This is a genomic window from Amycolatopsis sp. VC5-11 (assembly GCF_037034185.1).
Lineage (GTDB): Bacteria > Actinomycetota > Actinomycetes > Mycobacteriales > Pseudonocardiaceae > Amycolatopsis > Amycolatopsis nivea.
In genome coordinates this window covers 57,524-114,992 of the sequence record NZ_JBAGKF010000022.1, presented here as the reverse complement: position 1 = coordinate 114,992, position 57,469 = coordinate 57,524, and the positions used below count along the sequence as shown (strand labels likewise).

Sequence of the window (57,469 nt, the reverse complement as noted above, 5' to 3'; positions counted from 1 at the left end):
GCTCAACGACGACGCCGCCCCCGAACCGGACTGGCTCGCCAACCTCGAAGACACCCTCGACAGCCAGCCGCTCGCCGCCGCCGTCACGTCCCGGCTCGAACTGACCGACGGCAGCACCCAGTCGAGCGGCGTCCGGCTCACCGCCGACGGCCACGGCGCCGACCTCACCGAGCCCAGCGACGAGGTCTTCGGCTTCTGCGGCGGCGCCGCGCTGCTGCGCACCGACGCCGTGCGCGCGGTCGGCGGCGTCCCGGCGAGCTTCTTCTGTTACTACGAGGACACCGACACCGCGTGGCGGCTGCGGCTGGCCGGATGGCACGTCGTCGCCGCGCCGAAAGCGCGGGTCCAGCACCTGCACGGAGCCAGCACGAAGCCCGGTTCACCGCAATTTCACCGCTGGAACGAACGCAACCGCCTGCTCATGCTGCTGCGCTGCGCCCCTACGAAAGTCGCGATCCGGGAATTGGCCCGCTTCGCCGCGATCACCGCGCTGCTTCCGCTGCGCCGGCGCCGTCCGGACGCGGCGAACTTCGACCCCGCGCTGCGGCTTCGGGTGCTGGCGGAGATCGTCTTCCGGCTCCCCCGCACGCTGCGGGAACGCGGTCGCGTCAGCCGGATCTCGGCGCTGGGCCGAGGCGCGATCTGGGATGCCTGGGCTGGCCTTTAAGCTGGGCGGAAATTCGACGGAGGAGCTCGTCTTGGCAGTGGGGGACCCGCAACCGCTCGTCTCGGTGATCGTGGTGAATTACCGCGGCGCCGACGACACCATCACCTGCCTGCGGGCGCTGCGAACCGACCTGGATTACGCGAATGTCGAGCTGATCTGCGTCGACAACGCTTCCGGCGGCGACGACGCGGCCCGCATCCGCGCCGAGGTGCCCGACGTGCAGCTCATCGAATCGCCGGTCAACACCGGGTTCGCCGGCGGCTGCAATCTGGGCGCGAAGCACGCGAACGGCACCGTCCTCGGCTTCCTCAACAACGACGCCCGCCCCGCTCCGGCGTGGGTCTCCGCGGCCGTCGCCGAACTGCGCGCGCAGCCGACCGTCGCCGCGGTGGCGAGCAAGGTCCTCGACTGGGACGGCACCGGCACCGACTTCGTGGACGCGGGTCTGACTTGGTTCGGCATGGGCTACAAGCGCCACGCCGGCAGCCCGATCGCGGACGTGCCCGAGGCCGAGCACGACGTCGCCAAGGACGTCCTCTTCGGCACCGGCTCGGCGCTGTTCGTGCGCGCGTCGGTGTTCGCCGAACTCGGCGGTTTCGACGAGCGTTTCTTCATGTTCTACGAGGATGTCGACCTCGGCTGGCGGCTCAACCTGCGCGGCTGGCGCGTCCGCTACGTGCCGGAATCGCTCACCTACCACCGCCACCACGGCACCATGGCAGCCGTCGACGCGCCCGACACCGGCCGCGAGACGTTCCTGCTGGAACGCAACGCACTGGCCGCGCTGTACAAGAACCTCTCCGACGAATCCCTGGCTCGCGCTCTTCCCGCGGCCCTCGCGCTGGCCGTCCGCCGGGCGACCGCACGCGGCGGCATCAACCCGGACCAGCTTGATCTGGAAAAGGGCGTCGGCCCCGTCGACACCTCGGAGGTCGCGGTCCCACGCACCACGCTCGCCGGAGTACTGGCAGTGGACCGATTCGTGGAGATGATGCCGTCGCTGGCGGAGTCCCGCGCAGTCGAGCAGGCCGCGCGCGTGCGTACCGACGCGGACCTGCTTCCGTTGCTGCGCAAGGCACTTGAGCCCGCGTACCCGCTGCCGGATTACCTTCGCGCACACGAAATCCTCGTCGAAGCGTTCGGCATCAAGGACGTGTTCGGCCAGCGCCGCAAGATCCTCGTGCTGACCGGCGATTCGATCACCGAGCGCATGGCCGGCCCGGCGATCCGGGCGTGGAACATCGCCTCGACGCTGTCCGCCGAGCACGACGTGCACCTCATGACCACCAACCCGCTGGTCTCGCCCCCGCCGGCGGCCTTCCAGGTCAGCTCGGGCAAGCACCGCGACCTCGACGGCCCGATCGAATGGGCGGACGTCGTGATCCTTCAGGGGCACGTGCTGGAGCTGGCGCCGTCGCTGAAGAAGCAGCACGAGCACAAGATCGTGGTCGCCGACGTGTACGACCCGATGCACCTGGAGCTGCTGGAACAGGGCAAGGACGCTCCCGACGACCAGCGCGCGCTCGACCTGGCCGGCGTCACCCGCGTCCTCGACGCCCAGCTCGAACGCGCCGATTTCTTCCTCTGCGCCTCCGAACGCCAGCGCCACTTCTGGCTGGGCCACCTCGCCGCGCTCGGCCGCCTGTCCCCGCGCCTCTACGACGCCGACCCGACCACCCAGTCCCTGCTCGCCGTCGTCCCGTTCGGGCTCTCCCCGCAAGCCCCGACGCGCACCGGCCCGGGTCTGCGTTCCGCTCTCGGCATCGGCGAATCCGACCGGGTCGTTTTGTGGGCAGGCGGCGTCTACAGCTGGTTCGACCCGCTGACCCTGATCCGCGCCTTCGGCCTCCTCCGCCACCGCCGCGACGACGCCCGTCTGGTGTTCCTCGGCATGAAGCACCCGAACCCCGAGGTCGCCGAAATGGACATCGGCGCGCGGACCGTGCGGTTGGCGGATTCGCTGGGCCTCACGGACAAGAACGTTTTCTTCAACGAACAATGGGTCCCGTATTCGGACCGCCAGAACTGGCTTCTCGACGCCGATTGCGGTGTCACCACGCATTACGAACACGTCGAGACGACTTTCGCTTTCCGCACCCGGGTTCTCGACTACCTGTGGGCCGGTTTGCCGATCGTGACGACCGACGGTGACGCATTCGCCGACCTCGTCCGCGCGGAGGGTCTCGGCGTCGTCGTCCCCGCCGAAGACGCGGGCGCGTTGGCAGACGCTCTGGAAAAGTCGTTGTACGACCGGGAATTCGCCGACGCGTGCGTCGAACGGATCCGAGTAGTCGCGCAGCGCTACGCCTGGCCGGAAGCGCTGAAACCCCTGGTGGAGTTCTGCCGCAACCCGCGCCCCGCCGCGGACCGGTTGCCCGGCGGCGCCGACCTCACCGTCAGCGACCCGGTACGCGGCACCGCGATGGTGCGGCGCGATTTGGCTCTGATGCGGGAATATCTCGCCGCTGGCGGCCCAGGCGAACTGGCGAAGCGAGCAGCAGGACGGGTCACGAAGGTAGCACGGGAGCGGTTGCGCCGTGGCTGACCGTCCGCTGCGCGTCCTGCTAGACGGCACCCCTCTGCTCGGTTCCCGGACGGGCATTGGCCGGTACACCGCCGCGTTGAGCGAAGAGCTCGCTTCCATGTCCGAAGTGGACCTTCGCGCAGTCGCGTTCACTCTGCGGGGCTGGCGGAAACTGCGGCATGTCTTGCCCCACGGCGTTCAGGCACGCGGAATGCCAGTCTCCGCGAGGCTGCTGCGAGCCACCTGGCTGCGCACCCAGCTACCCCCCGTCGAACTTTTCGCCGGACCAACCGATGTAGTCCACGGCACGAACTTCGTCCTCCCCGGCCGCCTCCGTGCCGCCGCGGTACTGACCATCCACGACCTGGCTTTCATCGACGCCCCCCAGGAACTCGCCCACTCCGACCGAACCCTCCCAGAGTTGGTCCGACGCGGCGCCCACCGAGCGAATGTCATCTGCACCCCCACCGAGGCAGTCGCGGATTCCGTCGCGGAGAAACTGGATGTCGATCGATCGAAGATCATCGCCACCCCGCTAGGCGTGAACCCAGCCTGGTTCACCGCCCGCCCACCGGATGACGGAGTGCGAGCGAAGCTACGGTTGCCAGAGAAGTATTTGCTGTTCGCCGGCGCCGCCGGACCACGCAAGGGTCTCGACTGGCTAGCCGCCGCCCACGCCGCCGCCCCAGACCTGCCACCGCTGGTCTTCGCTGGCCCCGGTCCATTCCCTAGGTTGCCACGGTCAGGACAGACCGGCTATCTGTCCGATGTGGACCTACGCACGGTCGTGGCTGGTGCCGCAGCATTGGTTCTCCCGTCGAGGGATGAAGGCTTCGGCTTGCCGGTCCTGGAAGCAATGGCCTCGGATGTCCCCGTCGTCTGCACCGACATCCCGGCTCTACGCGAGGTAGCAGGAGACTGCGCCACCTTAGTCCCGTATGACGACGTAGACGGCCTCGCAGAAGCCTTGCGCCAAGCCGTAACAGACCCGCACGGCCTAGCCACCTCCACCGCCCGCAGAACTCACGCGGCAAGCTTCACCTGGCATAACACAGCGCTACGCACCTTAAACGCATACCGCCAGGCAACCGAAGCGTAAAAGCTTTAAAACCGCAGCATCAACGCACAACAGGGGCACCACCCAGACCCCCGCATCCCCGATCCCCGCCAAGCACGCGGTCTGAGGTGCTTGTCAAGGTACTCTTTCCAGCCTTGACAAGCACCTCAGACCGTAGTGACAATTAATGGATCGGGGTGGGGGCCAAAAGCCGAAAGGACCGGCGAAGCCGGGGAAGGACCGGCGAAGCCGGGGAAAAGAACCGGCGAAGCCGGAAAAGAAATCGCCCGGAGAAAGGCCCCGAAGCCCAATTGTGCTGACGGTTCGGGGGTGCTTGTCAAGGCGGAAAAGATGCCTTGACAAGCACCCCCGAACCGCAGGGCGGCTTCGTATCGGGGCGCAGGGTGGGGGCTGGGCCTTTCTCCTCTTTAGCCGTGGATGTAGCTGTTTAAAGCCTCACGCCAATCCCTCAGTGGGGTAAGTCCTGCGTCTCGCCAAGACGCGTTGGAGAGCAAAGAGTAGGCGGGGCGGGGTGCTGGGCGGGGAAATTCTTCGGTGGTGCATGGCTTTACTCGTTCGGGGTTTGCTCCGATTTCTTCGAAGATCGCCCTGGCGAATCCGTACCATGAGGTCTCTCCGCTGCCGGTGCAGTGCAGGACCTTTCCTTCGGGGCCTCTGCCCTCGGCGACCGCTCCTGCCAGTTCCCAGAGGCCCTGGGCGAGATCAGCTGACCAGGTCGGTGCGCCTACCTGGTCATCTACCACCGACAGCTGGTCTCGTTCCGATTCCAGCCGACGGATTGTCTCTACGAAGTTGGCTCCGGTCTTCCCATAAACCCAGCTCGTCCGCACTACCCAGGCCGACGCTCCTGACCCGAGTACCGCGTCCTCCCCTGCGGCCTTAGTCCGCCCATAGGCATTCTTAGGCCCCAAAGCATCATCGACCTCGTACGGCCGATCTCCATCCCCAGGAAATACATAATCCGTAGAGATGTGAATCAACGGCACTCGCCGTGAAGTGCAAGCCGCTGCCAGTACCCGTGGTCCGTCGACGTTCACCGCGAACGCTCTAGCCTCATCCGACTCCGCTGCGTCAACTGCCGTGTAAGCCGCGGCGTTGATCACGACCGGCACCGCACCTGCCGCCGAAGCGCGCTCTGCCAGTTCTCCCACGGCGGCGATCACCTTGCCGGTTGCCGTGATGTCCAGCTCCGCCGACGAAGGCGCCAGCACCTCCGTTTCCGGGCCCGCGGAATTCACCAGGTCCCGGCCTAGCTGGCCAGAACCGCCGGGCACGAGCACTGCCAGCCGCACCGGCGTACCTCCTACTGCGAAAAGGGTTTCAGGACGTGCCGAGCGCGGCGCGGGCCTTCAGCGGCTCCCACCACGCGCGGTTGTCGGCATACCAGCGCACCGTCTCCGCCAAACCGTCCTCGAACGACACCCGCGGAGCGTAACCGAGTTCGCCGCTGATCTTCGCGATGTCGACCGAGTACCGCCGGTCGTGGCCCTTGCGGTCGGCCACCGGTTCGACCATTTCCCAGCCGACGCCGACCGCGGCGAGCAGGCGTTCGGTCAGGTCCCGGTTGGTCAGTTCGGTGCCGCCGCCGATGTTGTAGATCTCGCCGGGACGGCCGCCGTCGGCGACCAGCTGGATTCCGTGGCAGTGGTCGTCCACGTGCAGCCAGTCCCGGACGTTCAGGCCGTCGCCGTACAGCGGGACCTTCTTGCCGTCCAGCAGGTTCGTCGCGAACAGCGGGATGACCTTTTCCGGGAACTGGTACGGGCCGTAGTTGTTCGAGCACCGCGTGACGCACACCGGCAAACCGTGCGTCCGGAAGTACGAGCGGGCGATCAGATCCGACGAGGCCTTCGAGGCGGAGTACGGCGAATTCGGCTCCAGCACGTGGTCTTCCGACCACGAACCGTCCTGGATGGACCCGTACACCTCGTCCGTCGAGACGTGCACGAACTTCCCGACCTGCGCCTCCAGCGCCGCCTGCAACAAGGTCTGCGTGCCGAGCACGTTGGTGAGCACGAAGTCCGCCGAGCCGAGGATCGAGCGGTCCACATGGGACTCCGCGGCGAAGTGCACGACTAGGTCGACGCCGCTCATCAGCTCGGCGACCTGCGCGGTGTCGCAGATGTCGCCGCGCACGAAGCGCAGCCGCGGGCTGTCGGCGACCGGGGCGAGGTTCGCCTCGCTGCCCGCGTAGGTGAGCTTGTCGAGCACCACGACCTCGGCGTCGGACAGTGTCGGATACGCCCCCGACAGCACCTGCCGCACGTAATGCGAACCGATGAACCCAGCACCGCCCGTGACCAGGACCCGCATCCTCATCCACCCCTTCCGCCCGACCGGGCACTCTCGCCACCAGCCTACGGGTGGCTCACCTGAGACTCGGTAGAGTTCGGCAAAGCGCGAAAAGCGCTGGGCATCCTGGGGAGGAACAGTGGCCGAATGGCCGGGGACGCCGCTGCCGGCGCACCGCGGTCGCGGCGTGCTCGTCGTGCTGCGGCGAAGCGGGAAGATCCTGCTGTCCGTCGTGTCCGTGGTCGTGCTGGCGGTGACCTGGTACGGCTGGCAGTTCATCGGCGACCCGCGGTCCGGCTTCTCCACCACGGCGATCTTCGGCGAACAGCAGCCGCACGCGAAACCGCTCGACGGCGCGATCGACATCCTCCTGGTCGGCCAGGACAGCCGCACCGACGCGCAGGGCAATCCGCTGCCCCGCGAGGTGCTCGACATGCTGCACGCGGGCGAGTCCGACGGCGAAAAGCAGACCGACACGATGATCCTCGTGCACATCCCGCAGAACGGGGAGCACGCGATCGCCATCTCCTTCCCGCGCGACTCCTACGTCGAGATCACCGGCGGCTTCGGCAAGCACAAGCTGAACAGCGCCTACGTCTACGCCTACAACGACACCGCCAAGACGCTGCAGGCCAAGGGCAACGCCGACCTCAAGGACGTCGACGAGAAAGCCAAGCTCGCCGGACGCAAGAACCTCGTCGCGACGCTCGAGAAGTTCATCGGCAAACCGGGCATGATCGACCGCTACGCCGAGGTGAACCTGGCCAGCTTCTACGAGGTCACGAAGGCCATCGGCGGCGTGCAGGTGTGCCTCAAGAACCCGGTGAAGGAAAAGAAGTCGGGCGTCGACCTGCCCGCGGGCAAGCAGACCATCGAGGGCGTCCAGGCGCTCGCGTTCGTCCGCCAGCGCTACGGCCTGCAGAACGGCGACCTCGACCGGATCGCGCGCCAGCAGGCGTTCCTGTCCGGGCTCGCGAGCAAGGTGCTCTCGTCCGAGGTGCTCGCGAACCCGGTGCGGATCGCGCAGCTCATCGAGGCGGTGAAGAAGTCCGTGGTGCTGTCCGCCGGCTGGGACCTGTCCGAGTTCGCCGCCCAGATGCGCGGGCTGACCGGCGGAAACGTCGAATTCCACACCATCCCCACCGAGGGCAACGCGGTCATGGGCGGCGCTGACGTGCTGCGCGTCGACCCGGTGAAGGTCCGCGCCGAGATCGACCGGCTGACCTCCGACGGCAGCACCCCGATCCCCAGCAACGCGCCGTTGCCCGGGGCCGCGCAGACCACCGTCGAGCTGTTCGACGGCTCCGGCTCGGGCGCCGCCGATCAGGTGCAGACTCTGTTGCAGGGCAAGGGTTTCCAGCTCGGCACCAGCACGAAGCTGTCCACCCGTGCGACGACGGTGCTGCGCTACCACCCGTCGGACGAGGCCGCCGCCGACCTGGTCCGCCAAGCTCTCGGCAGCAACGCTCAGGCCGAGCCGGACGCCGACGTCGCCGCCGGGCACGTCCGGGTGATCCTCGGCAAGGACGCGCGCGACACCGCCGGCGCGCCGGCCACGACGTCCTCGGCTCCTCCTGCGGCACCGCCCGCGTCCTCGCCGTCCGGAGCCCCTCCGTCCAGCCCGTCGACCTCACCCGCGCCGCTCATCACGGCGGGCGATGTTCCCTGCGTCAACTAGAGTCGAGCACCCAGCGTGCCGGTGCGCCGCAGGCCGTACGCTGGTGAACGGGGAGGTAGCCGGGGTGAGCGAAAACCAGGACAAACCGGACCGGACGGCGGATTCCGCCGACAGTCCGGCGGTTTCCGACGCCTCGGACCGCGGATCCGCCGGAACGCCGGAGCCGAAGCACGCGGCCGTCGAGCCTGCTGCCGAGGAATCCGCGTCCGCTGAGCCCGCTGCCGAAGAGTCTGAGCCCCCCGCCGAAGAGGCAGCCGAGGACACCGCCGCGGACGAAACCGAGCCGGTCGCCGAGGGCGCCGCTGCCGCTTCCGAGTGGAAACCCTCGCCGCATCCGCGCGTCGAACTCCCCCAGCCGTCGAACCCGGCCCCGCCGCCGGAACCGCAGCGCCGCTCGGGCCGGGCCACCCGGATCACCCGCCGCGTCGCGATCGGCCTGGTCTCCCTGCTCGCGCTGAGCGGCACGGGCTACGCGTACGTCACCAAGGACAAACTGCAGGACAACGTCGCGACCGCCGACGTCCTCACCCCGCGCGCGGGCGAGCCCCCGGCCCCGCCCGCCGACGACGGCAGCACGGACATCCTGCTCGTCGGCAGCGACGCGCGCACCGACCAGCAGGGCAACCCGCTGCCGCCGAGCATGCTGAAGTCGTTGCGCACCGAGGACAAGGCCGGCATCAATACCGACACAGTCATCCTGCTGCGGATCCCGAAGAACGGCGGCAAGGCGTCCGCGGTGTCGATCCCGCGCGACAGCTGGGTCGACGTGCCCGGCCGCGGCAAGGCGAAGATCAACTCCGCGTACGGCGTCGCCAAGGCGCACGCCGAACAGGAGGAACGCGCGCAGGGCGAGCGCGACCAGGCGAAGATCGCCCGCGATTCGGACGCTGCCGGGCGGCGCGCGCTGGTCCAGACCGTGCAGGACCTCACCCAAGCGCGCATCGACCACTACGCCGAGATCAACCTGCTCGGGTTTTACCTGATCACCGAGGCCGTCGGCGGCGTGCCGGTGTGCCTCAACCACGCGACCTCGGACAAGGACTCCGGCGCGAACTTCCGCCGCGGCGTGCAGACGGTGAGCGGCGGCGAGGCGCTGTCCTTCGTGCGCCAGCGCAAGAACCTGCCGAACGGCGACCTCGACCGGATCAAGCGGCAGCAGGCGTTCCTGTCCTCGGCGCTGCGCAAGGTGCTGTCCGCGGGCACGCTCGCCAATCCGGGCACGCTGAACAGCCTGATGGACGCGGTGCACCGGTCGTTCGTCCTCGACGACAGCCTCGACGTGCTCGAGTTCGCCCAGCAGGTCAAGGGCATCGCGTCCGGCGACCTGACCTTCGCGACGATCCCGGTCATCACCACGAACGGCCGCAGCGAGGACGGGCAGAGCATCGTCGAGGTCGATCCGGCGGCGGTGCGGAAGTTCGTCGCGGGACTGGCCGGACGCACCAGCACCGGCGGCACCGGGGGCGGTGGTGCGGCGGCCGGTGCGGTTTCGCAGAGCCTCGACTCCGGAATCCCGGGCGTGCCCTGCGTCGACTGACGCCGCGACTAGCCTGAAGACATGAGCGAGCTTGCGAGCGAATCATCCAACACTGCGCCTTCGGCTCATGCCGCGCCGAGCGCTAGCGAGGCGGGCGCATGAGCCTCACCGAGCAGCTGCTGCGGCCGCTTCTGTCCTCGCCGGCGAAACCGCTGATCACGCACTACGACGACCGGGTCGGCAGCCGGGTCGAGCTGTCCGTGGCGACGATGCAGAACTGGGCCGCGAAAACGGCGAACTGGCTGGTCGACGAGTTCGACGTGGAGCAGGGCGACGCCGTCGCGGTGCGGCTGCCCGCGCACTGGCAGACCGCGGGCGTGCTGCTCGGCGCGTGGTGGTGCGGAGCCCGCGTGGTCGCGGAACCCGACGGCGCGCGGGTCGTGTTCACCACCCCGGACGAGGAGATCGACGCCCCGGCCGTCGCGATCGTGTCGCTCGACCCGATGGGCCGCGGCCTGTCGACCCCGCCGTCCGGCGGAGCGCTCGACTACCTCAGCGAGGCCCGGATGTCCGGCGACCAGTTCTTCCCGGCGCAGCCGACGCCCGGCGACACCCCCGCGCTCGGTTCCTCCACAGTGGACGAAGTGTGGGCGGAAGCCACTGCGCGCGCGGCAAAACTCGGCCTGACCGCGGCAGACCGAGTGTTGTCCACGATGGACTGGACGGTGCCGGACGGCGTACTCGACGGCCTGCTCGTTCCGCTCGCCGCCAGCGCGCACCTGGTCCAGGTGACGAACGCCGACCCGGCGAAACTGTCCGCCCGCCGCGAGGCCGAACGCACCACCGCCGACCTGCCCTCGTGAGCGCTGGCGCCGGTTCTAACCGGCACCAGCACTCACGACGCGCTCAGGCGCTCTGCAGCTCGTGCGCCCCTTCGCGGCGACGCCGGAACAGCACGTGGTCCAGGGACAGCCGTCCGCCGTTGAAGCCCAGCGCCAGCGCGGTGAGGCCGAGCACCAGCACCAGTTCGTAGCCGCCTTCGCCGGTGAGACCGTGCGCCGCGTGCACCGAGATCAGCGCGCCGGCCATGTTGATCGCGTAGCCGATGGCGACCACCGGCAGCAGGAAGCCGACGACGAACGCGATCGAGCCGAGCAGTTCGAGCACGATCACGAGGAACGCGGAGACGCTCGGCAGCGGGATGCCGATCTGGCTGAACATGTCGGCGGTCGCCCCGACGCCGCTGTCCCATTTCTGCAGGCCGTGGGCGAAGAACACCACCGCAATGCCGATCCGGCCGAGCAGCAGCGCGACGTCCTTGACTCGAGTCAACATGGAGACAGCTCCCGATAGGTGAAAATTCAACTGACCAGGCCCACGGTAGGGCACTGAACACCGCCGCGGGGGTGTCAGCCAGTGATCGACAGGAAACCGACAGGCACCGAAAACTCGCTGTACACCGCGCCCGGCCCGGCGCTACCGTGCCGATAACCGCGGGTGTGTGCTGCTCGCGGCCGTGTTGTTCGCTGTTGTTCGCCACCTGCGAGGAGTCCCGATGCGCCGACAGTCCGATCGACCCCAGTTCGGCCTGTCTCCCGCAGCTGAGGACTTCCGCACGCATGAAAACACTGACCATCGGCATCCTGGCGCACATCGACGCAGGTAAAACCAGCCTCACCGAACGTCTGCTCTTCGAGACCGGCGTGATCGACCACGCCGGTCGCGTCGACGACGGCGACACCCAGACCGATTCGCTCGACCTCGAACGCAGGCGCGGCATCACCATCAAGTCCGCCGTCGTGGCGGTCAGCACGCCTGGCCACCGGCTCAGCCTCGTGGACACCCCCGGCCACCCCGATTTCATCGCGGAGGTCGAACGCGCCGTCGGCGTGCTCGACGGCGCGGTGCTCGTGGTGTCCGCGGTGGAAGGAGTGCAAGCCCAGACCCGCGTGCTGATGCGCACGCTCGTCCGGCTCGGCATTCCGGTGCTGGTATTCGTGAACAAGATCGACCGCACCGGCGCACAGGAAGCGTCGCTGCTGGAATCCTTGCGTACCAAGCTTTCTCCGCATTGTGTCGCAATGAGCACGGTAAAAGAGCTCGGCACCGCTAACGCACACCCAGTGCCGCTGCCCCTCGACGAACGGCTCGCCGACGCTCTCGCCGGAGACGACGTCTTCCTTGAGTCCTATGTAGCCGGTACAGCGTCTCCTGTGGATTACCGAAAAGCATTGGTGCGCCAGGTATCCACCGCCTCGGTGTATCCAGTCTTCTTCGGCTCCGCAGCCACCGGCGCTGGCGTCGCCGACTTCATCGCCGGGGTTTACGAATTGCTGCCATCTCGCGAACGCCGCGGCGACGGACCGCTCGACGCCACCGTCTTCAAAATCGAACGCGGCCGCTCGGGCGAGAAAATCGCTTACGTGCGAATGTTTTCCGGCACGCTGGCAGCACGTCGACCGGTACCCTTCCGCCGCGTAGGCGCGGAAGGCGTCGGCCGCCCGTCCGCAGTACGAGTATTCGAGCACGGCGCGACCCCCGTGTCCGGCGAGGCGCTGGCCGGAGATGTCGCACGCGTCTGGGGCTTGCCGGAGATCCGGATCGGCGACCGATTAGGCGACAGCGCCGACCTGTCTCAGGACCGGTTCTTCGCCCCGCCGAGCCTGGAAACGCTGGTGTACCCGGTCGATCCAGAGCAGACCAGTGCGCTGTACACCGCGCTGACCCGACTGTCCGAACAGGACCCGCTGATCAGCATCCGCCGACAGGAACACGAAATCACCGTCCGCCTGTACGGCGAGGTGCAGAAGGAAGTCATCCGGACGACCCTTGCCGAAGAGTTCGGCATCGGCGCCGAATTCGAGGAATCGCGACCGCTGCTGGTCGAACGTCTACATGGGACTGGGCATCGCGTGCGCCGTCCGGCCCCGGACGAGCGAGTGTTCTTCTGGGCCACCGTCGGACTCCGCGTCGAACCCGGCCCGCCTGGCTCCGGCACCGACTACCGGCTGGAAGTCGAACTAGGCTCGCTGCCGCTTTCCTTCCACACGGCCATTGAGGACACTGTCCACGAGGTCCTGCACGAGGGTTTGCACGGCCGGGAAGTGATCGACTGCGTAGTCACCCTCACCGATACAGCGTTCTACCCACCAGCCAGCACCGCCAGCGATTTCCGTGGCATGACACGGTTAGTACTGCAGGAGGCCCTTCGCCAAGCCGGAACCCGCGTGTACGAACCAGTCCACGCGTTCGAACTGGAGGCTCCGGCTTCCGCGATCAGCGCCGTACTGCGCAAGCTAATCGAGCTACGCGCAGTCCCCGGCGAACCAGTGATCACCGACGATCGGTGCACTGTGGACGGTCATCTCCCCGCCGTCTCAGCGCACGAACTGGAACAAGCACTGCCCGCGCTCACCCAAGGCGAGGGCACGTTGGTCACCAGTTTCGCCGAGTACCGGCTCAAGCCGGGTGGCGGCGGGCCAGGTCGAGTTCCGTCCAGCCGCCGTGGGCGGACAACAGCGTGAGAACGCGCTCCGCGAGGGCCGAAAACCGGCGCAGGTCCTCGTGGAGCGCCTTCGCGCGGGTGGAGTCGAGCGGGGCGTGGTCGTCCCACCAGAGACAGATGACCGCGCTCGCGCACAGCACCAGCGGCTGAACGATGTCCGCGAACTCCGCTGACGGCTCGGCCGTTTCCCGGCACGTGCTCTCGATTTCGTCGCACGCGTCGAGCAGTTCGCGCAACGGACCCACCGCGCCGGACGGGGTGCCGTCCCACGACGCGGTGGGCCACGCGCGGTCGCTCAGCTCGAGCCAGAGCCGCCATCCGGCGACCAGCTCGGCCTCGTCGTGCGGCGTCCAGGTGTCGGGGAGCAGCCAGAACATGTCACCGACTGTGACACCGGGGCCGGAGTCCGCACAACCAAGTCGGCGAAAGTGTTCGCGTTTATACCCCGGGGCGGGGGTATCTCAGCTGATCACCGGGGGCACGAACACGCAGTTGGGCTTTTTCGCGTGCTGCGGGTCGAGCGCGTTGAGCACCTCGCGCTGCGCGATCGGGTCGTAGGTGATGCCGAGGTGGTCGGTGTAGTCGAGCCCGCAGACGTCCTGGAGGACGAGGTTCTTCACGTTGGGCGCGGGCTTGAGGAACGCGTTGGTGTACGGGGTGACAACGTCGTCATACCTGGTCTGGATGACGGTGTAGTCGACGCCCGGAACCGTGTCGCCGCCCGCGTTGAGGTCCTTGAGGAACGCCGACCCGGTCGACTGCTCATTGCAAGCCGCACAAGCCACGCCGACGAGATCGCGCGCGGGCGGGATCGCCTGGATCGCGGTGAGCAGGCCGAACAGGCTGGTGCCGTAGTTGGACGGAGACAGCCCGATCAGCTTGCCGATCTTGCTCGCGCCGCCGAGGTACTTGATCCAGTAGCGCGGGTTCATCCCGCCCTGCGAATGCCCGACGACGTCGAGCTTCGAGGCCCCCGTGGCCTGCAGGATCTTGTCCCCGAAGGTCGCGAGCTGGCCCGCCGTCCCCGCCACCGGACCGACCGTCTGCAGGAACGCCCCCGGCGACCCGCCGAAGTTCCCCGCGAACACGCAGTACCCCTCGTCGGCGAGCCGCTGGGAGAGGTTCGCCCAGTTCTCGTACGCGTTGGCCGTGGTGCCGTTGGACAGCAGCACCGGGTTCGGATGCTCCGCGGAAGGTTTGCAGTTCCAGTCGTTGGCCCCCGGCGGCGCGATCGTCGGCTGCCCGGCCGAGTAGATCGCCGCGGCGATGATGTTCGGCTGCACCGGACCGGTCGGTTCTTTCCCGGTCGCTGCCACCGCGGTGCCCCCGCCGAGCGCGACCACCGCCGCTGCCAGGAGGACCATGCCCCGTCCGAACGCGCGTACGCCCATTCCTTTTCACCTCTCTGTGAACCCGACGCCTTGGTTAACGCGGAACACGAGAAAGGGAAACGCGGTTACTAGTTTTTATCGCAAACTGACGAGTGCCCGGTTCACCGCATCGATCAAGGAAGCCCGATTTCCCGGGTAGACGCTAATCTGCGCCTCGCCAGCGTTGGTGGTCTGGAAGCTCAACACCCGCCCGCGCCCACTGAGATCAAGCACCGAGAGCGGCGAGCTGTACCTCCGCTCGCCCCGCCCATCACGGACCGCGGCATGCAACTGATGCACCGCGTCGCGCGGCGCCCGCATCAGATACCGCAACTCGTCCGCCTCGCCACCCTCCTCAGCCAACGGGTCCGCCCCGCCGTTGTCGTAGTACTCCCGGCTGACCCGCATCGCCCGCACGGAGGCCGGCGGACATTCCGGCATCGCCATGACCAAACAAGCCGCCAGCTCGTCCGGCGACACCGGATCCAGCTGAACGAACTCCGCGTCGGTAATCAACCGAACGGCGTCGGGTTTGGTCGCCGCGACGAGAATCGCCCCGTTGTCCTCTTGATGGGTGCCGAAGTCAGTCCACCCGTACACCTCATGCCGCGCCGTCGCGAGCAGCTTGAGCGTGCCTCGCAACGCATCCGCCGTCCCGCCAAGGTCTTCGAGAAGCCCGCGCGTCCGCTTCGCCCGCTCGGCCGCGCCTTCCTCGGTGAGATACATCGGGGTGTCCTCAACCACCACCGGCGCTTTCCCGAGGTTTTCCTCGTGCCACAGCGCCAAAAACACCGACCGCGGCATCCGCAGCGGTCTGTCGATGATCGTCATCGAGCCCCTCAACCACCAATCGTCGGAGGCGTAGGAGGCAGCCCGGTCCGGGGGTCGAGGGTCCGCTCGCCGTTCTCGTCAACGAGCGAGAAGGCCGAGTCGTCGTCGATTCCGTACTTGCGTTGGTGTTCCTTGTCTTCCTCGCCTTTGCCTTTTCCTGCGCCGGCCATGCCACCCATTCCGGGTGCGCCCTTGGCTCCAGCCGCGCCCTTGCCCGCCGCTCCGGCCCCTCCGCGGACCGCACCTTCTTCACCCGCGCCGACCCCGGCTCCGGCTCCTACGCCTGTGCCTGTGCCCGCACCCGCACCGCCGCCAAGCCGAGCCGCGATCCCGCCACTGCGCCCCGCGGTTTCGCCTGCTCCACCGAACGGCCCAAACCCGCCCGGCGTCCAGGTACTACCGCCGCTGTTGCCTGTGCCGGTGCTGTTGCCGGTGCCGTTGCCCCAGGAAGTCGGCGTCGACGGAGTCCAGTTCGACCCACCACCCCGATCAACCGACGGCGGAGTCCACCCAGCCGTCGAAGTCCCATCACCATCCCCCGGCCGATACCCCGGCGGCACCGTGACACCTCCCGGCGGGTACGACACCCCACCGGGTCCGCCAGTAACCCCAGACCCACTACCCCCAGGCCCGCTGGTTCCCGGCCCACCGGTTCCCGGCCCACCGGTTCCCGGCCCGCTGGTCCCTGGCCCGCTGGTTCCCGGCCCACCAACGGTCCACGGCCCGCCACTGACCCCCGGCCCACTCCCAGGCCCACCAGAATCCTGCCCACCTTTTCGATAGACCTTCTCGTGCGACCCGGTCTTGCCCTTGCCGCGATCTTCCCCGGAGTCGATCTTGAGGTTCTGCCCGTCGAACCCGGAAACCTGACCGTAATTGCTATTCAGCCCCTGACCATTGGTCTTAGCCTGGTCAGCGTACTTCTGATATCGCTCGACATTGTGATTGGCAGCAGCGTTGTACTCGTTGATCTGCTTCTCGGTATCAGTGTCCCAAGGAGTCCCCTGGTCCCAAAGATTCTTGTGCGGAGGCGTGGGAGGCATCGCCTGCAACGCGATCTTCATGTCGTTATAGCCGTGCGTGGTGTCGACCAACTTCTGCCCATTGACCACGTACGCCTGCGCAGAAGTAGAAGAAGCATCCGACAACGGCCTCAACCGAGCCCGAGCCGCATCCGCACCGTCGCCGGTCCAGACAGATTCCAGCATGGTAGTGATCTGCTGCGCGTCATCGCTGTTCTGGTTGTGCTCCTGGATCATCTTCTGAACCATGGAACTACCGCTGTCCCACGACGAAGTTCCGGGCCCCTGCTGAACCTGCTGCACAATCGCAGGTGCCGGAAGGGCTTGATCGCCGAGGTTCCCGTGGTAGAAGTCGGAAAACCAGTTTCCCGCATCCTTGAGCCGATCGTTGACCCAGTCATCCGCGTCACTGATCCGGTCGCCAATCCAGTGGGCTCCCTCGCCGATGAAGTCGAAAAACCCCATCGGTCACTCACCCGCCTTCTTCTTCAGATTGGTGACCACCATGCCCGCAACGACCGCCGCCGCATCACAGGGGTCCTGCTTGCCAAGCCTCGATTGCCCCAGGCCAACCGATACGTCGACCGTGTACTTATCCGTAATGCCGACACTCACCTGACAACTATCCGTTGGCCCCTGGGCACTGGAAGTGCTGTGCGCAACAGCGGGAAGACCTTGAACAGCGGGAAGTGGACGCCAGACTTTTGCCAAGCCTTTAGTATTGGCGTAGACGGCGCTCAGGCCGTCAGCTTTCATCGTGTACAGGACTAGGACTAAAGCACCGGTGTCCTCGTTGATCCACTTACACTCGGGGCCAAGCGCCGGAATGTCGGCATGCACTCCCTGCGGTTGCATCTTGAAAATCTCATTGATTTGCGCATTGGTGAGCGCACCATCGCACGGATGTCCGGAAAGCACGGATTCCGGAAGCGGCTTTTCGACCTTGGGCGCACCTGCGTACGGCAGCGTCTTCCCTGTCGCCGGTGCCGAAGTCGAAGAACCAGACGATTCCGAGGGTGGGCTCGGCGTCGAACCACCGGAACATCCCGCCGCGAGCACGGTCGCCGCCATCGCACCAACGACGAGCGAGTAGAACCGCAGCTTCATCCGATAAGCCCCTTACCTTGGTCGCTGTTACCTACAGCCTTCACATCCGACGCAGCTTGGCCGTCCGACTCGCGCACGATGCCCAGCGCTTTTTCCAGGCGACCGATCAATTCCACCATGTACTGATGCATGCGCTCATTCGCGCCTTTGCCAGCCATAAAGGTGTTGACCGCTTGCTGATTGAACCCGACGCTCCCCGGATCCTGCGCCGGAGGCTCAAGCCGCGTCAGTGCCTCTGCGTCAAGGTTCATCGCCTGAAGGTTGTTCCGAAGTCGCTTTGCCCTCTCGAGCAACGAGCGCGCCTCATCAGGACTCAGCGTGAATCCCGCCCCCGCCTTTGTGGCAGACGCGACCGCGACAGCATCCGTCACCCCGTTCGCCACGTTCATCGCTGCGCCCACCACAGTGATCGGCAGTCCGGTCAGCCAACCTGTCGCCTCGATCGCGTTCCCGGGTTCGGACTCGGCCACACACGCCCCCTCACTCTCGACCTGGGCAAACCCGCTCAGGCCCCTCCTCCCGCCCACTGTAGACAACCGCACACAGCGGGTTGGCCAAAACCGCCCAACTCACCCCATCGCGCCAACGCTTACCGGCATCGACCTCGGACCAACTTCGCCGGTCGATCAGGCCACCCAGCCAGGCGATTCGACCCAATAACGAGCGTCTCGGGCTGTCGGCACTGCGGGAAATCCAGCGGGCACTCGCCCACCTAGTGTTTCAGGCTGGCGACGACCGTGCCCGCCACTTGCGCCGCTGCATCACCCGGATCCCCTGCGCGCCAACCTTACCAGCCTAAGATTAAATGAAAGGCTGACTGTATAGGAGTCACTAATAAGGAAGCCTGTTCAGAGGCGACAGAGAACGCCGCCCCGCAAATCTCTGCTTCATTTTTGCATAGACCGCACTAACCTCCTGATGCCTCGGTGGCGCAAATTACACTTGCGCGAGAACTCGCACAACCGTCCGTCCAATGACAGTGCGCGCCAGCTTCCAGTCGACGGCGTGGGGCTTGTCGCGCCAGCACCCCAGCTTGGCGTGGAACAGCCCGAACCCCCCGCCACGAACGCTGCGGTCAAGCTCGCGAACCGCACCTTCATACGACAGTCTCTCCCCCTGCGGACACGGCCTCCCCGACGCAACAGTAGCTAAGTCACGGCAGGTTCGGACACGAAAAGAGCCCCACCACCCGATCCGGGCAGTGGGGCTCTTCAACGGAGTGCCGAGAACTCAGCCCTTCAGCAGGGCCCGCGCCATCACGACCTTTTGGATTTGGTTCGTGCCTTCATAAATCTGCGTGATCTTCGCGTCCCGCATCATCCGCTCCACCGGGAAGTCACGCGTGTAACCTGCGCCGCCGAACAGCTGCACTGCGTCCGTCGTCACTGACATTGCCACGTCGGATGCGTACGCCTTGGCTGCCGATGCCGTGAAGCCAGCGCGTTTGTCGCCTCGTTCGGAGGAGGCTGCGGAGGCGTACACGAGGTGGCGGGCGGCTTCGATTTTCGTTCCCATGTCGGCCAGCATGAACTGGATTCCTTGGAAATCTGCGATTGCCTTGCCGAACTGCTTGCGTTCCTTGACGTACGCGACGGCGGCGTCCAGGGCTCCTTGGGCGATTCCCAGGGCTTGTGCGCCGATCGTCGGGCGGGTGTGGTCTAGGGTGCGCAGGGCGGTTTTCAGGCCGGTGCCCGGTTCTCCGATGATGCGGTCCGCGGGGATGGTGCAGTTTTCGAAGTAGATTTCGCGGGTCGGCGAGCCCTTGATGCCCAGCTTCTTTTCCTTCGGGCCTACCGAGAATCCCGGGTCGTCCTTGTGCACGACGAATGCGGAAATGCCGTTGGCCTTCTTTTCCGCGTTCGGGTCGGTTACGGCCATCACCGTGTACCAGGACGATTCGCCGGCGTTGGTGATCCAGCACTTGGTTCCGTTGAGGACCCAGTGATCGCCGTCCAGGCGGGCGCGGGTGCGCATGGACGCGGTGTCCGAACCGGCCTCTCGTTCGGACAGGGCGTACGACGCTGAGGCTTCACCCGAGGCGATCGACGGCAGGACCAGCTTCTTCAGATCCTCCGAAGCGGACAGGATGATCGGCTGCGTGCCCAGTTTGTTGACCGCCGGGATCAGGGACGCGGACGCATCGACGCGCGCGACTTCCTCGATCACGATGCACGCGCCGATGGCGTCGGCGCCCTGGCCGTCGTATTCCTCGCCGATGTGGACGGCGTTGAAACCCGCCTTGATCAGCGCTTCGTTGGCCTCGACCGGGTAGCGCTCCTGCTCGTCGACCTCCGCCGCGTAGGGCGCGATCTCCTTTTCGGCTAGAGCCCGGACCGCGGCCCGCAGTTCCTCGTGCTCTTCGGCCAGCTGATACAGGCCCTCGGCCACCTTCAGTCACCTCTTCTGCAGCGAAACGGGAGAAAGTCCCTCGATGTTAGCCCGCGTTCACTCCGAACGCGGCAGCTCGCTTCTTGTGTCCTCGGCCTCACCGTTCGTATGGTCAAGCGATGGCTGCCACTGCGTCGACCCCGCCGCCCGGATTGCCCGCTTCCCTTGACTACCCCGAGGTGCCGATCGGTTCGGTACTCGCCGGCGCCGCGACGCGCTACGGCGATCGGGTCGCGTTCGCCATGGACGGCGACCAGCTCACGTTCGCCCAGACCTGGCAGGCCGCCTGCCAGTTCGCGCAAGCACTGCTCGCCCGCGGCATCGGGCGGGGCGACGTGGTCGCCGTGCACCTGCCGAACTGTCTCGCGTATCCGATCGCCTACCACGGCATCCTGCTGGCGGGGGCGACGTTCAGTCCGACGAACCCGCTGCTCCCGCCCGACGACCTCGCCTTCCAGCTCACTGACTGCGGGGCCGCCGCGGTCGTGACGTTCGGGCCGGTCTCGGGCACGCTCGCGGCGGTCGCCGACCGGATTCCGGCACGGCTCACGATCGTCGTCGCGCCGACCGGCGAGCTCGGCGAGGGGAGCGTGGAGTTCCGCGAGTTCTTCGCTGACCAGCCCGCAACCAGGCCTGACGTGCCGATCGACGTGGACCACGACCTCGCTCATCTCGCCTACACGGGTGGCACGACCGGGCGGTCCAAGGGCGTTGAGCTCACGCATCGCAACGTCGTCACGAATACGCTGCAGCACACTTGCTGGTCGACCGGGTCGGTACCGGCGCTCGACGCGAACGGCGACGTGACGATCGACCAGATCGGCAGCCCGGACGAATGGCCGACCCGGCTTGGCACCGGCACCGGCATCAACCTGACGCCGTGGTTCCACGCGATGGGCGTGATCGCGGGGCTCAACGGGCCGTTGATGGGCGGCGGTACGACGGTGCTGCACGCCCGGTTCGACCCGGCCGCGTACGTCGCGGACGCGGAAAGGCTGCAGGTCACGACGATCGGTGGCGCGCCCGCGCTGTTCGCGGCCCTGCTGGCCACGCCTGCGTTCCACACTGCTGACCTGTCGTCGGTGCGCAACATCGGCTCCGGTGCGGCGCCGATGAGCCACGAGATGATCCGCGCGCTGCATCAGCGGTTCCCTGACGTCGTGATCGCGGAGGGCTACGGGCTGACCGAGGTGACGATGGGTGCGGTGATCTCGCCGAGTTACCGGTCCGGCGTGCGCAAGGTGGGGTCGGTCGGCAGGCCGATCTTCGACACCGAGGTCAAGCTCGTCGCGGACGGCAGCGAGGAGCCGTTGCCACCTGGGCAGGAGGGCGAGGTGTGCTTGCGCGGGCCGCAGGTGATGCGCGGGTACCGGAACCGTCCGGAAGAGACCGCTGCCGCGCTGGTCGACGGATGGCTGCACACCGGCGACATCGGGGTCCTCGACGAGGACGGCTACCTGTCCATTGTGGACCGCAAGAAGGACATGCTGCTGTACAAGGGATACAACGTCTTTCCGCGCGAGCTAGAGGAACTGCTGAGCGCGTCGCCGGGCGTGCTGTCCGCGGCGGTGGTCGGACGGCCGAGTCCGGAGGTCGGCGAACTGCCGGTGGCGTTCGTGGTGCGGAAGCCGGACTCCTCAGTGGACGCCGAGCAGCTGATGGCGGCGGTGAACGAGAAGGTGCTGCCGTACAAACGCCTGCGGGAACTGCACTTCGTGGCGGAGATCCCGGTGTCGGCGGCGGGCAAGGTGCTGAAGCGCGAACTGCGCAAGCAGCTGCCAGACCCGGCCTGAGTCTGCGGGAGTGCGCGGATGCCGGTTCTGGACCGGCATCCGCGTGCCCGGACTTACTTGCCCGCTTTTTCGCGGAGCTTGGCGTCCTTGTCCAAGACGAGCTGCTCCAGGTCCTCCTGGAACTGCGTCAGCTTCGCCTGCAACTGCAGGTCAGCGGCGGCGAGGATCCGGACCGCGAGGAGACCGGCGTTGCGCGCCCCGCCGACGGACACCGTCGCGACAGGGATGCCGGCGGGCATCTGCACGATCGACAGCAGCGAGTCCATGCCGTCCAGGTACTTCAGCGGAACCGGTACGCCGATCACCGGCAGCACGGTCGCCGACGCGACCATGCCCGGCAGGTGCGCGGCACCGCCCGCACCCGCGATGATCACGCGGATGCCCCGGTCGGCCGCGGACTTCGCGTAGTCCAGCATCCGCTGCGGGGTGCGGTGCGCCGAGTAGACGCCGACCTCGTACTCGACGCCGAACTCGTCCAGCGCTTGTCCCGCGGCCTCCATCACCGGCCAGTCGGAGTCGCTGCCCATGATCACGCCCACCTGCGGCGCCATTGTGTTCCCCTTCAGTGGATCTCGTAGCCGTCGAGCCAGACGGCGTGGGACAGCCAGTGCGCGGACAGCAGCGCGCGATCGCGCAGGTCGTCCATGCGGTCGCCGATGAAGTTGACGTGCCCGAGCTTGCGGCCGGGCCGGTCCTGCTTGCCGTAGAGGTGGATTTTCACCTCGGGGAAGCGCGCGAACAGGTGGTGCACGCGCTCGTCCGGGCTCATCTGCGGCGAGACGTCCGCGCCGAGCACGTTCGCCATCACGCACGCCGGCGCGATCAGGTCGGTGCGGCCGAGCGGGTAGTCCAGGACGCCGCGCAGATGCTGCTCGAACTGCGACGTGCGAGAACCGTCCATGGTCCAGTGGCCGGAGTTGTGCGGACGCATCGCCAGCTCGTTGACCAGCAGGCCGGTCTCAGTCTCGAACAGCTCGACCGCGAGCAGCCCGGTGACGTCGAGCGTCGACGCGATGCGCAGGGCCAGCTCCTGCGCCTCGTGCACGCGCGACTCGGACAGCCCCGGCGCCGGGGCGAGGACCTCGGTGTTGATGCCGTTCGTCTGCACGGTCTCGACGACCGGGTACGCCGCGCCCTGGCCGAACGGGGAACGCGCGACCAGCGCGGACAGCTCGCGCTTCATCGCGACCTTTTCCTCGACCAGGAGCTCGGTGCCGGCCTCGAGGAGTTCGGGAACGGTCTCGCGGGCCTGCTGTGCGGTGTCGAGCATCCAGACGCCCCGGCCGTCGTACCCGCCGCGCGACGCCTTCAGCACCACCGGCCAGCTGTGCTCGCCGCCGAACGCGATCACATCGTCCACAGTGGACACTTCGGCGAAGGCGGGGCCCGGCACGCCCAGGCCGGCCATCATTTCGCGCATCACGAGCTTGTTCTGCGCGAACCCGAGCGCGGTGGGCGCGGGGCGGACGACGAAGCCCTCAGTGGCGAGGGTGAGCAGGTGCTCGCCGGGCACGTGCTCGTGGTCGAAGGTGACCACGTCGACCTGGCGGGCGAAGTCGACGAGCGCGTCGAGGTCGGTGTGGTGGCCGATGACGACGTCGCTCGCCACGAGGGCCGCCGCGTCGCCCTCGTCGGCCGCCAGCACCTTCAGCGACTGGCCGAGGGAAATCGCCGCCTGCTGCGTCATGCGGGCGAGCTGCCCGCCGCCCACCATGCCGACGATGGGAAGACCGGTTCGTTTGTCCATAACGCAGCCCAGGTTACTGGGCGAGAAGTGGCGGACCACGGGCGACCTGCGGCGGAGGGGGCTGCGGGTGGGGTGCGGGTGGGGTGCGGTTGGGGCTCGGGCGGCGGGGGTGCGGGTTCGCGGCGGAAACTGGCTGCGGCGGGCGGGCCGAGGCGGCGGCCAGTTGGGCCGGGACGGCGGGAGGGTTGCGGGAACCGGCTGCGGCGGGCAGGCCAAGGCGGCGGCGGGCGGCTAGGCCGGGGCGGCGGAGGTTATGGGCTGGCGGCGGGAACTGGCTGCGGCTGGCTGGCCAAGACGGCAGCAGGTGGAGTGCGGTTCGGCCGGGACGGCGAGGGGTGCGGGTGCGCGACGGGAAGGTGAAGGCGGCGGCAGGCGGTGCAGTTAGGCCGGGACCGCGGGGCGCGGGCCGGTGGCGGGAACCGGCTGCGGCAAGAAGGCCAAGGCGGCAGAGGGCGGGGTGCGGTTGGCCGGGAGGGGTTGCGGTTTGACTCCGGAAAGCGGCTGCGGCGGAAGGATGAAGGCGACCACACGCGGCTTCGGTTGGGCCGAGACGGTGAGGGTTCGCGGACAGGCGGCGGGAACTGGCTGTGGCAGGCAGGCCAGGGCGGCTGCAGGCGGGGTGCGGTTAGGCCGAGACGGCATGCGGTGCGGGCTGGTGCAGAAACCGGCTGGCGGAGGGAAGGCAGAGACGGCAGCAAGCGGGGTGCGGGCGGGCCGAGACGGCGAGCGGCGCGGTTTGACGCCGGAAACCGGCTGGGGCGGGAAAGGCAAGGCGACCGCAGGCGGGGTGCGGTCGGGCCGGGACAGCGAGGGTTGGCTGACTGGAACCAGTAACCGACTGCGTCGGAAACCGGTGTTGGCAAGGTACCGGCTGCGGCGAAAACCGGCCTTGGCGAGGCACCGGCCGCGGCGGGAACCGGCGTATCGGCTGCGGCGAAGTACCGCCCGTGGCGAGAACCGGCTCCAGCGCGCACCGGCTATGGCGGCGACCCGGCAGCGGGCAGCAGTTCTGGCGCGCACCGGTCATGGCGGCAACCCGGCAGCGGGCACCAGCTCCGGCGCACCCCGGAGAACCCGTCTGACCAAGCACCAGCCGAAGCGAACTGACGGAAGCAACCACCAAGCATCCAGACCGCAAGCAGGCAACACCCGCGCGTCAAAGCCCACCCCGGAGCGGCTCGCTGCAGCAGGATGGCTGGATGGACTCTGTCACCCTCCCGCGGCCGGTTCTTTACGCTCTTCGCCAAGCGAGTCTCCCCGGAGTGGCCACCGGGATGCTCACCAGTGCGTCCCGGCCGTTGGCCTTTCCCGCCGGGTTCGGCGACGTCCTCGTCTGGCTCTGGACTACCGACTCCAATTCGGCAGTGATCTACCTCGCCGAGTTGATGAAGCAGCTCCGCGAACGGCACCCGCTCGCTAAGACCGTCTCCCCGCCGTTCCGGTTTGACGAGTTGCTCACCGCCGCGCGCGAATGTCTTCCGGACGACTTCGCGCACGCCGAGTTGCTCATTCAGTACACCCGCACCGCGCTGGGCGACTTCTACGGTGGCTCGGAGAACTGACTAGGGCTCACTATTCGGTTGATCTGTCCGCTTAACGCGGGAGCAGAACGAGGGCCGTGCCCGTCCGCGAGCCAGGGCTCCGGACGGCCACGTAACGACCGCGATTCAGACAGTAACCGTCGCCACCGACAAAAACGGTCGGCAAGACCCTGAACAGGGCAAAAGGGCTAAGAAGAACCAATACGGTTGCGAGCTCGCCGCTGCAGGCCCCACCGCACGGCCAGGGCGATGGCCAGCACGACCGGCGTGAGGATGTAAGCGTCGCCGAGGATGTTCTGCCACACCTTCCAATGCAGCTCGACATTTCGGCCGTTTGGCAAGATCAGCAGCACGCAGCTGACGAAGACGAACGCCACTAGGAACGTGCCCAGCCACCGTTTCCAGGCGGTCGCCGGGGTGGTTTTCGGCAGTCTGGACACCAGGAGCACGACGAGCGGTGCGACCCAGACCCAGTGGTGCGACCAGGAAATCGGCGAGATCAGCAGGATCCAGAACGCGGTAACGAGCAGCGCAGCAAGCGCTTGGCCGCGCCGGTGGAAGCGGAACATCAGCCACAGGGCCGGAATGGCGAGCACCAGGCCGATCGCGGTCGCTGCGGTCGAGGCCCACGGGGCCAGGTCCGTGGCGCGGTTCATCAGGGCGTTCAGCGACTGGTTGCCCGCCCAGTGCACCGGGCCGATCCGGCCGGTGTCGGGGAGCGTTTTGGTCCAGTATTTCCACGAATCGTGCGGGTTGATCAGGAACAGCAGCGCCTGCATGCCGACGAAGGTCGCCAACCCGCGCAGGGCGTCTTTCCAGCGGCCGGTGACCAGCAGGTGGCCGAGGAACACGATGGGGGTCAGCTTGATCGCCGCCGCGAGGCCGACCAGCACTCCGCCCCAGCGGCTGCCTCGGGCACCGATGACGAGCATGTCCAGCAGGACCATCGCCATCAGGATCAGGTTGATCTGACCGAGGAAGATCGTCCGCCACACCGGTTCGAAACCGAGGAAGACCAAGAAGAACACAATGGTCGACCGGGCGGGCGAGGCCCACCAGCGGGGACCGTCGGCGGCCGGGCGGGGCAGTGCGCCGATCGCGATCCGGATCGACAGGGCTAGCGCGGCCAGCGACGCCACTGTGAGGAAACCCCAGGCCACCTGCACTGGCACGACCGCGAGCGGCGCGAACAGCAGCGCCGCGGTCGGCGGGTAGGTGAACGGGAGCAGCGCCCAGCCCGGTTCGGTGGGCAGCGTGTTCGCGTCGTAGAGGTTGTCGCCGCGCAGCAGCTGCAGCGCGCCTGCCCGGTAGACCGCGCTGTCCACGCCGAGGTTCCAGTCGTGCGTCCATCCCCAGAACCCGACCGCGATCGCCAGCAGCGGGAACACCGCGAGGATGAGCATCGACCGGGGGCGCACGGACAGCCGTGCCAGAGATCGGCGCAGAGCCAGCCGGGGTTGTCCGGATCGATTCACCGGAGCTTCGCCGTCAGCAGCGGAGGGTACGGTCCTGGTCACCACACCAGGAAAGCACGAGTGCGGGAATGCTGGTCGGGAAGGGGGACCGGGGCTCAGCTGTGCGCCAATTCCGTCAGCAGCTCGCACGCCCGGTCGTGCGTCCCCGGCAACCGGACAGCGGACACGAGCGGACGGGCGACGTCGCGCAGTTGCGGGTCCACCGAAAGGCGTTCGTTGAGCGCCCTTCGCAGCGCGACCCCGCGCGTGGCCAGGCGTTCGTTGCGTTCGGCCAGCACCGCGACCGCGGACGGGCCGATCGTCGCGTAGCACTCGCCAGTGTCGAAAACGGCTTTGACCGCGTCCGCAGCAAGGATCATGGCGGTCAACCGCGGCCAGCCGGACACTGACGTCAAGTCCAGCGACACGGTGAGCAGCACATTCGCCTCGTTGACCCCGCCTCGGTAGATCTCGCCGAGCCGGGTCCGCAGGTACGCCGCGGACGGCAGGCCGGTGAGCGGGTCGGTGACCTCGGTGTGCACGAGCTGGTCGGTCGCGACGTCTGCCCAGGCCAGCGCCGTGACACGGAGCAGCCGGGCGGGGGTGGCGTCGACATCCGGCGCGACGAATCCGTCGACGGCGTCCGGATCGGCGAGCACCGCGTGCAAAGCGGCCAGGTCGGACAGCGTTTCCGACAGCCCCGCTCCCGCCGCTGCCCGCGCCCTGCCGAGTCCGGCCAGCGCGTTCTCCGCGCCCGTCGAACCGTGCCGGACGACGGCCGCGCACACCGCGTCCACTTCGGGCAGTGCCCAATCGCTCGGGAAACGCCAGCCGGCGGCGAGGCTGGCTGTTCGCCAGCGAGCTCGCAATGCCCGCAAATGGCGGTCCCGCTCGAACCGCGCACGCGTCTCGTCCCCCGACGAGTCGCCTGCGGAGCCGAACCGCGCCCCGGTCGCCGGTACGTCCACCGAACCCCCAGCTCCTTCCGGTACCTGTCGATCTTGTTCCCCAATCACGGAGGGGACGCGGCGGTACTCCCCTCGTGACGCGTTTTCCCCGATCTTTTTCGCGTAATCACCAGACGAGGAGGTGAACTTGCTGCGCCTACTGAGGCATCTGCCGGACCACGGCGTGACGAGTGTCGCCGCATCCGTCACACTTGGTGTGCGTTGTAAGGAGCAAGGCGCGTGGAGTCCGCCGCGCGTGGAGCATCGAAGGAGCCCCGTGTCCACCGTTCCCGCCGATCTCTCCGGTAAGAGTGACGCCGAGCTGATCGCAGAGGTGCGCGCGGGAAAGATCGCGTCCTACGGTCCGCTCTACGAGCGGCACAGCGGTGCCGCGCACAACCTCGCCCGCCAGCTCGCACGGTCCAGCTCGGAGGCCGACGACCTCGTGTCGGAGGCGTTCTCGAAGGTATTGGACACGCTGCGTGGCGGGAAGGGCCCGGACAGCGCCTTCCGTGCGTACTTGCTTACTGCGCTGCGTCACACCGCGTACGACAAGACGCGCCGTGACCGGCGGATCGACCTCAACGAGGACATGAGCGACGTCGGCGGTGCCGCCGGCGAGGCGCTCACCGTGCAGTTCTCCGACACCGCCGTCGCGGGCCTCGAGCGCACGATGGCCGCGAAGGCCTTCGCGCGGCTCCCGGAACGCTGGCAGGCAGTCCTGTGGCACACCGAAATCGAGCAGCAGAGCCCGGCTGAAGTCGCGCCGCTGCTCGGGCTGACCGCGAACGGCGTGTCCGCGCTCGCGTACCGCGCCCGGGAAGGGCTTCGCCAGGCGTATCTGCAGGTCCACCTACAGGAAACCGGTGCGGACCGCTGCCGCGCGACCGCCGAGCGGCTCGGTGCTTGGACGCGCGACGGACTTTCGAAGCGCGAGCGCTCGCAGGTCGAGAACCACCTGGACGAATGCGAGCAGTGCCGGGTGCTGGCGGCCGAACTGGCCGACGTCAACGGCAGCCTGCGCGCGATCATCGCCCCGATTGTCCTGGGCGGCGCCGCTCTCGGCTACCTGGCGACGATCGGCGCGGCCAAGGCGAGCGCGGCTACCGCCGGTGCCGCCGCTGTCGGCGCCGGAGCCGCCGCGGCGGGCGGGGCCAAGGCGGGTGCGGCGGCAGCCGCGTCCGCGCCGCGGCAGTTCGCCGGGGTCGCCATGTCCGGAGCCGCGATGGTGGCCGCCGTCGCGGTCGCGCTGGCCGCGGGCGGCGGGACGCAGACCATTCCGACTGCTCAGCAGGCCCCCGCGCCGCCGGCCGCCGCGCCGGCACCCGCGCCGAAGCCCGCTCCCGCACCTCCGCCGGCCGCGCCGCCCGCTCCCCCGGCCCCGCCGCCTGCCCAGCCCGCGCCTCCGGCGGTACCGCCGCCCGCGGCGCCGCCGGCCGCCCCGCCGGCGCAGCCGCCTGCCCAGAACCCGCCTTCCGCGCCGCCGCAGCTGTCCGCGTCCATGCCGCCGAGCGGAGTCGAACTCCAGCCGGGCGGCGGACCGGTCGCGCTGCCGATCACCGTGCGCAACAACGGCGGTTCCGTGTCCGAACCGGTCCAGGCGACGCTCAACCTGCCGCCTGGTGTCCGGGCCGTTCAGGCGAACGGCGGCGGCGCGGCCGGTGCGTATTCCAGCGAAGCGGCCGCTCAGTCGGGGCCGATGCAGGTCGCGTGCCCGGGTGGAGAGGGCACGGTCACCTGCAAGACCGGCAGCGGATTGCAGCCTGGGCAATCGGCGGTGCTGATGTTCCGGTTGCAGGCGGACGACAGCGCGAAGGGCGGCGAGGTGACCGGTTCGGTCACTGCGGGTGCTTCGGTCAACGTCAACGTCACCGTGCAGGTGAAGGTCAAGGCCCCGAAGGACGCTCTGTCGCTGTCGGCCAAGGCAATCGGAGGGATGTGGCGGCTGCAGCCACTCATCGACGCTGAGGTGCAGAACACCGGGGAGAGCACGAAACCCGTGACCATCACCTTTGACCACCGCGTCGAGGGGCAGGTCAGCTTCAAGCAGTTCAAGTGCACGTCCGGCGCTTCGAGCACGAGCTGCACCAGTGCCAAACCGCTGGCTCCCGGCGAGCAGGCGTCGCTGTGGGTGCTCGTGAACCGCAAGCCGTTCGACGGCCCGCTCACCGTCACGGTCAACGCCTCGCTCGGCAGCGCCTCGGCGAAACCGGTCGCGGTGGAGCTCGGCTGCTGGTGGAACATGTGCCACGACCCGACGCTCGGGCCGATGTCGTCCACGTCGGTGCCGACGCTGCCGACGCCGTCGATCCCGACCTCGAAGAGCCACCCGCCGAATTCGTCCAAGCACCCGAGGCCGAGCACCACCCTGCCGACTTCGACATCGCCTGACGACGAGACCCCGGATCCGACGTCGAGCAGCCCGGCCGCCACCACGAGCGCGCCGCCGAACCCCGGTTCGGACAGCAAGCCGGGCAAACCCGATAACCACGGCAAACGTCCGCCGTCGGTCGAGCCCCGGGGGTTCTTCGGCTGGGTCACGGAGTAGCGTCCACGAGGTGCGCGAACTCCTGGCGAAGCACCGCGAACTGGTCCGCTTCGCCCTGGTCGGCGGGACGAGCTTCGTCATCACGATGACGATCACGTACGCCTTGAAGTTCACCGTGCTGCGGACCCATCCGGTCACGGCGCTGATCGTCGGTGTGCTGATTGCCACGATCTTCTCCTACGTCGCGAATCGCGAATGGTCGTTCCGCACCCGCGGCGGCCGCGAACGTTCCCACGAGGCGGCGCTGTTCTTCCTGTTCAGCGGGGTCGCGCTGGCGCTGAACGCGTTGCCGCAGTGGGTTTCGCGCTACGTGCTGCAGTTGCAGGTGCCGCACGTGAGCCTGGTCGGGCAGGAGACGGCCGACTTCGTCAGCGGGATGATCATCGGCACTCTGCTCGGGACGCTGTTCCGCTGGTGGGCCTTCAAGAAGTGGGTGTTCCCTACGGAGGGCGCCCGGACGGAACCAGCGCGGAATGACAATCCGGATATTCCGGACCGTAAGGCCGCCTGAGACCTGCCGTGACCTCGAATTCTCTAGACTGCGTTACGTGACCGTCGTCGAAACCGTGCTCGCCCGCACGCCCGAGCCGTTGCGCTCCGTGCTCGTGAGGCACCGGGAGCTGCTGAAGTTCGCGATCGTGGGCGGCACGACCTTCCTGGTCGACAACGGCGTCTGGTACCTGCTGAAGCTCAGCGTGCTGGAGTCGAAACCGACCACGGCGAAGGCGATCGCGATCATCGTCGCGACGATCGTGTCGTACGTGCTCAACCGCGAATGGTCGTTCCGCACCCGCGGCGGCCGCGAACGCGCCCACGAGGCCACGCTGTTCTTCGTGATCAGCGGGGTCGCGGTGGTGGTGAACCTGATTCCGCTGCTGATCTCGCGCTACTGGCTGCACCTGGAAGTGCCGCACGTGTCGCGGTTCGTACAGGAGGTCGCGGACTTCGCGAGCGGGTCGATCATCGGCATGCTGCTGGCGATGGTGTTCCGGTTCTGGGGCTTCAAGAAGTGGGTGTTCCCGGACGAGCTCGGGGAACGGCGGAAGGACGGGGTCACCCGGCTTCCCCGGTGACCCGGCTGGCGCTGGTCGATCTGGACGACACGCTGACCGATCTCAGCGGCGCGTTTTCCCGCTGGGCGGCGGAATTCGCCTCCCAGCACCGGCTTCCCGCGGACGCGGCAGCCTGGCTGATCTCGGCGCGGCGCGGCGGGCCGATGGACCGGTTCTTCGCGGAGGTCCGGCAGCGGTTCGATCTGGCCGAGCCCGCTGAACAGCTGTGGGCGAGTTACCGCGCGAGGATTCCGCAGTTGGTGCAGCTCTACCCCGGCGTGCTGGACGATCTCGGCACCCTGCGCGCCGCAGGATGGCGAATCGGCATTGTCACCAACGGCATGCAGGACAACCAGCTGGCGAAACTCCAGCGCACCGGCCTCGCCAACGCAGTCGACGGTTATTGCATTTCCGCCGCTGTCGGCCTGCGCAAGCCCGATCCGCGCATCTTCCAGCTCGCCGCGCAAAACTGCGGAACCACGCTGACCCCCGACGATTGGGTCATCGGCGACAGCCCTGATCTGGACATCGCGGGCGGGCATAACGCCGGACTGCGCACACTCTGGATCAGCCACCACCGCACGTGGCCGCAAGGTCAACCACCGCACCGGATCGCGGCTGACCTGCGGGAAGCTGTCCAGATCCTCAGCGAGGAACCGGCTCCGCGGGCCACCGCAATTCGCCCACCTCGTCCGGGCGCGGCACCTTCAGGAACAGACTGAAAATCGCCGGACGCTTATTCGACAGTTCCAGCCGTCCGCCGTCCGCCTCGACCAGTGCGCGGGCCAGAGCCAAACCCACGCCGGTCGAACCGCCGCCCGAAAAACCGCGTTCGAAAATGTGCGGCGCGATTTCGTCCGGCACTCCGGATCCGGTGTCCGCGACCTCGATCACCACAGTCCCCTCCGCGTCACCGCGGCGGGCGGACAGCGTGACCGTCCCCGCTCCGTGGCGGAGGGCGTTGTCCAGCAGCACGCCGATCACCTCGCGCAGCCGCGCCGGAGTCACGCGCACCATCAAGCCGTCCGCGACCTTCAGACGCAAATTCCGTCCCTCGACGCGCAGCAGCTGACGCCATTCCTCCGCGACAGCGGGCAACGCCACCGGCAGATCGACCGGTTCGGCGTCTACCTCGCGGGCAGCGCGCGCGGCGGCCAGCAGTTCGTCCAGGGCCTGCGCCAGGCGGTCGGCTTGTTCCTGCGCGGCTCGGGACTCCTCGACGACATCCGGGTCCTCGTGGCCGGTCAAGGGCTCCAGCCGCAGCTGCAGCGCGGTCAACCGGCTGCGCAGCTGGTGCGAGACATCCCCGACCAGCTGTCGTTCCCGCTGCACGAGCTGCGCCAAGGCGGACCCCGACGTGTCCAGGGCTTCCGCGACCATGTCCAGTTCGGCCACGCGGTAGCGGCTCGGATCCGGCCGGAAATCGCCGCCGCCCAGGCGGGACGCGCGGTCTGCGACGTGCCGGAGCGGTTTCGCCAGGCGGCGCGCGGTCACTGTCGCCACCACGGTGCCGGTGCCGACCGACAGGACCACCAGCAGCACGACCAGCAGCGTCACCTGCGTCTGCTTCGTGCGGACCGGACCGCTGGGGATCGCCAGCATCACCGTGCCGCTTCGCGCGGTCGGCACCGATTCGACCACCGGGTCCGGGCCGGGGTTCGCGCCGAGGTGTTTTTCGCTGAAGCCCTCGGCGCGCACGATCAGCATGCCGCCCTCGGGAACGCCGACCCGGAACTGCTCCAGGTCGATCTCCTGGCCGTTCGCGACCTGCGTGTCGACCGTCGCGGCGATGTTGCGCGCCCGTTCGGCCAGGCTTTCCCGGTTGAGGTTCTCCACCAGCCGCCACGCGGTGACGCCGAGCGGGATGCCCAGCACGGCCGCGGTGACCAGCACGGCGAGGAGGATCGCCAGCAGGATCCGGCGGCGCATGCTCATCGGCGGCTACTCGACATTGAACCGGAACCCGACGCCGCGCACGGTCGCGATGCGCCGTTCGGCGTCGGAATGCGCGGGCTTCGCCTGCCTGCCCGCCGCCTCGTCGGCGGCGACCGCGAGTTTGCGGCGCAGCCAGGACATGTGCATGTCGAGCGTCTTCGACGTCTTGGACTCGAGGTCGTTCCACACCTCGGCGAGGATCTCGTCGCGGCTGACGACCTGGCCGGCCCGGCTCATCAGCACGCGCAGCAGCTCGAACTCCTTGTTCGCCAGCTGCACCTCGTGCGAGTCCACAGTGACCAGTCGCGCGCCGAGGTCCATCCGGACGCCGCCGGCCTCCAGCACCTCCGGCACCCGGCGGCGCAGCAGCGCGCGGATCCGCGCGAGCAGTTCGGCCAGCCGGAACGGCTTGGCCACGTAATCGTCCGCGCCCGCGTCGAGGCCGACGACGAAATCGACCTCGTCGGTGCGCGCGGTGAGCATCAGCACCGGCAGTTCGGTGCCGCTCGCGCGCAGTCTGCGGCACACCTCCAGCCCGTCCATCCCGGGCAGCCCGAGATCGAGCACGAGCAGGTCGACCCGGTGCGCGGCGGTCGCGGCCAGCACCGCCGGGCCGTCGGTCACGACCTCGATCTCGTACCCCTCCCGGTGCAGCGCGCGGGACAGCGGCTCGGCGATGGCCGGATCGTCTTCGGCAAGTAGGACCATGCTCACCTGGCCAACCTTACGGCGAACGGGCGTGAAACCATCGTGACCGTGCCTGCCTACTCGGATGACCTCGTTCTCGCCACCCGGCTGGCGGACGCCGCCGACGCGCTGACCACTGCCCGTTTCCGTGCGCTCGACCTCGCGGTGTCCGCGAAACCGGACCGCACGCCGGTGACCGACGCCGACACCGCGGTCGAGGACGCGATCCGCGAAATCCTCGCCGCGCAGCGGCCCGGCGACACGGTCGCGGGCGAGGAACGCGGCGGCTCGGCGGGCAGCGAGGGCCGGGCGTGGGTGATCGACCCGATCGACGGGACCAAGAACTTCCTGCGCGGACTCCCGGTGTGGGCGACGCTGATCGCGCTGGTCGAGGACGGCACGCCGGTGGTCGGCATGATCAGCGCGCCGTTGCTGGGCCGGCGCTGGTGGGCGGCTCGCGGCGAGGGCGCGCACCTGCGCGACGCGGCGGGCGAACGGCGCATGTCGGTGTCGAAGGTAGCGACGCTCGGCGACGCCTATCTGTCCACGACGGACTTGAACAGCTGGACCGAGTACCACTCCCGCGAGAAGTACCTGGCGCTCACCGAGGCGTGCTGGGAGTCCCGCGCGTTCGGTGATTTCTGGAGCCACTGCCTCGTCGCCGAAGGCGCGATGGACGTCGCGGCCGAGTGCATCGTGAACCCGTGGGACGTCGCCGCCGCGCAGGTGATCGTCACCGAGGCGGGCGGGCGGTTCACCGATCTTTCCGGTGCGGAGACCTACGAGGGCGGCTCAGCGCTGTCCACGAACGGCCTCCTGCACGACGAAGCGCTGGCCGTGCTCCGCCGTCAGTGAGCGCCGGGCAGCACGCCGACCGCGCCGCGCGCCACCTGTGACCAGGTCAGCCTGCCGAAGAGGTAGTGGCAGGCGACCTGCTCGGAGGTGAACGCGGCCCAGTCGTAGCGGTTGCCCTGCTCGCGCCAGAACACTTCCCAGCCGCCGTCCGCGGTCGGCAGCAGGCACCACGTGTTGTCCGCTTCCCGGCCGATCGACACGACTTCCCCGGGCACTCCGATGACGTCCAGCCATTTGCGAATCGACTGGGTGTTCATCGTGCCTCCCGCGTGACGTCGACCAGGAATCCCAGCGTGACCAGTTCGTCCGCGGAGAGCACCGCACGGTAGCGGATTCCGCCGCCTGGCCCGTCGAACCACTCCGCCGACGTGGTTTGCCACACCGGCATCGGCTTCAGCACGCGATACCGGCGGTAGCCCGACCGCAGCGCGGCGGGCGGCAGCGCGCGTTCCGCGAACGGCGTGCCGTCCGGCGCGAACACGCGGCCGTGGTCGCTGCCGAAACGGTCCAGCAGCGTGTTTTCCGGCAGTACCACCGGATTCGGCTCTTCGACGCCGCCCTCCGCGGGCGGCCACACGTACTCGGCGCCGACCACGAACCGGCTCTCCCACTCGGGACCCTCCGGCGCGACATAGCCTTCGACGACCGCCTCGGGCGGCTCCGGGTCCACCGGCGGCGCGGGCGAACGCCGGAAGCCCTGCTTGACGTATCCGAGCACCGCGGAGTCGTCCAGCAACGCCGATTCCGGATGGTCGAACAACGGACGCCGCGCGCCCTCGGCGCCCGCGTCCGCGGGCAGCGGCAACTGCCGGTCCGGACGGTCCGCCGCCACCGGCAAATGCCCGAGCGGGAACATGTGGACGGCGAACAGCGCCAGCACGCTTTCCCGGTCGGTGCGCGGAGAACCGACCGGCGGACGGCTGTGCGCGGGCAGCACGCCGGTGCCCGAAGGCGGGGTGGGCACCTCGTCGAAGCCGCGGTGCAGCAGCCCGCCGTATTGGGCGGGCACGCGCACCGGGCCGGTGGCGACGTCGGTGTCTGCCGGTTCGGGCTGGTCGGACACTGGCACCCTCTTCTCGGTCGTGCCGGCACCGGGTCGGACGCTCGCTCGCACCAGGAGGTTCCGGGCGAACGGGAAGCCCACCTTATCGGGCGATCGCGATGCGCCGCCGCACCAACGCGCGGGCCGCGCCGCGCTTCTCGACCACCTCGAACCCCGCGTCGGCGAACATGCCGGCAGTGCCGTGATAGAGGTCCGAGGAGGTCGACCGAGGGCCGACCTCCACCGGATACCCCTCGACAGTTTCCGCGCCCTGTTCGGCGGCGTAGTCCACGGCAGCCCGCAGCAACGCCGACGCCAGCCCGCGACGGCGGCCACGACGGTGGATGTAGAAGCAGGTCACCGACCAGACCGCGCCGGGTTCGTCCGACGCCATCACGCGCGACCGCGCCAGCCGCGGATTGTCCTTCCGCGGCGACACGGCCACCCAGCCCAGCGGCTCGCCGTCGACGATGCCCAAGAGCCCCAACGGTTTCCCGTCCTGGGCCTCGCCTCGGACATGCTCCTTGCGACCGTCGCGACCGGCGGCCTTGTAGTCCGGACCGCTGAGCCGGAAGAACGTGCACCAGCAGCCGCCCTGTACCCCGCCGGGGCCGAAGAGCCGCTCGAACAACGGCCATGTCTCCGCGCTGAGCGGAACGAATTCGGGAGCGCTATCCGGCAAGCGCGTTCACGACCCGCGACGGCGACGGACGGCCGAGCTGCCCTGCCATCCACACGCTGGTCTCCACCAGCTTGCCGAGATCGACGCCGTGCTCCACACCCAGCCCTTCCAGCAGCCAGACCAGATCCTCGGTCGCCAGGTTGCCGGTCGCCGACTCGGCGTACGGGCAGCCGCCGAGGCCGCCGGCCGACGAGTCCACAGTGGACACACCGGCGCGGAGCGCGGCCTCGGTGTTGGCCAGCGCCTGGCCGTAGGTGTCGTGGAAGTGCACGGCGAGTGCCGAGGTGTCCCCGAACGCCTCGATCAGCCGGGTGACCTGGTTCGTGGTCGCGACGCCGATGGTGTCGCCGAGCGAAAGCTGCGAGCAGCCGAAGTCGAGCAGCCGCTTGCCCGCGCGCACGACCTGCTCCACGTCGACCACGCCCTCCCACGGGTCGCCGAAGCACATCGACAGGTAACCGCGGACTTCGAGGCCCTCCTTGCGGGCCCGCGTGACGACCGGTTCGAACATGCCGAACTGGTCGTCGAAGGTCGAATTCAGGTTGCGCTGGGCGAAGGTCTCGGTCGCGCTGGCGAAGATCGCGATGTGGTCGACGCCCGCGTCGAGCGCGCGGTTGAGGCCGCGGTCGTTCGGGACCAGCACCGGGTAGCGGACGCCGTCGTGGCGGTCGAGCCCGGCGAGCAGCTGTTCGGCGTCGGCGAGCTGCGGCACCCACTTCGGGTGCACGAAGCTGGTCGCCTCGAGGGTGGTCAGCCCGGCGCCGGCGAGCCGGTCCAGGAATTCGAGCTTGACCTCGACCGGCACGACCGAGCTCTCGTTCTGCAGCCCGTCGCGCGCCCCGACCTCCCAGATCTCGACCCGCGGCGGCAACCCGCCCGCGGGGACCCGTTCCGGCAGGCCGACCTCTCGAGCACCCACGTCAGCGTCTCCTTCCGCGCGGTTCCCGGCCGCGCGGGGGCAGAGGTTCGGTGTCCTGCGGACCGGGCGCGCCGTGGTAGTCGTCGTAGGGATTGTCGTTGACTTCGCGGTAAATGACCGTGTGCACGTGCTCGACGTGGGGAATGTCATCGAAGCGCAGCGGCTCGTCCGAGGCCGATTCGATGATGAGCGTGCCGCAGCCGAAGATCCGGTCGAGCAGGCCGTGCTCGAACTGCACGCTGTTGATCCGCGACAGCGGGATGTCGATGCCGGTGCGCTTGAGCACGCCCTCGCGCGCGATCAGCCGGTCGGTCGTCACGATGAAGTGCGTCGTGCGCCAGCGGACGAGCGGCGCGAGGAACAGCCACACCACCAGGACGAGCGCCACCACCGCGATCGCGATCATCGACACGTTGTTCCACGGACCGGCGAGGTCCCGCGTGACCACGAGCAGCCACACCGCGGCACCGACGGTGATCACGAACGCCAGGAACGGGAAGATCAGCATCTTGAAATGCGGGTGGCTGTGCACCACCACGCGTTCGTTCTGGCTGAGCAAATCGTCCGGATAGGCCACGGCGGGCGCTCCCCTGCGAATGTGTGCCGATGTGGTGGATCCACCGTACCGGCGCGGGCCTCGCGCGGGCGCGCCCGTTCCGGTCAAGCAGGGCGGACGTGCACCACATCACCGGCGAAGACGGTGAGCCGCCGTCCGTCGGGGACGTCGACCTGCAACTGGCCGGACGCGTCCAGGTCCGCGGCGCGGCCGGTGAGCGTCGACCCGTCCGGAAGCTGCACCTGGACGTCCTGGCCGAGCGTCGCGCAGCGGGCGCGGTAGTCGCCGAGCAGACCGGCCTCGGTGAGGTCGCCGCCCGCCGTCCGCCAGCGGCGTTCGAGGTCGTCGAACCTGGTCAGCAGGCCGAGCGCGATCTCGGTGCGGTCGGTGGTGGTCGCGCCCTGCTCGGCGAGCGAGGTCGCGGGAAGACCGCCCGGACCGGCCGGGACGTCGTCGCCGAGCGGCAGGACGTTCAGCCCGATGCCGAGCACCACGGCCGCGTCGTCGGCGCCGACGGCCTCGGCGAGGATGCCCGCGCACTTGGCCCGGTCCGGCCCGGCGAGCACGTCGTTAGGCCATTTGAGGGCGACGTCGACGCCCAGATCGGTGGCGAGCGCGTGCACCGCGAGCCCAGCGACCACGGACAGTGAACCGAGCGCGGAGAACGGCACGCCCGCCGGGCGCAGCGCGATGCTCAGGTACAGCCCGGCGCCCTTCGGCGAACTCCACGAACGAGCCCGCCGTCCGACCCCTGCCGTCTGGTGTTCGGCCAGCAAAACGGTCCGGTCCGCCGCTCCCGCGACGAGCGCTTCCCGCAGGTCAGCGTTGGTGGAACCGGTCGTCTCCACGACGTCGAGGCGGGCGTAGCGGCCGCCGAGTCCGTCCCGCAGCCGCGCCGCGTCGAGTTCAGCCATGTGCCCACAATATGAGAGTCCCCCTAACGTGCAAGCCGTTCGCTCGTTACCCAGAGGTGCGCTCTTCTAGATTGGACGCCGTGACGCCGGAGACCCCCACCGCCGACGCGCCGCCGAAGCCCGCTTGGGCTCGCGGCGCGCTGTATCGCGGGCTCGTGGCGTTGCCGCTGGTCGCCGGCCTCGCCACCGCGGGCTGGCTGGTCGCCGGACGCGACCAGCCCGCTCCCGTTCCGGCGCAGGCCGCGCTCACCGCGCCGGTGCCCACCCAGACCGTCAGCGGTCCGTCGGTGCTGCAGGCGAGCGCTCCGGTGCAAGCGCAGGAACCGGCGCAGGGCGCGGCGGGCGGAGGCGGTGGTCCGGCCCCGCTGCAGAAGTGGGCGGATTCGCTCGCCGGGCCGCTGGACATCCCGGCCCCCGTTTTGCTCGGGTACGCCAACGGCGAGCTGACCATGCGCAAGGAACGCCCGGACTGCCACCTGTCGTGGGTCACGCTGGCGGGCCTCGGCGTCGCCGGCAATAACCACGGCCGCGGCGACGGCGAGCCGATGGGGCTTTCGACGCAGCAGTGGAAGAAGTACGGCGCGCAGATCCCCGGCATCGCGAATCCGGCGCTGTCCGACCCGTCGGCCGCGTCCGTCGCGGCGGGACGCGCGCTGTGCGCGAGCGGCGTCGATCTGTCCGCGGGCAACGGCTGGTGGAAGGCCGTGGCCGGTTACGAGAACGGCAGCGGCATGGAGCTGTTCCGGCAGCGCGTGCTCGGCTACGCCCAGCTGTACGCGACGCTCTCCCTGGACCCGGCGAAGGCGAACGCGCCGTCGGTGCGCGCCACACGATTCGCGCTCGGACAGCTCGGCCTGCCGTACGTGTGGGGCGGCAACGGCCCCGACGCGGGCGCGGCCGGATTCGACTGCTCGGGTCTCACCAAGGCTTCCTACGACAGCGCCGGGGTTTCCTTGCCGCGCACGGCGGACAGCCAGTTCCGCTCGATGCCGCCGGTTCCGGCCGGGCAGGAACCGCAGCTGGGCGACCTCGTCTTCTACGGCAGCCAGGCGCACATCCACCACGTGGGGCTGTACCTGGGGAACGGCCTGATGATCAACGCGCCGACCGAGGGCCAGGCGATCCAGATCCACACGTTCCACCGGCCCGGCGACGACTACGCCGGGGCGGGGCATCCGGCGAACTGACGTCGAACCTCAGGATCAGCGGCAACTTTCCCGTTTCCGCACGCAGCGCCCGTCTGTCGCTTATGCTCCGGAGCATTCTTCCTGACGGGAAAGGCACGCCATGTCCGCTCGTATGCTCCCCTTTCTCGCCGTGGGCGCTGCCCTCCTGATCAGCAGTTGCTCCGGCGAAAGCGGCGGCACCGCGGCTCCCGCTCCCTCCGCGCCCTCGAGCGCACCCGCGTCTTCCTCAGCCGCGCAGCCGTCGCCGTCGACCTCGGCGGCACCGCCGTCGTCCTCCTCCGCGGCGGAGTCGACCGGCGGCGACGCGGTCGAGCGGTACGAAGCCTTCATGCACGCGGCGGGCAGGCAGGACCTCGCGACGGTGTGCGAGATCGCCGGTCCGGCCGCCAAGCAGGCGGAAGACCAGGGCATGGGACCGTGCGAGAAGACCATGCCGATGGCGTTCCAGCTGATCTCCCCGGCGCAGAAGAAGGCCCTGCAGACGGCCACGGTCGACCGGTCCAAGATCAAGGAAGGGGCCAAGCGGGTCGAGATCCCGGCGCGCGCGGTGAAGGCTTCCGTCAAGTTCACCGACAGCGACCTCGGCGACGCGGTTATGGAGAATCGCGGCGGGAAATGGTACGTAGTCGACTGACCCAGTGCGCGGCACCCGCGCGACGGGCCACTTCGGCGGCCTTGCGGTAGTGCTCGTCGGGCGGCAATCCCAGCCGGACAGCCAGTTCGCCCAGGTAGTAGGCGACCGGGCCGAGCGTCACCACACCGGAACCGGCACCGGCCAGTTCGTTCTCCGCGGGAGCCAGTCGCGCATACAGTTCGCGTGCGTCGCCAGTCGAGACGGTGAGGCACGCGCGGAGTTCCAGGAACAGGTCCGGGCGGTCCGGCGGCAGCGTGAAGTCCACTGTGGACTCCAGGCCGTGCTGGATGTAAAGGCAATGCCGGGCCAGCGGCAGCAGGCCGCGGTCCACTCCGGACATCCCGCTGCCGGACAACCGGGCCGCGGCGCTGCGGTAAGCGGCTTCCGCGGCGGCGACCGGACCGGTGACGGCCAGGCGGAGCGCGCGGTACCAGTCGGTGAACACGCTGACGAGCGGGAGGTCGTACTGCTCCCCCAGCCGGTCCGCCGCGGTCGCGTGGATGTCGGCGGCGGCGAAGTCGGCCAGCGCTGAGCGGGCCTGCATCAGCACCAGGTGACCGAGCACCTCGAACGTCACCAACCGGTGCCGGGCGGCCAGTTCGACCAGTTCCTCGCCGATCCGGGCGCGCTCCGGGGCCAGACCGGCGCGGGTGAAGGTCTGTGTCCAGCGTGCGTTCAACGCCAACCCCAGCAGCGCCGGATCCTCGGCGGACCGCGCCAGTTTCTCCGCCTCGACAGCCGCGTCGTGGGCGCGTTGACCGCCTTCGTTGCGCAGTTCCAACGCGATGGTCGCCAGCAGCCGGGCACGTACGAGCGGATCGGTGGCGTGCACGCGTTCGGCGGCGTCGGCGATGCGGCGCGCGAGCACGGGATCGTCGTTCTCGGTCCAGATTCCCGGGACGTCGAAGGCGGTCAAAACGCGGATGGTCAAAGCGGAATCGTCGCCGGCGAGGTCCAGTGCCTCGGCGCGGTAGCGGCGCGCGGCGGCCAAGGAACCGGTGAACGCGGACGTCCGGGCGAGGCCCATCAGCAATTCCACCGTACGCGGGCCTTGCGCCAAAGCGGCTTGCCAGAGCCGAAGTGCTTCGTGCGGCGCGAAATCTCTTTCGGCACGTTCCGCGGCTGCTTGCGCGTAGGCGGTGCCGCGATCGTCTCCGGCGAGCAAGAAATGGTGCGCCAGCAAGGAAATCGCGGACGGCCGACGGCTCGCCAACGCCTCGCCGACTTCGCGATGCAGCTGTGCGCGTCGAGCGAGCGAAAGGTCATCGTAGACGGCGTCGCGAACGAGCGCGTGCGCGAACCGGAACGCCCTCGGTCCACTCTCGACCAGAAACCCTGCCTGCACGGCGGTTTCCAGCTCGTCGAGCACGTCACCGAGCAGGCCGAGGTCGACGTCCGCGCCGATCACCGCGGCCTTCCCGAGCACTGCGCGTACGTGGTCGGGCAACGCGGCGATCCGGTTCCGGACGACGTCGCGGACCCCGTCCGGTAGGTCGCCTTCGGCATCCAGCGCACGGGCAAGTTCCTTGACGAAGAACGGATTTCCGCCAGAACGCCGGTGAATCACCGCGGCCGACTCGGGACCGACCAATTCGGCAACCGCCTCGACCGAAAGGCCGCCCAGATACAGCCGAACCGGGTCGGCGCGCGCGAGTCTGCCCAAGGCCGCGGTCAGTTCTGCGGAGACCTCCGTGGTCCGATACGTCGCGACCAGCAGCACCGGAGCCGCGGTCATCGACGTCAGCAGTGCCAGGGTTTCCTCGCCAGCCCACTGCAAATCGTCCAGAACGAGCAGCAACGGACCCCGGCGAGCCACCTCGGAAATCCGTGCCGCCATCGCCTGATGCCACTCGAACCGCGCGACCGCCGGATCGCCGCCGGTCGCCCGCGGCGGGACCGGTTCGCCCAATGCAGCAAGAATCCGTGTCCACGGCCAAGCGGGCGGCACTCCGGCACCATCCGGATTGAGGCCCCACGCCGTGGTCCAGCCCAGCCGCGCAGCGAATTCCTCGACGAGGGCCGTCTTGCCCGCACCCGCCTCGCCGGACACCAGCACGAGGCGGAATCGCTTGCGGTCAGCCACTTCCGCCGCGACCTCGGCGAGCCGCGCCAGCTCCGGATCCCGCCCGGCCAGCCGGCCGGAAACAGCCGGGGCCAACTGCGGAGCCTGCGCCAGGATGTCCTGCTCCACCTGCCGCAACGCCGGTCCAGGATCGACCCCCAGCTCCGCCGCCAGCCCAGCCCGCGCCCGACGCAAGGCAGCAAGCGCGTCACCCTGACGACCAGCGCGGTACAACGCGAGCGACAGCAGCCGCCACGCTTCCTCGCGCAGCGGATGAGCGTCCACAAGGGACTCCAGGTCCGGCACGGCTTCGGCAGCACGGCCGAGATCCAGCAGACCCGCCGCCCGCCGCTCCAGCGCGAGCAGCCGCAGTTCGTCCAGGCGAGCCCGTTCGGCCCGCGCCCAGGGCTCGTCCGCGAACTCCGCGTACGGCTCACCTCGCCACCAGCCGAGCGCCTCGTCCAACTGCGCGACCGACGGCGTCCCGCGCAGCAACGCCTCGAACCGCCACGCGTCGACCTGCTCCGGTTCCGCACGCAGCGCATATCCCGGCCCGGCGGTGACCAGCAGTTTCGCGGGCGTCCGCGGCGGACGGTCCGGTTCGAGCGAACGCCGCAGCGCGCCGACGAACGTCTGCACCGCACCGACCGCACCCGCGCGCGGCTCGGTCCACAACGCGTCGACCAGCGCGTCCGTCGACACCACCTGCCCGCGGGCAACCAGCAGGCGCGCGAGCACCGCGCGATGCCGCGGCCCGGGCAACGCGACCGGCCCGCGTGCGTCGCAGGCCGCCAAGGGGCCGAGCACCGAGAACGAGATGGTCATCAGTTCCGTACTGTAATCAGCTCGGTCGTTGCTGATCGGTTGCTGATCGGCCCTGCGCACGCTGGGTCGCATGAACTTCGACTACCAGCGGGTGCCCGTCGCCGACGGCGTGTCCCTCAACGTGGCGGTCGCGGGCTCCGGCTCGCCCGTCGTCCTCCTGCACGGCTTCCCGCAGACCCACCTGATGTGGCGGCACGTCGCCGCCGACCTCGCCGCCGACCACACCGTGCTGTGCCCTGACCTGCGCGGATACGGCGACAGCGACAAGCCCGCCGACGACGGCGAGACCTACTCGAAGCGCACCATGGCCGCCGACGTCGTCGCCCTCGCGCGCGCCTTCGGCCACGAAAAGTTCGCGCTCGCCGGGCACGACCGCGGCGCGCTCGTCGCCATCCGCGCCGGCCTCGACCACCCGGACCACGTGTCCCACCTGGCCATCCTCGACGTGCTGCCGACGCTGGACATGTGGGAGGTGCTGCACGGCGTCAGCGCGTCCGTCGCCTTCCACCTCTACCTGATGGCGCAGCCGCCCGGCCTGCCCGAGCAGTTGATCAGCGGCGCACCGGACGCGTTCTTCAGCTACTTCCTCGACCAGTGGGGCGCCGACCCGGAGTCCATCCCGGCCGACATCCGCGCCCGCTATCTCGAAGCGAGCCGGAACGCGGTCCCGTCAATCGTCGCCGACTACCGCGCCTCCGCGGGCATCGACATCGAACACGACCGCGTCGACCGAGACGCGGGCAACCAGCTGAAGATGCCGACTACGGTGCTGCAGCAGGGCTGGGGCGACGCGCTGGGCTTCGACGCGACCGCGCTCTGGCGCGCGTGGGCACCGGACCTTGTGCACGAAACCGTGCACAGTGGACATTTCATGGCCGAGACTTCCCCTGCCAGCGTTACGAAATCGCTGCGGGACCTGCTCGCGCGCTGACCCGCCGAAAGTCGTGCCCCGGACGAGTGGTCGCCAGTTATTCACCCACCGGCCGCTCTCCGGGACGCCTTCTCCGTGGCACGGTCTATGCCGCTCCCACCTGAGCGCATTTCCCGGCCGATCTTGGAGGACCTGTGTTCCGCAAGCGGATCGTGGCCGCCGTCGCGACGGCGATTCTCGGTGCGGCGACCGCCGCCCAACCCGCCTCAGCAGCGGCGTCCGTGCCCACCTTCGACCACATCGTGCTCGTCATGTTCGAGAACGAATCGTCGACGTCGATCGACTCGACCACCGCGCCCTACTTCGCCTCGCTCGCCGAGCAGGGTGCGAACTTCACCGACTCCCATGCGATCACGCACCCGAGCCAGCCGAACTACGTCGCACTGTTCTCGGGCGATACCCAGGGCGTCACCGACGACACCTGCCCGCAAAACCTCGGCGCGAAGGACAACCTCGGTTCGCAGCTGGCCGGCGCGGGGAAGACCTTCACCGGCTACTCGGAGTCCATGCCGTCCGACGGCTACACCGGCTGCTCGTCCGGCGAGTACCGGCGCAAGCACAACAGCTGGGTCGACTTCTCGAACGTGCCCGCGTCGAGCAACCTGCGCTACTCCCGGTTCCCGACGGACTACTCGCAGCTGCCCAGCGTCGCGTTCGTGACCCCGAACATGTGCAACGACATGCACGACTGCTCGGTCGGCACCGGCGACACCTGGCTGAAGAACAACCTCGACGGCTACGCACAGTGGGCCAAGACGCACAACAGCCTGCTGATCGTGACGTTCGACGAGGACGAAGGCACCTCGACCAACCAGATCTACACGTCGTTCACCGGCGCGCACGTGAAGCAGGGCGACTACGCGGAGACCATCAACCACTACACCGTCCTGCGCACCATGGAGGCCGCCAACGGTCTCCCCGGCCTCGGCAACGCAGCTGGCGAGACGCCGATCACCGACGCCTGGCAGTGACGCGCACCGGTCGCGGCCGCCTCGCCGGGGCCGCGGCCGGGGTGCGCCCAGCTGTGCCGAACTGGAATGTCAGACTAGTCCGACCAGCGGATCTGACAACCAGGGAGAGCAATGGGCGACGGGCAATCTGCCGCCGAGGTGCTCTCCGCGGAACTGGCCGCACTGCGCGCGCGGGCCGGGAATCCGTCGTTCCGCAAGATGGCCGACCGCTCCGGGCGGATCTCGCACACCACGCTGCACGAGGCGGTCCGCGGCACCCGGTTCCCGTCGTGGGACACCACGCGCGAGTTCGTCCGGGCGTGCGACGCGGACGAACAACAGTGGCGGCGACGTTGGGAAGAGCTGAAGGGCGTCCCTCCGGAGCCCGCGGTTCCCGTCGTCGACGCGACCGAGGCCGACATCGTCAAAACGGCGGCGGAGCCAGTGCTGATCAGCGCGGAACCGGCCGTCCCGGAGAAGCCCCGGCGCCGTCGTAAGTACGCGCTGGCCGCGGTTGCGTCCGTCGTCGTGCTTGTCGCCGCGGTCGGCGCGATCGTGGTACCGAAGCTGAAGAGCGGCAGCCTGGTCGACGTCGGTGCGCGCGTCGCCGGCGACAACTCGAAGTTCGTCGGCGACGTGACCGTGCCCGACGGCACCGTGATCCACGTCGGCGAGACCGTCCAGAAGGTATGGGAGCTGCAGAACACCGGCTCGGTGGCCTGGCATCAGCGCTACCTGCAGCGGATGGACCTGCCGCCGAGCCCGGGAAGCTGCCGCACCCCGGACCGGGTGCTCATCGGCGACACCCCGCCGGGCGATCACGTGATGGTGAGCGTTCCGCTGACCGCTTCGCCCGCGCCGGGGCGCTGCTGGATCGGCTGGAAGATGGTCGACGCGAACGGCAAGGAGTTCTTCTCCACCCGCCGTCCGGTGTACGTACTGGTGACGGTCGTCTCCTGACGCGTGTCAGATTCTGTAAGACCTGGTCACCGGGGTACCGAACACCCTGGTCCGCTCGCAAGGATGAGTGCCGCTGGGGGTCGGTCCGTGGCAGCCCGCGAACAGCGCTGCCACGGACCGCCGCGTTCAGGCCGGACGCCGGAAGGTGGTCCGGTACGCGCTCGGCGACACCCCGAGCGCGGCCTGCAGGTGCTGGCGCAGCGACGCCGCCGTCCCGAATCCGCACGCCGCGGCGACCCGGTCGACCGGCAGCTCCGACTCCTCCAGCAACTGCCGCGCACGCTCCACCCGCTGCTGGGTCAGCCACTGCAGCGCGGACATCCCGACCTCGTCCCGGAACCGCCGGGTGAACGTCCGCGTGCTCATCGACTCGCGCACCGCGAGGTCGCGCAGCGTGATCGGCTGGTCGAGATGCTCCAGCGCCCACGCCCGCGCGGCCGAGGTGGACGACGACCGCGGCTCCGGCACCGGACGGCGGATGAACTGGGCCTGCCCGCCCTCGCGATGCGGCGAAACGACCGTGCCGCGAGCGACCTCGTTGGCGACCGCCGCGCCGAAATCACGCCGGATCAGGTGCAGGCAAAGATCGATGCCGGACGCGACGCCCGCCGAGGTGAAGACGTTGCCGTCCTCGGTGTAGAGCACGTCCGGGTCGAGCTGCACGCGCGGGTATTCGAGCTGGAACTCGCACGCCGAACGCCAGTGCGTGGTCGCGCGGCGTCCGTCGAGCAGGCCCATCGCGGCGAGCACGTACGCGCCGGTGCAGATCGAGGCGATCCGGCTGTCCGGGCACACCAGGCTCATCGCGTGCTTGAGCTGCGGGGTCAGCTGCCGTCCGGTGGGCTCGTACTCGAGCGACGACGCGGGGACGATCACCGTGTCTGCCTCGGCCACGGCCTCCGGGCCCTGCGCGACCGGGATGGTGAAGTCCGAATCGGTGCGGATGTCGCCGGGCTCCGGCGTGCAGGTGACGACCTCGTACAACCGCTCGCCGTCCGCGGATCTGGCCTGGCCGAACAGCCGGTGGACGATGCCGAGTTCCATCACGAGCATGCCGTGCCGCACCAGCACGGCGACCTTGTGCCGCTCCGGATGCCGAAAAACAGCCATGGCCCGATTCTTGCACAAGGTGGCCATCGGGCCACTGTTTTGGGCGTTTCGCCGGTTGCACCCTGGCCTCATGAACGTCTTGTGGATCTACGCCCACCCCGACCCCGCTTCGCTCAACGGCGCGCTTCGCGACGAAGGCGTCGCGACGCTGCGCGATCTCGGCCACGACGTGCGCGAATCCGATCTCTACGCGATGCACTGGAACCCGGTCGTCGACGAGATCGCGACCGTGCCCGAGGACGTCCGGATCGAGCACGAAAAACTCGACTGGGCGGACACGGTCGTCGTCCAGTTCCCGCTCTGGTGGGCGGACACCCCGGCCATCCTGAAGGGCTGGTTCGACCGCGTTTTCGTGCAGGGATACGGCTACGACTACCGCGACGAAACCGGCCACACCCTGCGCTACGGCAATGGCGTCCTGGCCGGGAAACGCGCGATGGTCATCGTCACCGCCGGCGCGCACGAGGACAGCCTCGGCCCGCGCGGCGCGCACGGTTCGCTGGACGATCTGCTGTTCAACGTCCAGCACGCCACGCTCTTCTACACCGGCATGACGGTCCTGCCGCCGCTCAAGGTGACCGGCACGAACCGGATGACGCCGGAGAAGTTCGACTGCGTCGTCGAGCAACTGCGCAAACGTTTGCACTCCCTGGAAACGACCGATCCGCTCCCGTACCGCACGCAGGACGGCGGCGACTACGACCGGCGGCTCGTCCTGCTTCCCGAAGTCGCCCCAGGTCAGACCGGGTACGGCGCGCATCTGACGGCTTGACCCGTATATACCTCCATGGTTATATACGGGTATGGCGATCCTGCGAACCACTCCCGGCGGACGACCGAGCGTCACCCTCGAACGGACTCTGGCCCATCCGCCGCAGAAGGTGTGGCGCGCGGTCACCTCGCCGGAAGAACTGGCGCACTGGTTCCCCGCCGCGGTCACGCTGCCGGACGCCCCGGCGCCAGGCGGGAAGATCACGTTCACCTTCACCGAAACCGGCGACGTCAGCGAGGGCAAGATCGTCGGCTACCGGCCGCCGGAGGTCTTCGAGTTCACCTGGAACTCGGACCTGATCCGGATCGAGGTATCGGCTGACGGCACGGGCAGCAAGCTCGCCTTCACGCACGTCTTCAACCGCGGCGAACCCGACATCGCCCTGCTCGGCGCGGGACGGCACGTCACCGGCTGGGTCGCCTGCCTCGATTCCCTCGAAGCCACGCTGGACGGCCGGACGCCGGAGATGCCGACCGACTGGCACGCGCGGATGGTGCACTACATCGAGGAATTCGGCCTGGAGGACGGCGAGGTCCTGGACGGCGGGACGATTCGGTTCCGCCGGGACCTGGTCTGGCCGCCTGCCGAGGACGTCTGGAAGCGGCTGCCCCAGCCGGAAGCCGGGGCGGAGGTGCTGGAGTCGCGGTCGCCGGAGGTGCTGGCCTACACGTGGCTGCACGACGGGAAACCGGCCGGGGAGGTCCGGTGGGAAGTCACAGCGGATCCGCTGGACGGGGTGCGGGTGGAGCTGACCCAGACCGTTCCGGCGGAGCTGAAGGAGCAACTGCCGGACCTGCTGACCGCACGGCATGAGCAGCTGAACGCGTTGTTCGCCGGGACGTTCAAGGTGGAACTGGAGCCGTGGTCGGCCGAGCGGAAGGCCGAGGTGCGGAAGCGGTACAGCTAGCCGAGCGCGGTGTTGTACGGCGAAAACCGCACCTCGGCCGGTCCCGGCAACGCTTTTCCGTGAAGCACCAGCCGCGGCGCGGGACCGTGCACCGCGAGCCCGCGCGCCTCGCACCACGCCGACAGCTCCGGAAACCGATGGTCCACCGCCAGCCGCAGATCACCCGACGCGGTGCGGGCGATGCCGCGGATCAGCGCACGAGCCTGGTCCTCGTCCGCAGCCACCACCGGACCGATCACCAGCACCCCGCCTTGCGCGGTGCCGAGCGCGTAACCGTCGTCGGTCACGTGGACGTGCTCGGCCTCGAACAGCATGCGGTTCAACAACTCCCGCCGCGCGAAGCCTTGGGACGCACTGTCCAATTCGTACACTCGCGCCACATCTGCCGGACCGATCGGCCGCGACGCCGGACCGCCGTCGTCAGCGAAGCGGCCGCGATGGTCATTGCAGCCGCCGTCGAACTCGAAGCCCATCGATTCGTACAGCGGACGCGCGTTTTCCGTGGTGTGCAAGGACACCACCGCGTCACCAGCCGCGTCGAGCGCCTCCGCCATCACCCGACGACCGAGTCCCTGCCGCGCGAACCGCTCCGCCACGACCACCATCGACACCGACGCGGTCGGCCCGGTCCGGGTCAGCACCGCCGCTGCGGCAAGACCGCCATCCGGGGCGTCAATGCCGAATCCGCGGCCGACGTCCAGCAGCATCGCCCATTTCCGTTCCTCGCGCGGCCACCCGCGATCGGTTCCGAGGTCGAGGCAAGCGGACAGGTCGGCAGGCCCGAGCGAGCGGACCGAGGCGTCGGCGAGCAGCACGTTGCCCACCCTAGGCCCGGCAGCGGCCGCAGTGGTCGGCTCGACGCCGAAAATTCAACTGACACCCGGCATAGGCTTCGCTGGTGACCGACTCCGAAATGCTGACTGTCCAGCAGGTTCTCGGCGGCGACCGATTCGCCGAAGTCGGCGAGGTGCGGCTGACCGAGACCGATTCCCGTACGGGCTATGTGGCCGTCGGGGGTTCGCTGGGACGTCCGTTGTGGGCCGGGCACAGCGTGTCGGATTCGTCCGAGCCGACCGCCTGGAACCGCGTCGGGGTCTATCGCGGCGACACGCTCGAATGCGTTCACCTCGTGCGCCTGCATTGGCCGGTCAACGCTTTGGCGTTCCATCCGGAGCTGCCGATCCTGGCCATCGGCTCCGGGTCGTACGACGGCGGCTATTTCTACGAAGGCGAGCTGACGGTCCTCGACCTCGGAACCGGCCGCGCGACCTCTTTGCTGCGCGAACGCCGTGAGGTCACTGAACTTCGCTGGCGCGATCGCCAGACTCTCGAAGCGAAAGTGTCCGTGTTCGACGAGAACGAGGAAGAAGAGCGCGGCTTCTCCACAATGGCCGTTGCCATCGCCGTGCCGGACTGGCGAGCCGTGGAGGCCCGTTCGCTGGAGGTCGACGGGCCCGCGACCGAACCCGCCGAACCGCTCGCCGCGGTTGCCGGCGGAAACCACCGACGACAGGTGTGGGCAGTCGCCGCACTGAACGACGGACGGATTCTCGCCAGCCTTGAACACGTCGCCGTGGAGTGCTGGTCGGCCACCGGCGAACGCGAATGGTCCGTGCCCACGTCGGGCGTCGGCTGCCAGCTTTACGTCGACCCCGACGAGAGCACCGCCGTCTTCACCAACTCGTGGGCGGGCTGGACCCGCTCCGGCTCGACGATCGAACGCGTCCAGCTCACTGACGGATACTCCGAAGCGCTCCGGACCTTCGACCACCCCGCCGTGCTCAGCGCCGACGAAACCGGGCGGCTCGCCATCCGTTCGCGTTCCGGGCCGACCGAGGTGCTGCCGTCGGAAAGCCGCGTCGACCTCGGCGGCTACGACCTGATCAACCACTTCTTCGACATCCGCCGCGCACCCGCGCTGTTGTTCCTGCAAGGCATGGGCCCGCGAGCGCACGAGGACAAATGGGTCGTCGCCTTCAATCCCCGGCGGCGGCGCACCGAGCGCTTGTTTCCCCTCGAATGGGACGCGGCCCAAGGCAGGCACCTCTTCGGCGGCCCCGGAGTGTTCGTCGACGGCTCGCTCGTCCACGCGACCGCGATCCACCACGGCGCCGGACTCCTGCCGGGCAACTCCTGCGTCGTCCGCCGCTCCTATCCCGACGGAAAAGCGGAGTGGGTCCACACCGGCGACCACCAGGTCACCGCGATGGACACCATCGGGTACACCGTCTACGTCGCCGACAACTCCGGCGAGATCGTCGCGCTCGACGCCACCGACGGCCGCGAACTCGGGCGGCAACACCTGCAGGTCAACGGCCATCCCGTCGTCCCGCTCTCGCTGAGCGCCCGAGCTCCGGACCGGCTCGTCGTCGGCACGCTCGACGGCCGCGTGCTCGTCTGCGACACAGCGCGGAGGGAGTCCTACGCCACACGCGCGGCAACCGCGCAGTAGCTAAGCTCCGCCACATGAGCAGTGCGACGCAGCCGCTCGGGACGCCGCCCGAGGGAGAACCGGACATCCACACGACGGCCGGCAAGCTCGCGGATCTCTACCGCCGCTACGACGAGGCCGTGCACGCCGGTTCGGCGCGCGCGATCGAGAAACAGCACGCCAAGGGCAAGAAAACCGCCCGCGAGCGGATCGATCTGCTGCTCGACGAGGGCTCGTTCGTCGAGCTGGACGAGCTGGCGCGGCACCGCTCCACGAACTTCGGGCTGGAGAAGAACCGCCCGTACGGCGACGGCGTCGTCACCGGCTACGGCACCGTCGACGGACGTCCGGTGTGCGTGTTCAGCCAGGACGTGACGGTGTTCGGCGGCGCGCTCGGCGAGGTCTACGGCGAGAAGATCGTCAAGGTGATGGACCTGGCGATCAAGACCGGCCGTCCGATCATCGGCATCAACGAGGGCGGCGGCGCGCGGATCCAGGAGGGCGTCGTCTCGCTCGGCCTGTACGGCGAGATCTTCCGCCGCAACACCATGGCCTCCGGCGTGATCCCGCAGATCTCGCTGATCATGGGCGCGAACGCGGGCGGGCACGTCTACTCCCCCGCGCTCACCGACTTCGTCGTGATGGTGGACGAGACGTCGCAGATGTTCATCACCGGACCGGACGTCGTGAAGACGGTGACCGGCGAGGACGTCACCTTCGAGGAACTCGGCGGCGGGCGCACGCACAACACCAAGTCGGGCGTCGCGCACTACCTCGGTTCCGACGACGAGGACGCCATCGCCTACGTCAAGGAACTGCTCTCCTACCTGCCGCAGAACAACCTGTCCGAGCCGCCGGAGTTCGACGCGAACCAGCCGCCCGCCGGCTTCTTCGAGAACGTCACCGACACCGACCGCGAGCTCGACACGCTCATCCCGGACTCGCCGAACACGCCGTACGACATGCACGAGGTCGTCACCCGCGTCCTCGACGACGGCGAATTCCTCGAGGTGCACGAGCTGTTCGCGCCCAACATCCTGGTCGGCTTCGGCCGGGTCGACGGGCAGAGCGTCGGCGTCGTGGCGAACCAGCCGACGCAGTTCGCCGGCTGCCTCGACATCGACGCGTCCGAGAAGGCCGCCCGGTTCGTGCGGACCTGCGACGCGTTCAACATCCCGGTGCTGACCTTTGTGGACGTTCCCGGCTTCCTTCCCGGCACCGACCAGGAGTGGAACGGCATCATCCGCCGCGGCGCGAAGCTGATCTACGCGTACGCGGAGGCGACCGTCCCGCTGATCACGGTGATTACGCGCAAGGCGTACGGCGGCGCGTACGACGTGATGGGCTCCAAGCACCTCGGCGCGGACGTCAACCTCGCCTGGCCCACCGCGCAGGTCGCAGTGATGGGCGCGCAGGGCGCGGCGAACATCGTGCACCGCAAGACGCTGGCCAACGCGGCGGCGGAGGGTCGCGATGTTGACGCGTTGCGCGCGGACCTCATCCAGGAGTACGAGGACACGCTGCTGAACCCGTACGCGGCGGCCGAACGCGGCTACGTCGACTCGGTGATCGTGCCCGCGCACACCCGCGGCCACGTCGCCAAGGCGCTGAGCCTGCTGCGCACCAAGCGCGAATCGCTGCCGCCCAAGAAGCACGGCAACATCCCCCTGTGAGGCCGCGATGACGGACACTCCCCTGCTCCGCGTAGTCCGCGGCAACCCGGACGACGCCGAACTCGCCGCACTCACCGCGGTGGTCGCCACTGCCGCGGCCGCATCAGCACCCGCTCCCCCACGGCGCCGTACGTCGTGGTGGGGCGACCGGGCGGCCGCGGTGCACGCGCCGAACGCCGCTGGTGACGGGGCCTGGCGCGCCTCGTCGTTGCCTCGCTGAAGTCCCCTGTTGATCCCGGTTCGAGAGCCGGGATCACCTTTTTGCCCACCTGCTAGACTCATTTTCTAAAGTTGGACAATGAGTCAAAGGCGGCGGCGTGGACGAGCACCTCATCCGGGAAACCGAGAAGATCGCCGTCGCGATCGGCCGGATGTTCCCCGGCCTGTGCGAGGTCGTGCTGCACGACCTGCGGGATCCGGACCACGCGATCCGCGCGATCGAGAACAACCTGTCCGGCCGCGAGGTCGGCGATCCGGCCACCGAACTGGGGTTGCGGCGGATCAGCGACCCGGACTACCCGAGCGTCCTGCAGAACTACGCGAACCAGTTCCCGGACGGACGGCCGGTCAAGAGCACGTCGATCGGCATCAAGAACGCCGACGGCGAGTACGTCGCCGCGCTGTGCCTGAACCTCGACGTCTCGGTGCTTTCGCCGCTCACGCACACGCTGAGCAGCCTGGTCGCCACTGACGCTGCGCAGCCCGGGGTCGTCGAAGACCTGCGTTCCCGTACGTCGCGTGAACTGCGGGAACGGATCGAACGCGCGGCAGGCGGCAGCCCGCGTTCCCTTTCCCGCGAAGCCAAACGCGACCTGGTCCGCCGGCTGCGCGACGAGGGGTACTTCGAATCCCGCGACGCCGCCCAGATCATCGCCGACCTGCTCGGCGTATCCCGGGCGACTGTTTACAACTACGCGAAATGAGCACGTCGATGACCGAAATCGTCCTGCGCGACAGCCCTGAACTGTCCGCGCCCGGCGGGCATTACTCGCACACCGCGCAGTACGGCGGGATGGTGTTCGTCTCCGGGCAACTGCCCATCACCAGCGACGGGACCCGGCTGGTGGACGAGACATTTTCCGTGCAGGCCAAGCAAGTTCTGGCCAACCTCGACGCGTGCCTCGCCACCGCGGGCACGAGCCGCGATCGGCTGTTGTCGGTCACCGTCTACGTGACCGACATGGGCGACTGGCCGGAGTTCGACCGGATTTACCGTGCCTGGCTTGGCGACCACCGCCCGGCGCGCGCGGTCGCCGGGTCCAGCACCCTCCACTTTGGAGCGAAGGTCGAGGTGCAGGCAATTGCCGCCGTCTGAGGAAACCCTGGCTGACCCGGACACTCCGTTCGCCGTCGTCGAGCTTTCGCGCGCGCGGCGGAACGCCGAACGGCTCGCTCAGCGGATGCGCGCACTCGGCGTTTCCCTGCGCCCCCATACGAAAACGGCGAAGGCATTACCCGCGACCGCGTTGATGCACGGTGGAAAGCCAGGCCCGATCACGGTGTCGACGCTGGCCGAGGCAGAAGCCTTCGCCGACGGCGGCTACACCGACATCACGTACGCCGTCGGCATCGATCCGCACAAGCTCCCGCGCGTGCTTACGTTGCTGCGACGGGGAATCACCGTGCGCGTGCTGCTGGACAGCGTCGCGCAAGCCTCTGCGATAAGCGCTGCGGCGCGCGAAGCCGGCGTACGGATTCCGTCGCTGATCGAGGTCGACTGCGACGGTCACCGTGGCGGCGTACTTCCCGAAGACCCCGCGTTGCTCACCATCGGACGGCATCTGCACGACTGTCTCGACGGTGTCCTCGTACACGCCGGCGAGTCCTACTTCGCGACAACCCCTGCAGCGCAACGCGAAGCCGCCGCACACGAACGTGAGGTCGCTGTCGCTGCAGCACAACGCCTTCGCGACGAAGGCCTGTACGCAGGCACAGTCAGCGTCGGCTCGACTCCCACCGCACACGCTGCCGACGACCTCACCGGCGTCACCGAAGTCCGCGCTGGCAACTACGTTTTCTTCGACTTGGTGATGGCCGGACTGGGCGTATGCCGCACCGAAGACCTTGCGCTGTCCGTAGTTGTCACCGTGATCGGACACCGCCCCGAGCACGGCTGGATCCTCACGGACGGCGGCTGGATGGCGTTGTCGCGCGACCGAGGCACCGCGAACCAAGCTGTCGACCAGGGATACGGCCTGGTCGCCGACCTCGACGGCGCCCTGGTGCCGGGTCTCGTGGTGACCGGCGCGAGCCAGGAACACGGAATCCTCACCGCCCGCGAGGGACATCCGCTGCCCGACCTGCCGATCGGCACCCGCCTGCGCATCCTGCCGAACCACGCCTGCGCCACCGCCGCACAGCACAGCGGCTACCGAATCCTGGAGAACGGCCGCCTCGTCGACACCTGGCAGCGGATCAGCGGCTGGTGAATCAACGCCCGCGCTGAGCCCAGTCCGGCGCATCGGCACCCGCGTGCGCCAGCAGCTCTTCCCGGGTGATCGATCCGAGCGGTCCGACGCCCCGCAGCAGCAGGTAATCGCCCGCGTCGGCCTGATCGTGCTCGATCTCGACGTCCTCGGCGTGGTAGCTGTCCGTCCAGACGATCCGGACCTGGCAGCCGCCGTTCTGGGTGAGCGCGTGCACCTGCTGGACGGTCGCGAGCCGCGCCATCGGTTCCGATTCCCACTGCTGCTGCAGGAATCGCCACCGCGAGGCCTGTTCAGCCGCCCGCAATCGCTGGTCGAGCCCGCCGGCCCGGTCCCGGAAAACCCAGGCGATCCCGGCCACGACCGCGGCGGCGACAGCCAGCCCGACCAGCCACAAGACCGTTCCCATGTCTGCAGGAGCCTACCCGGGCGGATGCTCCCGGAGGAATCGCTCGACCAGGCCATTCGTGAACTCCGGCGGCACCGGCGCGCCGGTGACCAGCACGCGGTAGTGGATCGGCCCGACGAGGTGCTCGACCGCGCTGTCCAGGTCGACCTCTGACGACAACTCGCCGCGCGCGACGGCACGTTCGAGCGGCAACCGGTCGCGCGCATGCTGGGCACGGAGGTGCACCTCGCGCAGATGCCGCGCCAGGTCCGGGTCGTGCTGGGCCTGGCCGAGCAGCGTGCGTAACACCGCTCCGGCGTCGGCGGTGGTCAGGAAGGACGCGATCGCGGCGAGGTGCGCGCGGAGGTCCTTGCGCAGCTCGCCGGAATCGGGCGGGGAGAGTTCCTCGACGAGGTCGTCGCCGAGCGCCTCGAGCAGAATGTCCACTTTGGACGGCCACCAGCGGTAGACAGTCTGCTTCCCGACCCCGGCCCGTGCCGCGATGCCCTCCATCGTGAGCCGGGCGAACCCGACCTCCACCAGCAGATCGTCGACCGCGTGCAGAACCGCGCGGCGCGCGTTCTCGCTGCGGCCGTACCGGTTCCCGTGATGCCGGCGCTCGCCGGGCTGAGTGACGTCGCCCACGTGCCGAAGTCTAGCCAAGACGCAACGTCTCGTCTAGCGTTACGAGCACCAGCTCACTAGGGGGTTCTCAGTCATGTGTTCCGCGTGCGGGGTGCCGACGCACCAACCCGAATCCGGGGTCGCCGCAGCCCCGCGCAAATTCGCGGCGCTGTACAACAAGGACTGCCGTCCGTATCTGATCGGCACCGGCCTGGCGATGATGGCCGACAACATCGAGCACGTCATCACCTACTGGGTGCTGTGGGAGAAGTTCCAGTCGCCCGCGCTGACCGGGTTCGAGGTGATCAGCCACTGGGTGCCGTTCCTGCTGTTCTCGGTGTACTTCGGCGGACTGGCCGACCGGCACGACTGCCGCCGGATCATCCAGGCCGCGCAGGTGCTGTTCATGGCGGTGTCCGCGGCGTGGGGCGTGCTGATCCTCACCGACACGCTCGAGGTGTGGAGTGCCTGCGTACTGCTGATTTTGCACGGCTGCGCGGGCGCGATCTGGGGTCCGGGCGAGCAGTTGATGCTGCACGATTTCGTCGGCCCCGCCGAATTGCCGAGCGCGGTCCGGCTCAACGCCACCTTCCGCAGCCTGGGCATCCTCTTCGGCCCGGTCGTCGGTTCGGCGCTGCTGCTCGGGCTCGGTCCGGTGGCGGGCATTTTCGTGAACGTCGCGTTCTACCTGCCGCTGACCGTGTTCCTGTTCCGCACCAAGTTCACCGGACACACGCGAGACGGCGGAATCATCCGTCGGCCACGGGTCGGGCTGATGGATTCGGTGCGGATCCTCAAGGAAATCAGCGGGAATCCGACGATGGTCGGGATGATCATCCTCGCCGGGCTCGGCGCGTTCTTCGTCGGAGCCTCGATGCAGAGTTCGATGCCGATCTTCGCGCAGGACCTCGGCGCGGGCAGCGCCGGAACCGCGTACGGCGTGCTGCTGTTCGCCAACGGCGCGGGCGGCGTGATCGG

Annotated in this window: 55 protein-coding genes (2 of these 55 cut by a window edge); 28 read left to right on the top strand and 27 right to left on the bottom strand. The window is 68.8% G+C overall.

All coding sequences use genetic code 11. The annotated features are described in order from the left end of the window. The 3 genes in view from WA670_RS39665 to WA670_RS39655 are tightly spaced (at most 31 nt apart) and all read left to right on the top strand, a layout consistent with a single transcriptional unit that may run on beyond the window. Positions 1–667, top strand: the 3' portion of a protein-coding gene (locus WA670_RS39665; protein WP_336161211.1) for a glycosyltransferase family 2 protein. The gene continues 263 nt to the left of window position 1, outside the view; only the last 667 of its 930 coding nucleotides appear in the window; its start codon lies beyond the left edge, outside the window; the stop codon is at positions 665–667. 31 nt (positions 668–698) lie between these two features. Beyond that, positions 699–3,212: a glycosyltransferase gene (locus WA670_RS39660; RefSeq protein ID WP_336161209.1), complete on the top strand. Its 2,514-nt coding sequence runs from the start codon at positions 699–701 to the stop codon at positions 3,210–3,212. Further along, positions 3,205–4,290 (top strand): glycosyltransferase family 4 protein, encoded by a 1,086-nt coding sequence (locus WA670_RS39655; RefSeq protein ID WP_134668790.1) that lies wholly within the window; start codon positions 3,205–3,207, stop codon positions 4,288–4,290. The genes WA670_RS39660 and WA670_RS39655 overlap by 8 nt, the downstream gene beginning before the upstream one ends. A gap of 386 nt (positions 4,291–4,676) precedes the next feature. Here WA670_RS39655 and rfbD read toward each other — a convergent pair whose 3' ends face one another. Together rfbD and rfbB are read right to left on the bottom strand one after the other, a co-directional pair. Continuing rightward, the gene (gene rfbD, locus WA670_RS39650; protein ID WP_336161207.1) at positions 4,677–5,561 is read right to left on the bottom strand and encodes a dTDP-4-dehydrorhamnose reductase; all 885 of its coding nucleotides are present in this window, start codon (positions 5,559–5,561) and stop codon (positions 4,677–4,679) included. A 28-nt stretch (positions 5,562–5,589) separates the two neighbouring features. After that, on the bottom strand, positions 5,590–6,582 hold the full coding sequence (gene rfbB, locus WA670_RS39645; protein WP_238608663.1) for a dTDP-glucose 4,6-dehydratase: 993 nt from the start codon (positions 6,580–6,582) through the stop codon (positions 5,590–5,592). Positions 6,583–6,700: 118 nt separating this feature from the next. Here rfbB and WA670_RS39640 point away from each other — a divergent pair, with 118 nt between their 5' ends. From WA670_RS39640 to WA670_RS39630, 3 genes are all read left to right on the top strand, one after another. Then, positions 6,701–8,239 carry an LCP family protein gene (locus WA670_RS39640; RefSeq protein WP_336161205.1) on the top strand — a complete coding sequence of 513 codons (1,539 nt, stop codon included), beginning with the start codon at positions 6,701–6,703 and terminating at the stop codon, positions 8,237–8,239. Positions 8,240–8,651: 412 nt separating this feature from the next. Further along, complete coding sequence (locus WA670_RS39635) at positions 8,652–9,776, top strand: LCP family protein (protein ID WP_442893163.1); 1,125 nt, start codon at positions 8,652–8,654, stop codon at positions 9,774–9,776. 98 nt (positions 9,777–9,874) lie between these two features. Further along, the gene (locus WA670_RS39630; RefSeq protein WP_037815986.1) at positions 9,875–10,579 is read left to right on the top strand and encodes a TIGR03089 family protein; all 705 of its coding nucleotides are present in this window, start codon (positions 9,875–9,877) and stop codon (positions 10,577–10,579) included. Between the two features lie 43 nt (positions 10,580–10,622). Here WA670_RS39630 and WA670_RS39625 read toward each other — a convergent pair whose 3' ends face one another. After that, on the bottom strand, positions 10,623–11,051 hold the full coding sequence (locus WA670_RS39625) for a DoxX family protein (RefSeq protein ID WP_037815987.1): 429 nt from the start codon (positions 11,049–11,051) through the stop codon (positions 10,623–10,625). Positions 11,052–11,335: 284 nt separating this feature from the next. Between WA670_RS39625 and WA670_RS39620 the strand changes: the two genes are divergently transcribed. After that, a complete protein-coding gene (locus tag WA670_RS39620; RefSeq protein WP_336161200.1) occupies positions 11,336–13,240 on the top strand; it encodes a translation factor GTPase family protein in 1,905 nt (634 codons plus the stop codon). On the opposite strand, the gene WA670_RS39615 is transcribed toward WA670_RS39620, so the two are convergent. From WA670_RS39615 to WA670_RS39585, 7 genes are all read right to left on the bottom strand, one after another. Then, the gene (locus WA670_RS39615) at positions 13,176–13,598 is read right to left on the bottom strand and encodes a hypothetical protein (RefSeq protein ID WP_037815990.1); all 423 of its coding nucleotides are present in this window, start codon (positions 13,596–13,598) and stop codon (positions 13,176–13,178) included. The genes WA670_RS39620 and WA670_RS39615 overlap by 65 nt on opposite strands. 84 nt (positions 13,599–13,682) lie before the next feature. Continuing rightward, positions 13,683–14,612 (bottom strand): esterase/lipase family protein, encoded by a 930-nt coding sequence (locus tag WA670_RS39610; RefSeq protein WP_037815991.1) that lies wholly within the window; start codon positions 14,610–14,612, stop codon positions 13,683–13,685. Between the two features lie 75 nt (positions 14,613–14,687). Then, complete coding sequence (locus tag WA670_RS39605; RefSeq protein ID WP_043831912.1) at positions 14,688–15,422, bottom strand: ESX secretion-associated protein EspG; 735 nt, start codon at positions 15,420–15,422, stop codon at positions 14,688–14,690. Between the two features lie 8 nt (positions 15,423–15,430). After that, the gene (locus tag WA670_RS39600; protein WP_336161196.1) at positions 15,431–16,909 is read right to left on the bottom strand and encodes a hypothetical protein; all 1,479 of its coding nucleotides are present in this window, start codon (positions 16,907–16,909) and stop codon (positions 15,431–15,433) included. Between the two features lie 3 nt (positions 16,910–16,912). Continuing rightward, positions 16,913–17,551: a DUF3558 domain-containing protein gene (locus tag WA670_RS39595; RefSeq protein ID WP_336161194.1), complete on the bottom strand. Its 639-nt coding sequence runs from the start codon at positions 17,549–17,551 to the stop codon at positions 16,913–16,915. Then, complete coding sequence (locus WA670_RS39590) at positions 17,548–18,021, bottom strand: hypothetical protein (RefSeq protein ID WP_336161192.1); 474 nt, start codon at positions 18,019–18,021, stop codon at positions 17,548–17,550. The genes WA670_RS39595 and WA670_RS39590 overlap by 4 nt, the downstream gene beginning before the upstream one ends. Positions 18,022–18,781: 760 nt before the next feature. Further along, positions 18,782–19,939, bottom strand: a complete 1,158-nt coding sequence (locus tag WA670_RS39585; protein WP_106961293.1) for an acyl-CoA dehydrogenase family protein — start codon at positions 19,937–19,939, stop codon at positions 18,782–18,784. A 119-nt stretch (positions 19,940–20,058) separates the two neighbouring features. Between WA670_RS39585 and WA670_RS39580 the strand changes: the two genes are divergently transcribed. Further along, complete coding sequence (locus WA670_RS39580; protein WP_336161190.1) at positions 20,059–21,732, top strand: class I adenylate-forming enzyme family protein; 1,674 nt, start codon at positions 20,059–20,061, stop codon at positions 21,730–21,732. Between the two features lie 53 nt (positions 21,733–21,785). Here the strand turns inward: WA670_RS39580 and purE are convergent, their stop codons facing one another. Both purE and WA670_RS39570 read right to left on the bottom strand, forming a co-directional pair. Beyond that, a complete protein-coding gene (purE, locus tag WA670_RS39575) occupies positions 21,786–22,283 on the bottom strand; it encodes a 5-(carboxyamino)imidazole ribonucleotide mutase (protein WP_134668765.1) in 498 nt (165 codons plus the stop codon). 11 nt (positions 22,284–22,294) lie between these two features. Beyond that, complete coding sequence (locus tag WA670_RS39570) at positions 22,295–23,479, bottom strand: 5-(carboxyamino)imidazole ribonucleotide synthase (protein ID WP_336161188.1); 1,185 nt, start codon at positions 23,477–23,479, stop codon at positions 22,295–22,297. 1,199 nt (positions 23,480–24,678) lie between these two features. Here WA670_RS39570 and WA670_RS39565 point away from each other — a divergent pair. Then, positions 24,679–25,041 (top strand): hypothetical protein, encoded by a 363-nt coding sequence (locus WA670_RS39565; protein ID WP_336161186.1) that lies wholly within the window; start codon positions 24,679–24,681, stop codon positions 25,039–25,041. A gap of 167 nt (positions 25,042–25,208) precedes the next feature. Here WA670_RS39565 and WA670_RS39560 read toward each other — a convergent pair whose 3' ends face one another. Then, entirely contained in the window at positions 25,209–26,537 is a 1,329-nt protein-coding gene (locus WA670_RS39560; protein ID WP_037816406.1) for a glycosyltransferase 87 family protein, read from the bottom strand. 53 nt (positions 26,538–26,590) lie between these two features. Further along, a complete protein-coding gene (locus tag WA670_RS39555; protein WP_037816002.1) occupies positions 26,591–27,442 on the bottom strand; it encodes a hypothetical protein in 852 nt (283 codons plus the stop codon). Positions 27,443–27,698: 256 nt separating this feature from the next. On the opposite strand from WA670_RS39555, the gene WA670_RS39550 reads away from it, so the two are divergent. The 4 genes from WA670_RS39550 to WA670_RS39535 are packed head-to-tail and all read left to right on the top strand — an operon-like array spanning position 27,699 to position 31,743. Beyond that, positions 27,699–29,969 (top strand): sigma-70 family RNA polymerase sigma factor, encoded by a 2,271-nt coding sequence (locus WA670_RS39550; RefSeq protein ID WP_336161183.1) that lies wholly within the window; start codon positions 27,699–27,701, stop codon positions 29,967–29,969. 10 nt (positions 29,970–29,979) lie between these two features. Further along, on the top strand, positions 29,980–30,480 hold the full coding sequence (locus WA670_RS39545; protein WP_336161181.1) for a GtrA family protein: 501 nt from the start codon (positions 29,980–29,982) through the stop codon (positions 30,478–30,480). Positions 30,481–30,517: 37 nt separating this feature from the next. Beyond that, positions 30,518–31,042 carry a GtrA family protein gene (locus WA670_RS39540; RefSeq protein WP_037816006.1) on the top strand — a complete coding sequence of 175 codons (525 nt, stop codon included), beginning with the start codon at positions 30,518–30,520 and terminating at the stop codon, positions 31,040–31,042. Next, entirely contained in the window at positions 31,039–31,743 is a 705-nt protein-coding gene (locus WA670_RS39535; protein WP_336161178.1) for an HAD family hydrolase, read from the top strand. The genes WA670_RS39540 and WA670_RS39535 overlap by 4 nt, the downstream gene beginning before the upstream one ends. Here WA670_RS39535 and WA670_RS39530 read toward each other — a convergent pair. Continuing rightward, the gene (locus tag WA670_RS39530) at positions 31,667–32,950 is read right to left on the bottom strand and encodes an ATP-binding protein (RefSeq protein ID WP_037816408.1); all 1,284 of its coding nucleotides are present in this window, start codon (positions 32,948–32,950) and stop codon (positions 31,667–31,669) included. The genes WA670_RS39535 and WA670_RS39530 overlap by 77 nt on opposite strands. A gap of 12 nt (positions 32,951–32,962) precedes the next feature. Beyond that, a complete protein-coding gene (locus WA670_RS39525) occupies positions 32,963–33,664 on the bottom strand; it encodes a response regulator transcription factor (protein WP_009072764.1) in 702 nt (233 codons plus the stop codon). Positions 33,665–33,706: 42 nt separating this feature from the next. Between WA670_RS39525 and hisN the strand changes: the two genes are divergently transcribed. After that, positions 33,707–34,498 (top strand): histidinol-phosphatase, encoded by a 792-nt coding sequence (gene hisN, locus WA670_RS39520; RefSeq protein ID WP_037816009.1) that lies wholly within the window; start codon positions 33,707–33,709, stop codon positions 34,496–34,498. On the opposite strand, the gene WA670_RS39515 is transcribed toward hisN, so the two are convergent. The 6 genes from WA670_RS39515 to WA670_RS39490 form a co-directional block, all read right to left on the bottom strand. After that, on the bottom strand, positions 34,492–34,755 hold the full coding sequence (locus WA670_RS39515) for a hypothetical protein (RefSeq protein ID WP_037816012.1): 264 nt from the start codon (positions 34,753–34,755) through the stop codon (positions 34,492–34,494). The genes hisN and WA670_RS39515 overlap by 7 nt on opposite strands. Further along, positions 34,752–35,561, bottom strand: a complete 810-nt coding sequence (locus WA670_RS39510; protein WP_238608550.1) for a TNT domain-containing protein — start codon at positions 35,559–35,561, stop codon at positions 34,752–34,754. Before WA670_RS39510 ends, WA670_RS39515 begins: the two co-directional genes overlap by 4 nt. Before the next feature lie 82 nt (positions 35,562–35,643). Beyond that, on the bottom strand, positions 35,644–36,171 hold the full coding sequence (locus WA670_RS39505) for a GNAT family N-acetyltransferase (protein ID WP_238608551.1): 528 nt from the start codon (positions 36,169–36,171) through the stop codon (positions 35,644–35,646). Between the two features lie 40 nt (positions 36,172–36,211). Then, the gene (locus WA670_RS39500) at positions 36,212–37,141 is read right to left on the bottom strand and encodes a hydroxymethylglutaryl-CoA lyase (protein WP_037816016.1); all 930 of its coding nucleotides are present in this window, start codon (positions 37,139–37,141) and stop codon (positions 36,212–36,214) included. A gap of 1 nt (position 37,142) precedes the next feature. Then, entirely contained in the window at positions 37,143–37,718 is a 576-nt protein-coding gene (locus WA670_RS39495) for a PH domain-containing protein (RefSeq protein ID WP_037816017.1), read from the bottom strand. 83 nt (positions 37,719–37,801) lie between these two features. Continuing rightward, positions 37,802–38,611 (bottom strand): biotin--[acetyl-CoA-carboxylase] ligase, encoded by an 810-nt coding sequence (locus WA670_RS39490; RefSeq protein ID WP_037816018.1) that lies wholly within the window; start codon positions 38,609–38,611, stop codon positions 37,802–37,804. A gap of 80 nt (positions 38,612–38,691) precedes the next feature. On the opposite strand from WA670_RS39490, the gene WA670_RS39485 reads away from it, so the two are divergent. Both WA670_RS39485 and WA670_RS39480 read left to right on the top strand, forming a co-directional pair. Further along, complete coding sequence (locus tag WA670_RS39485; protein ID WP_037816020.1) at positions 38,692–39,798, top strand: C40 family peptidase; 1,107 nt, start codon at positions 38,692–38,694, stop codon at positions 39,796–39,798. Between the two features lie 130 nt (positions 39,799–39,928). After that, positions 39,929–40,432 carry a hypothetical protein gene (locus tag WA670_RS39480; protein WP_238608552.1) on the top strand — a complete coding sequence of 168 codons (504 nt, stop codon included), beginning with the start codon at positions 39,929–39,931 and terminating at the stop codon, positions 40,430–40,432. Here the strand turns inward: WA670_RS39480 and WA670_RS39475 are convergent. Further along, the gene (locus WA670_RS39475; RefSeq protein ID WP_336161172.1) at positions 40,392–43,319 is read right to left on the bottom strand and encodes a BTAD domain-containing putative transcriptional regulator; all 2,928 of its coding nucleotides are present in this window, start codon (positions 43,317–43,319) and stop codon (positions 40,392–40,394) included. The genes WA670_RS39480 and WA670_RS39475 overlap by 41 nt on opposite strands. A 70-nt stretch (positions 43,320–43,389) precedes the next feature. Here WA670_RS39475 and WA670_RS39470 point away from each other — a divergent pair, with 70 nt between their 5' ends. The 3 genes from WA670_RS39470 to WA670_RS39460 all read left to right on the top strand — a co-directional run bounded on the left by WA670_RS39470 (position 43,390) and on the right by WA670_RS39460 (position 46,160). Next, complete coding sequence (locus WA670_RS39470) at positions 43,390–44,250, top strand: alpha/beta fold hydrolase (protein ID WP_336161171.1); 861 nt, start codon at positions 43,390–43,392, stop codon at positions 44,248–44,250. A 134-nt stretch (positions 44,251–44,384) separates the two neighbouring features. Next, positions 44,385–45,221, top strand: coding sequence for an alkaline phosphatase family protein (locus WA670_RS39465; RefSeq protein ID WP_336161169.1), 837 nt, complete (start codon positions 44,385–44,387; stop codon positions 45,219–45,221). A 111-nt stretch (positions 45,222–45,332) separates the two neighbouring features. Then, on the top strand, positions 45,333–46,160 hold the full coding sequence (locus WA670_RS39460) for an NBR1-Ig-like domain-containing protein (RefSeq protein WP_336161167.1): 828 nt from the start codon (positions 45,333–45,335) through the stop codon (positions 46,158–46,160). A 126-nt stretch (positions 46,161–46,286) separates the two neighbouring features. Here the strand turns inward: WA670_RS39460 and WA670_RS39455 are convergent, their stop codons facing one another. Then, a complete protein-coding gene (locus tag WA670_RS39455) occupies positions 46,287–47,270 on the bottom strand; it encodes a GlxA family transcriptional regulator (RefSeq protein ID WP_106961292.1) in 984 nt (327 codons plus the stop codon). 70 nt (positions 47,271–47,340) lie between these two features. Here WA670_RS39455 and WA670_RS39450 point away from each other — a divergent pair, with 70 nt between their 5' ends. Then, positions 47,341–48,042: an NAD(P)H-dependent oxidoreductase gene (locus WA670_RS39450; protein WP_336161166.1), complete on the top strand. Its 702-nt coding sequence runs from the start codon at positions 47,341–47,343 to the stop codon at positions 48,040–48,042. A gap of 31 nt (positions 48,043–48,073) precedes the next feature. Next, on the top strand, positions 48,074–48,949 hold the full coding sequence (locus WA670_RS39445; RefSeq protein ID WP_336161164.1) for an SRPBCC domain-containing protein: 876 nt from the start codon (positions 48,074–48,076) through the stop codon (positions 48,947–48,949). Here the strand turns inward: WA670_RS39445 and WA670_RS39440 are convergent. After that, entirely contained in the window at positions 48,946–49,764 is an 819-nt protein-coding gene (locus WA670_RS39440) for a GNAT family N-acetyltransferase (protein ID WP_336161162.1), read from the bottom strand. The genes WA670_RS39445 and WA670_RS39440 overlap by 4 nt on opposite strands. Positions 49,765–49,847: 83 nt before the next feature. Here WA670_RS39440 and WA670_RS39435 point away from each other — a divergent pair, with 83 nt between their 5' ends. From WA670_RS39435 to WA670_RS39410, 6 genes are all read left to right on the top strand, one after another. Beyond that, positions 49,848–51,401, top strand: a complete 1,554-nt coding sequence (locus tag WA670_RS39435; protein ID WP_336161160.1) for a hypothetical protein — start codon at positions 49,848–49,850, stop codon at positions 51,399–51,401. 14 nt (positions 51,402–51,415) lie between these two features. Beyond that, a complete protein-coding gene (locus WA670_RS39430) occupies positions 51,416–53,053 on the top strand; it encodes an acyl-CoA carboxylase subunit beta (RefSeq protein WP_043831873.1) in 1,638 nt (545 codons plus the stop codon). A 7-nt stretch (positions 53,054–53,060) separates the two neighbouring features. Further along, positions 53,061–53,273, top strand: coding sequence for an acyl-CoA carboxylase epsilon subunit (locus WA670_RS39425; RefSeq protein WP_078870578.1), 213 nt, complete (start codon positions 53,061–53,063; stop codon positions 53,271–53,273). Positions 53,274–53,370: 97 nt separating this feature from the next. Further along, positions 53,371–53,976, top strand: a complete 606-nt coding sequence (locus WA670_RS39420; protein WP_336161157.1) for a helix-turn-helix transcriptional regulator — start codon at positions 53,371–53,373, stop codon at positions 53,974–53,976. 8 nt (positions 53,977–53,984) lie between these two features. Continuing rightward, on the top strand, positions 53,985–54,368 hold the full coding sequence (locus WA670_RS39415) for a RidA family protein (RefSeq protein ID WP_336161155.1): 384 nt from the start codon (positions 53,985–53,987) through the stop codon (positions 54,366–54,368). Further along, positions 54,355–55,482, top strand: coding sequence for an alanine racemase (locus tag WA670_RS39410; RefSeq protein ID WP_336161153.1), 1,128 nt, complete (start codon positions 54,355–54,357; stop codon positions 55,480–55,482). Before WA670_RS39415 ends, WA670_RS39410 begins: the two co-directional genes overlap by 14 nt. A gap of 1 nt (position 55,483) precedes the next feature. Here WA670_RS39410 and WA670_RS39405 read toward each other — a convergent pair whose 3' ends face one another. Together WA670_RS39405 and WA670_RS39400 are read right to left on the bottom strand one after the other, a co-directional pair. Further along, a complete protein-coding gene (locus WA670_RS39405) occupies positions 55,484–55,888 on the bottom strand; it encodes a hypothetical protein (RefSeq protein ID WP_037816039.1) in 405 nt (134 codons plus the stop codon). Positions 55,889–55,900: 12 nt separating this feature from the next. Then, positions 55,901–56,512 carry a TetR/AcrR family transcriptional regulator gene (locus WA670_RS39400; protein WP_134669338.1) on the bottom strand — a complete coding sequence of 204 codons (612 nt, stop codon included), beginning with the start codon at positions 56,510–56,512 and terminating at the stop codon, positions 55,901–55,903. Between the two features lie 73 nt (positions 56,513–56,585). On the opposite strand from WA670_RS39400, the gene WA670_RS39395 reads away from it, so the two are divergent. Next, positions 56,586–57,469, top strand: the 5' portion of a protein-coding gene (locus WA670_RS39395; protein WP_037816042.1) for an MFS transporter. Its footprint extends 418 nt past the window's final position; the window shows 884 of its 1,302 coding nt (coding positions 1–884); the start codon lies at positions 56,586–56,588; its stop codon lies off the right edge, out of view.

Bases quoted from the DNA above. Each gene is read 5' to 3' on its own strand.
- WA670_RS39460 (WP_336161167.1), top strand. From the start codon at position 45,333: ATGGGCGACGGGCAATCTGCCGCCGAGGTGCTCTCCGCGGAACTGGCC.
- WA670_RS39425 (WP_078870578.1), top strand. From the start codon at position 53,061: ATGACGGACACTCCCCTGCTCCGCGTAGTCCGCGGCAACCCGGACGAC.
- WA670_RS39610 (WP_037815991.1), bottom strand. From the start codon at position 14,612: ATGGGCGTACGCGCGTTCGGACGGGGCATGGTCCTCCTGGCAGCGGCG.
- WA670_RS39490 (WP_037816018.1), bottom strand. From the start codon at position 38,611: ATGGCTGAACTCGACGCGGCGCGGCTGCGGGACGGACTCGGCGGCCGC.
- WA670_RS39565 (WP_336161186.1), top strand. From the start codon at position 24,679: ATGGACTCTGTCACCCTCCCGCGGCCGGTTCTTTACGCTCTTCGCCAA.
- WA670_RS39470 (WP_336161171.1), top strand. From the start codon at position 43,390: ATGAACTTCGACTACCAGCGGGTGCCCGTCGCCGACGGCGTGTCCCTC.
- WA670_RS39530 (WP_037816408.1), bottom strand. From the start codon at position 32,950: ATGCGCCGCCGGATCCTGCTGGCGATCCTCCTCGCCGTGCTGGTCACC.
- WA670_RS39525 (WP_009072764.1), bottom strand. From the start codon at position 33,664: ATGGTCCTACTTGCCGAAGACGATCCGGCCATCGCCGAGCCGCTGTCC.
- WA670_RS39475 (WP_336161172.1), bottom strand. From the start codon at position 43,319: ATGACCATCTCGTTCTCGGTGCTCGGCCCCTTGGCGGCCTGCGACGCA.
- WA670_RS39615 (WP_037815990.1), bottom strand. From the start codon at position 13,598: ATGTTCTGGCTGCTCCCCGACACCTGGACGCCGCACGACGAGGCCGAG.
- WA670_RS39515 (WP_037816012.1), bottom strand. From the start codon at position 34,755: ATGAACACCCAGTCGATTCGCAAATGGCTGGACGTCATCGGAGTGCCC.
- WA670_RS39430 (WP_043831873.1), top strand. From the start codon at position 51,416: ATGAGCAGTGCGACGCAGCCGCTCGGGACGCCGCCCGAGGGAGAACCG.
- purE (WP_134668765.1), bottom strand. From the start codon at position 22,283: ATGGCGCCGCAGGTGGGCGTGATCATGGGCAGCGACTCCGACTGGCCG.
- WA670_RS39445 (WP_336161164.1), top strand. From the start codon at position 48,074: ATGGCGATCCTGCGAACCACTCCCGGCGGACGACCGAGCGTCACCCTC.
- WA670_RS39600 (WP_336161196.1), bottom strand. From the start codon at position 16,909: ATGGGGTTTTTCGACTTCATCGGCGAGGGAGCCCACTGGATTGGCGAC.
- WA670_RS39630 (WP_037815986.1), top strand. From the start codon at position 9,875: ATGAGCCTCACCGAGCAGCTGCTGCGGCCGCTTCTGTCCTCGCCGGCG.
- WA670_RS39450 (WP_336161166.1), top strand. From the start codon at position 47,341: ATGAACGTCTTGTGGATCTACGCCCACCCCGACCCCGCTTCGCTCAAC.
- WA670_RS39605 (WP_043831912.1), bottom strand. From the start codon at position 15,422: ATGACGATCATCGACAGACCGCTGCGGATGCCGCGGTCGGTGTTTTTG.
- rfbB (WP_238608663.1), bottom strand. From the start codon at position 6,582: ATGCGGGTCCTGGTCACGGGCGGTGCTGGGTTCATCGGTTCGCATTAC.
- WA670_RS39570 (WP_336161188.1), bottom strand. From the start codon at position 23,479: ATGGACAAACGAACCGGTCTTCCCATCGTCGGCATGGTGGGCGGCGGG.
- WA670_RS39580 (WP_336161190.1), top strand. From the start codon at position 20,059: ATGGCTGCCACTGCGTCGACCCCGCCGCCCGGATTGCCCGCTTCCCTT.
- WA670_RS39620 (WP_336161200.1), top strand. From the start codon at position 11,336: ATGAAAACACTGACCATCGGCATCCTGGCGCACATCGACGCAGGTAAA.
- WA670_RS39405 (WP_037816039.1), bottom strand. From the start codon at position 55,888: ATGGGAACGGTCTTGTGGCTGGTCGGGCTGGCTGTCGCCGCCGCGGTC.
- WA670_RS39595 (WP_336161194.1), bottom strand. From the start codon at position 17,551: ATGAAGCTGCGGTTCTACTCGCTCGTCGTTGGTGCGATGGCGGCGACC.
- WA670_RS39625 (WP_037815987.1), bottom strand. From the start codon at position 11,051: ATGTTGACTCGAGTCAAGGACGTCGCGCTGCTGCTCGGCCGGATCGGC.
- WA670_RS39455 (WP_106961292.1), bottom strand. From the start codon at position 47,270: ATGGCTGTTTTTCGGCATCCGGAGCGGCACAAGGTCGCCGTGCTGGTG.
- WA670_RS39415 (WP_336161155.1), top strand. From the start codon at position 53,985: ATGACCGAAATCGTCCTGCGCGACAGCCCTGAACTGTCCGCGCCCGGC.